The sequence below is a fragment of the Kitasatospora sp. NPDC093806 genome (assembly GCF_040683335.1).
In the GTDB taxonomy this organism is placed as follows: domain Bacteria; phylum Actinomycetota; class Actinomycetes; order Streptomycetales; family Streptomycetaceae; genus Kitasatospora.
In genome coordinates this window covers 230,687-285,933 of sequence record NZ_JBFBDO010000001.1, presented here as the reverse complement: position 1 = coordinate 285,933, position 55,247 = coordinate 230,687, and the positions used below count along the sequence as shown (strand labels likewise).

The 55,247-nt window shown below is 73.4% G+C and carries 54 protein-coding genes and 2 tRNA genes (1 of these 56 cut by a window edge); 28 read left to right on the top strand and 28 right to left on the bottom strand.

Going from position 1 to position 55,247, the window contains the following annotated elements; translation table 11 throughout:
• Positions 1-177: 177 nt before the first annotated feature.
• Positions 178-423, top strand: a complete 246-nt coding sequence (locus tag AB0N76_RS01255; protein ID WP_363552180.1) for a hypothetical protein — start codon at positions 178-180, stop codon at positions 421-423.
• Between the two features lie 107 nt (positions 424-530).
• Here AB0N76_RS01255 and AB0N76_RS01250 read toward each other — a convergent pair whose 3' ends face one another.
• From AB0N76_RS01250 to nth (AB0N76_RS01240), 3 genes are all read right to left on the bottom strand, one after another.
• Positions 531-1,715 carry a MarP family serine protease gene (locus AB0N76_RS01250; RefSeq protein ID WP_363552182.1) on the bottom strand — a complete coding sequence of 395 codons (1,185 nt, stop codon included), beginning with the start codon at positions 1,713-1,715 and terminating at the stop codon, positions 531-533.
• Positions 1,716-1,908: 193 nt separating this feature from the next.
• Complete coding sequence (locus tag AB0N76_RS01245) at positions 1,909-2,652, bottom strand: CoA pyrophosphatase (protein ID WP_363552185.1); 744 nt, start codon at positions 2,650-2,652, stop codon at positions 1,909-1,911.
• Positions 2,649-3,578: an endonuclease III gene (nth, locus tag AB0N76_RS01240; RefSeq protein WP_363552187.1), complete on the bottom strand. Its 930-nt coding sequence runs from the start codon at positions 3,576-3,578 to the stop codon at positions 2,649-2,651. The genes AB0N76_RS01245 and nth (AB0N76_RS01240) overlap by 4 nt, the downstream gene beginning before the upstream one ends.
• 237 nt (positions 3,579-3,815) lie before the next feature.
• Between nth (AB0N76_RS01240) and AB0N76_RS01235 the strand changes: the two genes are divergently transcribed.
• Positions 3,816-4,490, top strand: a complete 675-nt coding sequence (locus AB0N76_RS01235; protein WP_030288117.1) for a Crp/Fnr family transcriptional regulator — start codon at positions 3,816-3,818, stop codon at positions 4,488-4,490.
• 76 nt (positions 4,491-4,566) lie between these two features.
• Here AB0N76_RS01235 and AB0N76_RS01230 read toward each other — a convergent pair whose 3' ends face one another.
• The 5 genes from AB0N76_RS01230 to AB0N76_RS01210 all read right to left on the bottom strand — a co-directional run bounded on the left by AB0N76_RS01230 (position 4,567) and on the right by AB0N76_RS01210 (position 7,323).
• Entirely contained in the window at positions 4,567-5,394 is an 828-nt protein-coding gene (locus AB0N76_RS01230) for an MBL fold metallo-hydrolase (protein ID WP_363552189.1), read from the bottom strand.
• Positions 5,391-5,567 carry a hypothetical protein gene (locus AB0N76_RS01225; RefSeq protein ID WP_363552191.1) on the bottom strand — a complete coding sequence of 59 codons (177 nt, stop codon included), beginning with the start codon at positions 5,565-5,567 and terminating at the stop codon, positions 5,391-5,393. Before AB0N76_RS01225 ends, AB0N76_RS01230 begins: the two co-directional genes overlap by 4 nt.
• Before the next feature lie 121 nt (positions 5,568-5,688).
• Positions 5,689-6,579 (bottom strand): NUDIX hydrolase, encoded by an 891-nt coding sequence (locus AB0N76_RS01220; RefSeq protein WP_363552193.1) that lies wholly within the window; start codon positions 6,577-6,579, stop codon positions 5,689-5,691.
• 115 nt (positions 6,580-6,694) lie between these two features.
• On the bottom strand, positions 6,695-7,165 hold the full coding sequence (locus tag AB0N76_RS01215; RefSeq protein WP_363552195.1) for a RidA family protein: 471 nt from the start codon (positions 7,163-7,165) through the stop codon (positions 6,695-6,697).
• Entirely contained in the window at positions 7,162-7,323 is a 162-nt protein-coding gene (locus AB0N76_RS01210) for a DUF4177 domain-containing protein (protein WP_363552197.1), read from the bottom strand. The genes AB0N76_RS01215 and AB0N76_RS01210 overlap by 4 nt, the downstream gene beginning before the upstream one ends.
• Before the next feature lie 190 nt (positions 7,324-7,513).
• Between AB0N76_RS01210 and AB0N76_RS01205 the strand changes: the two genes are divergently transcribed.
• Positions 7,514-8,617, top strand: coding sequence for an ArsA-related P-loop ATPase (locus tag AB0N76_RS01205; protein ID WP_363552199.1), 1,104 nt, complete (start codon positions 7,514-7,516; stop codon positions 8,615-8,617).
• Positions 8,614-9,801 (top strand): ArsA family ATPase, encoded by a 1,188-nt coding sequence (locus tag AB0N76_RS01200; protein WP_363552201.1) that lies wholly within the window; start codon positions 8,614-8,616, stop codon positions 9,799-9,801. The genes AB0N76_RS01205 and AB0N76_RS01200 overlap by 4 nt, the downstream gene beginning before the upstream one ends.
• Positions 9,802-9,891: 90 nt before the next feature.
• Here AB0N76_RS01200 and AB0N76_RS01195 read toward each other — a convergent pair whose 3' ends face one another.
• Positions 9,892-10,215 carry a WhiB family transcriptional regulator gene (locus tag AB0N76_RS01195; RefSeq protein WP_037779213.1) on the bottom strand — a complete coding sequence of 108 codons (324 nt, stop codon included), beginning with the start codon at positions 10,213-10,215 and terminating at the stop codon, positions 9,892-9,894.
• A 522-nt stretch (positions 10,216-10,737) separates the two neighbouring features.
• Here AB0N76_RS01195 and AB0N76_RS01190 point away from each other — a divergent pair.
• Positions 10,738-12,987, top strand: a complete 2,250-nt coding sequence (locus AB0N76_RS01190; RefSeq protein WP_363552204.1) for a transglycosylase domain-containing protein — start codon at positions 10,738-10,740, stop codon at positions 12,985-12,987.
• 86 nt (positions 12,988-13,073) lie between these two features.
• Here AB0N76_RS01190 and AB0N76_RS01185 read toward each other — a convergent pair whose 3' ends face one another.
• Positions 13,074-13,529, bottom strand: coding sequence for a GatB/YqeY domain-containing protein (locus tag AB0N76_RS01185; protein ID WP_363552206.1), 456 nt, complete (start codon positions 13,527-13,529; stop codon positions 13,074-13,076).
• 110 nt (positions 13,530-13,639) lie between these two features.
• On the opposite strand from AB0N76_RS01185, the gene AB0N76_RS01180 reads away from it, so the two are divergent.
• From AB0N76_RS01180 to AB0N76_RS01170, 3 genes are all read left to right on the top strand, one after another.
• On the top strand, positions 13,640-14,248 hold the full coding sequence (locus AB0N76_RS01180) for an ABATE domain-containing protein (RefSeq protein ID WP_363552208.1): 609 nt from the start codon (positions 13,640-13,642) through the stop codon (positions 14,246-14,248).
• Between the two features lie 129 nt (positions 14,249-14,377).
• Entirely contained in the window at positions 14,378-15,322 is a 945-nt protein-coding gene (locus tag AB0N76_RS01175; protein WP_363552210.1) for a metallophosphoesterase, read from the top strand.
• Positions 15,323-15,422: 100 nt separating this feature from the next.
• A tRNA-Pro gene (locus AB0N76_RS01170) sits at positions 15,423-15,496 on the top strand.
• Positions 15,497-15,616: 120 nt separating this feature from the next.
• Here the strand turns inward: AB0N76_RS01170 and AB0N76_RS01165 are convergent.
• Both AB0N76_RS01165 and AB0N76_RS01160 read right to left on the bottom strand, forming a co-directional pair.
• The gene (locus tag AB0N76_RS01165; protein WP_363552212.1) at positions 15,617-17,137 is read right to left on the bottom strand and encodes a LacI family DNA-binding transcriptional regulator; all 1,521 of its coding nucleotides are present in this window, start codon (positions 17,135-17,137) and stop codon (positions 15,617-15,619) included.
• A gap of 64 nt (positions 17,138-17,201) precedes the next feature.
• Positions 17,202-17,540 (bottom strand): DNA-binding protein, encoded by a 339-nt coding sequence (locus AB0N76_RS01160; protein ID WP_363552216.1) that lies wholly within the window; start codon positions 17,538-17,540, stop codon positions 17,202-17,204.
• 345 nt (positions 17,541-17,885) lie between these two features.
• Between AB0N76_RS01160 and AB0N76_RS01155 the strand changes: the two genes are divergently transcribed.
• Positions 17,886-18,224 (top strand): DNA-binding protein, encoded by a 339-nt coding sequence (locus AB0N76_RS01155; protein ID WP_363552214.1) that lies wholly within the window; start codon positions 17,886-17,888, stop codon positions 18,222-18,224.
• A 64-nt stretch (positions 18,225-18,288) separates the two neighbouring features.
• The gene (locus AB0N76_RS01150) at positions 18,289-19,809 is read left to right on the top strand and encodes a LacI family DNA-binding transcriptional regulator (RefSeq protein ID WP_363552212.1); all 1,521 of its coding nucleotides are present in this window, start codon (positions 18,289-18,291) and stop codon (positions 19,807-19,809) included.
• A gap of 120 nt (positions 19,810-19,929) precedes the next feature.
• Here the strand turns inward: AB0N76_RS01150 and AB0N76_RS01145 are convergent.
• The 3 genes from AB0N76_RS01145 to AB0N76_RS01135 form a co-directional block, all read right to left on the bottom strand.
• A tRNA-Pro gene (locus AB0N76_RS01145) sits at positions 19,930-20,003 on the bottom strand.
• A gap of 100 nt (positions 20,004-20,103) precedes the next feature.
• On the bottom strand, positions 20,104-21,048 hold the full coding sequence (locus AB0N76_RS01140) for a metallophosphoesterase (protein ID WP_363552210.1): 945 nt from the start codon (positions 21,046-21,048) through the stop codon (positions 20,104-20,106).
• Positions 21,049-21,177: 129 nt separating this feature from the next.
• The gene (locus tag AB0N76_RS01135) at positions 21,178-21,786 is read right to left on the bottom strand and encodes an ABATE domain-containing protein (protein WP_363552208.1); all 609 of its coding nucleotides are present in this window, start codon (positions 21,784-21,786) and stop codon (positions 21,178-21,180) included.
• A gap of 110 nt (positions 21,787-21,896) precedes the next feature.
• On the opposite strand from AB0N76_RS01135, the gene AB0N76_RS01130 reads away from it, so the two are divergent.
• Positions 21,897-22,352, top strand: coding sequence for a GatB/YqeY domain-containing protein (locus tag AB0N76_RS01130; protein WP_363552206.1), 456 nt, complete (start codon positions 21,897-21,899; stop codon positions 22,350-22,352).
• 86 nt (positions 22,353-22,438) lie between these two features.
• Here the strand turns inward: AB0N76_RS01130 and AB0N76_RS01125 are convergent, their stop codons facing one another.
• Complete coding sequence (locus tag AB0N76_RS01125) at positions 22,439-24,688, bottom strand: transglycosylase domain-containing protein (RefSeq protein WP_363552204.1); 2,250 nt, start codon at positions 24,686-24,688, stop codon at positions 22,439-22,441.
• Between the two features lie 522 nt (positions 24,689-25,210).
• On the opposite strand from AB0N76_RS01125, the gene AB0N76_RS01120 reads away from it, so the two are divergent.
• Positions 25,211-25,534: a WhiB family transcriptional regulator gene (locus AB0N76_RS01120; protein WP_037779213.1), complete on the top strand. Its 324-nt coding sequence runs from the start codon at positions 25,211-25,213 to the stop codon at positions 25,532-25,534.
• A gap of 90 nt (positions 25,535-25,624) precedes the next feature.
• On the opposite strand, the gene AB0N76_RS01115 is transcribed toward AB0N76_RS01120, so the two are convergent.
• Positions 25,625-26,812, bottom strand: coding sequence for an ArsA family ATPase (locus tag AB0N76_RS01115; RefSeq protein WP_363552201.1), 1,188 nt, complete (start codon positions 26,810-26,812; stop codon positions 25,625-25,627).
• Positions 26,809-27,912: an ArsA-related P-loop ATPase gene (locus AB0N76_RS01110; RefSeq protein ID WP_363552199.1), complete on the bottom strand. Its 1,104-nt coding sequence runs from the start codon at positions 27,910-27,912 to the stop codon at positions 26,809-26,811. The genes AB0N76_RS01115 and AB0N76_RS01110 overlap by 4 nt, the downstream gene beginning before the upstream one ends.
• Positions 27,913-28,102: 190 nt before the next feature.
• Between AB0N76_RS01110 and AB0N76_RS01105 the strand changes: the two genes are divergently transcribed.
• The 5 genes from AB0N76_RS01105 (at position 28,103) to AB0N76_RS01085 (ending at position 30,859) form a co-directional block, all read left to right on the top strand.
• Positions 28,103-28,264 carry a DUF4177 domain-containing protein gene (locus AB0N76_RS01105; protein WP_363552197.1) on the top strand — a complete coding sequence of 54 codons (162 nt, stop codon included), beginning with the start codon at positions 28,103-28,105 and terminating at the stop codon, positions 28,262-28,264.
• Positions 28,261-28,731 (top strand): RidA family protein, encoded by a 471-nt coding sequence (locus tag AB0N76_RS01100; protein ID WP_363552195.1) that lies wholly within the window; start codon positions 28,261-28,263, stop codon positions 28,729-28,731. The genes AB0N76_RS01105 and AB0N76_RS01100 overlap by 4 nt, the downstream gene beginning before the upstream one ends.
• A gap of 115 nt (positions 28,732-28,846) precedes the next feature.
• Positions 28,847-29,737 (top strand): NUDIX hydrolase, encoded by an 891-nt coding sequence (locus AB0N76_RS01095; protein WP_363552193.1) that lies wholly within the window; start codon positions 28,847-28,849, stop codon positions 29,735-29,737.
• A gap of 121 nt (positions 29,738-29,858) precedes the next feature.
• Positions 29,859-30,035: a hypothetical protein gene (locus AB0N76_RS01090; RefSeq protein ID WP_363552191.1), complete on the top strand. Its 177-nt coding sequence runs from the start codon at positions 29,859-29,861 to the stop codon at positions 30,033-30,035.
• Positions 30,032-30,859, top strand: a complete 828-nt coding sequence (locus AB0N76_RS01085; protein WP_363552189.1) for an MBL fold metallo-hydrolase — start codon at positions 30,032-30,034, stop codon at positions 30,857-30,859. The genes AB0N76_RS01090 and AB0N76_RS01085 overlap by 4 nt, the downstream gene beginning before the upstream one ends.
• A 76-nt stretch (positions 30,860-30,935) precedes the next feature.
• Here the strand turns inward: AB0N76_RS01085 and AB0N76_RS01080 are convergent, their stop codons facing one another.
• Complete coding sequence (locus AB0N76_RS01080; RefSeq protein ID WP_030288117.1) at positions 30,936-31,610, bottom strand: Crp/Fnr family transcriptional regulator; 675 nt, start codon at positions 31,608-31,610, stop codon at positions 30,936-30,938.
• A 237-nt stretch (positions 31,611-31,847) separates the two neighbouring features.
• On the opposite strand from AB0N76_RS01080, the gene nth (AB0N76_RS01075) reads away from it, so the two are divergent.
• The 3 genes from nth (AB0N76_RS01075) to AB0N76_RS01065 all read left to right on the top strand — a co-directional run bounded on the left by nth (AB0N76_RS01075) (position 31,848) and on the right by AB0N76_RS01065 (position 34,895).
• On the top strand, positions 31,848-32,777 hold the full coding sequence (nth, locus tag AB0N76_RS01075; protein ID WP_363552187.1) for an endonuclease III: 930 nt from the start codon (positions 31,848-31,850) through the stop codon (positions 32,775-32,777).
• Positions 32,774-33,517 carry a CoA pyrophosphatase gene (locus tag AB0N76_RS01070; protein WP_363552185.1) on the top strand — a complete coding sequence of 248 codons (744 nt, stop codon included), beginning with the start codon at positions 32,774-32,776 and terminating at the stop codon, positions 33,515-33,517. The genes nth (AB0N76_RS01075) and AB0N76_RS01070 overlap by 4 nt, the downstream gene beginning before the upstream one ends.
• A gap of 193 nt (positions 33,518-33,710) precedes the next feature.
• Positions 33,711-34,895 (top strand): MarP family serine protease, encoded by a 1,185-nt coding sequence (locus tag AB0N76_RS01065; protein WP_363552182.1) that lies wholly within the window; start codon positions 33,711-33,713, stop codon positions 34,893-34,895.
• A 107-nt stretch (positions 34,896-35,002) separates the two neighbouring features.
• Here AB0N76_RS01065 and AB0N76_RS01060 read toward each other — a convergent pair whose 3' ends face one another.
• The 7 genes from AB0N76_RS01060 to AB0N76_RS01030 all read right to left on the bottom strand — a co-directional run bounded on the left by AB0N76_RS01060 (position 35,003) and on the right by AB0N76_RS01030 (position 45,180).
• Complete coding sequence (locus AB0N76_RS01060; protein ID WP_363552180.1) at positions 35,003-35,248, bottom strand: hypothetical protein; 246 nt, start codon at positions 35,246-35,248, stop codon at positions 35,003-35,005.
• A gap of 194 nt (positions 35,249-35,442) precedes the next feature.
• A complete protein-coding gene (locus AB0N76_RS01055) occupies positions 35,443-36,438 on the bottom strand; it encodes an alpha/beta hydrolase (RefSeq protein ID WP_363552178.1) in 996 nt (331 codons plus the stop codon).
• Positions 36,439-36,663: 225 nt separating this feature from the next.
• Positions 36,664-37,140 carry a phage holin family protein gene (locus AB0N76_RS01050; RefSeq protein ID WP_363552176.1) on the bottom strand — a complete coding sequence of 159 codons (477 nt, stop codon included), beginning with the start codon at positions 37,138-37,140 and terminating at the stop codon, positions 36,664-36,666.
• A gap of 191 nt (positions 37,141-37,331) precedes the next feature.
• Positions 37,332-38,810 (bottom strand): Na+/H+ antiporter NhaA, encoded by a 1,479-nt coding sequence (nhaA, locus tag AB0N76_RS01045; RefSeq protein ID WP_363552174.1) that lies wholly within the window; start codon positions 38,808-38,810, stop codon positions 37,332-37,334.
• Between the two features lie 293 nt (positions 38,811-39,103).
• The gene (gene acs, locus AB0N76_RS01040) at positions 39,104-41,059 is read right to left on the bottom strand and encodes an acetate--CoA ligase (protein WP_363552172.1); all 1,956 of its coding nucleotides are present in this window, start codon (positions 41,057-41,059) and stop codon (positions 39,104-39,106) included.
• 233 nt (positions 41,060-41,292) lie between these two features.
• Positions 41,293-43,746 carry a SulP family inorganic anion transporter gene (locus AB0N76_RS01035; RefSeq protein ID WP_363552170.1) on the bottom strand — a complete coding sequence of 818 codons (2,454 nt, stop codon included), beginning with the start codon at positions 43,744-43,746 and terminating at the stop codon, positions 41,293-41,295.
• A 444-nt stretch (positions 43,747-44,190) separates the two neighbouring features.
• A complete protein-coding gene (locus tag AB0N76_RS01030; protein ID WP_363552168.1) occupies positions 44,191-45,180 on the bottom strand; it encodes an ATP-binding protein in 990 nt (329 codons plus the stop codon).
• Between the two features lie 217 nt (positions 45,181-45,397).
• On the opposite strand from AB0N76_RS01030, the gene AB0N76_RS01025 reads away from it, so the two are divergent.
• Positions 45,398-46,318 carry an oxidoreductase gene (locus AB0N76_RS01025; protein ID WP_363552166.1) on the top strand — a complete coding sequence of 307 codons (921 nt, stop codon included), beginning with the start codon at positions 45,398-45,400 and terminating at the stop codon, positions 46,316-46,318.
• A gap of 418 nt (positions 46,319-46,736) precedes the next feature.
• Here the strand turns inward: AB0N76_RS01025 and AB0N76_RS01020 are convergent, their stop codons facing one another.
• Entirely contained in the window at positions 46,737-47,774 is a 1,038-nt protein-coding gene (locus AB0N76_RS01020; protein ID WP_363552164.1) for an HAD-IB family hydrolase, read from the bottom strand.
• Between the two features lie 694 nt (positions 47,775-48,468).
• Here AB0N76_RS01020 and ssd point away from each other — a divergent pair.
• From ssd to AB0N76_RS00985, 7 genes are all read left to right on the top strand, one after another.
• On the top strand, positions 48,469-49,593 hold the full coding sequence (gene ssd / locus AB0N76_RS01015) for a septum site-determining protein Ssd (RefSeq protein ID WP_363552162.1): 1,125 nt from the start codon (positions 48,469-48,471) through the stop codon (positions 49,591-49,593).
• Positions 49,593-50,933 carry a TadA family conjugal transfer-associated ATPase gene (locus tag AB0N76_RS01010; RefSeq protein WP_363552160.1) on the top strand — a complete coding sequence of 447 codons (1,341 nt, stop codon included), beginning with the start codon at positions 49,593-49,595 and terminating at the stop codon, positions 50,931-50,933. The genes ssd and AB0N76_RS01010 overlap by 1 nt, the downstream gene beginning before the upstream one ends.
• 138 nt (positions 50,934-51,071) lie before the next feature.
• Entirely contained in the window at positions 51,072-52,181 is a 1,110-nt protein-coding gene (locus tag AB0N76_RS01005) for a hypothetical protein (RefSeq protein WP_363552158.1), read from the top strand.
• Between the two features lie 190 nt (positions 52,182-52,371).
• Positions 52,372-53,187, top strand: coding sequence for a type II secretion system F family protein (locus AB0N76_RS01000; protein WP_363552156.1), 816 nt, complete (start codon positions 52,372-52,374; stop codon positions 53,185-53,187).
• Positions 53,188-53,245: 58 nt separating this feature from the next.
• Complete coding sequence (locus AB0N76_RS00995) at positions 53,246-53,491, top strand: DUF4244 domain-containing protein (RefSeq protein ID WP_363552154.1); 246 nt, start codon at positions 53,246-53,248, stop codon at positions 53,489-53,491.
• On the top strand, positions 53,481-53,921 hold the full coding sequence (locus tag AB0N76_RS00990; protein ID WP_363552152.1) for a TadE family type IV pilus minor pilin: 441 nt from the start codon (positions 53,481-53,483) through the stop codon (positions 53,919-53,921). The genes AB0N76_RS00995 and AB0N76_RS00990 overlap by 11 nt, the downstream gene beginning before the upstream one ends.
• Entirely contained in the window at positions 53,909-54,448 is a 540-nt protein-coding gene (locus AB0N76_RS00985) for an Rv3654c family TadE-like protein (protein ID WP_363552150.1), read from the top strand. Before AB0N76_RS00990 ends, AB0N76_RS00985 begins: the two co-directional genes overlap by 13 nt.
• Here AB0N76_RS00985 and AB0N76_RS00980 read toward each other — a convergent pair.
• Positions 54,443-55,247: the 3' portion of a DEAD/DEAH box helicase gene (locus tag AB0N76_RS00980; RefSeq protein ID WP_363552148.1), read on the bottom strand. The gene runs 1,640 nt beyond the window's last position; only the last 805 of its 2,445 coding nucleotides appear in the window; its start codon lies off the right edge, out of view — the gene reads right to left on this strand; the stop codon is at positions 54,443-54,445. The genes AB0N76_RS00985 and AB0N76_RS00980 overlap by 6 nt on opposite strands.

Genomic DNA, 55,247 nt, shown 5'->3' with positions numbered 1-55,247 from the left:
ACGTCCCGGGCGGGCCGTAGGCGCCCGAACGGGCGGGACGGGCCCGACCGCCCGGACGGGCGAACAGGGCCCAAGGTCCCAACTCCCTTGCCGGTGGGCTCATATGACAAACGCATAGGCCAAGTTGGCTCCCCGGCCCACGGTTACCCCCGTCGGCCCAGGGGCATCCATTGCGGTATGACCTGGATGCCCGATCGCGGCGGCGCCCCGCGCGGCCGACGCCACAACAGCCCGCAGCGTTCCGCCCACCGCCCCGACCGGGCGGACGACCACGGCTACGAGCACGGCTACGACGGCGGATACGCCGGTGGCTACGAGGGCGCGGACGGCTACCCGCGCGCCGTCCGGCAGCAGCTCGGCATCCCGCGCATCCTCGGCCGCCGCGCCCGCTGGGTCGGCGCCCGGCTCCGCCGCGACGGCTGACGGCGCGGCGACACAGGGCACAGGGGCACAGCGATCCGGCGGCACAGCGACCCAGCGGCACAACCGTCCGGAGCCGCCGGGACCCACCCGCCCAGCGGCTCGGAGGCTCAGAGGGCGCAGCCCTGGGTGTCCACCCGGGCCGTCGCCACGCTGCCCTGCTCGGCGTCCTCGCGCACCTCGGCCGCGGTCAGCACGTAGCCGGTGTCCGCGCTGTCCAGCGACTTGGCGAACACCATCCCGTACACCTGGCCGTCCGGCGTGAGCAGCGGACCGCCGCTGTTGCCCTGGCGGACCAGTGAACGCACCGAGTAGACGTCCCGGACCACCTGGCCGCGGTGGTAGATGTCCGGGCCGTTGGCCTGGATCCGGCCGCGGATACGGGCCGGCTGGACGTTGAAGGCGCCGTTCTCGGGGAAGCCCGCCACGATCGCGTTGTCGTTGGTCTTGGCCTCACCGGCGAACGCGAGCGCCGGCGCGTTCAGCTTGGGCACGTCCAGGATGGCGATGTCCCGCTGCCAGTCGTAGCGGACCACCGTCGCGTCGTACAGCTGGCCGACGCCGCCGATCTGCACGGTCGGCTCGTCGACGCCCCCGACCACGTGGGCGTTGGTCATCACCCGGTGCGGCGCGTAGACGAAGCCGCTGCCCTCCAGCGTCTTGCCGCAGGCGGTGGCGGTGCCGACCACCTTGACCAGGCTCTGCTTGGCCTTCGCCACCGCCGGGCTGGCGGCCAGCGCCGGGTCCGGGATGTCGACCTGGGTGATCGGCTCGTGCTCGAAGGGGTTGAACACCTGCGGGAAGCCGTTGCGGGCGAGCACCTTGGAGAAGTCCGAGAACCAGTTGGGCGCGTCCGAGGGCAGGGCGTCCTGGACACCGCCCAGGATCGCCGAGGTGCGGACCTGCTTGGAGACGGTCGGCAGCGACGTCCCGGCGAGCGCCGAGCCGATCAGCCAGGCCACCAGCAGCATCGAGATCACGTTGACCACGGCGCCGCCCGCGGCGTCCAGGGCCCGGGCCGGGCGGCGGTCGATGTGGCCGCGCAGCTTCCAGCCGAAGTGCGTGGTGATCGCCTGGCCGATCGCCGCGAGCACGATCACCACCACCACGGCGATCACCGAGGCGGTCGTCCCGGGACTCAGGTGGTCGAGCAGCAGCGGCAGCAACTGGACGGCGAGCAGGCCACCGCCCAGGAAGCCGAGGACCGACAGCACGCCGACCACGAAGCCCTGTCGGTAGCCCGACACGGCGAATCCGACGGCGGCCATGATCAACAGCACATCCAGGACGTTCACCCGGACACCCTCCCACGACGGCCCGCCCCGCCGGGCGGCCGACCGCAGGATCCGGCCCGGGTGACGGCAAACCCGGCCACCCGAGGACCGCCCGAACCCCGACGGGCCGACACCCGACGGGCCGACACCCGGCAGACCGGCGTCCGACAGACCGAAGCCCGCCCAACCGCCGCCCAGCAGGCAGCGACCGGGCTCACGAAGCCCCGGCGTCGCGGCCGAGCAGCGCGCGGGAGCGCTCGCGGTCGCCCTGCACCAGCTCCAGCGCCTCGTCCGAGAGGTCGACGATCCGGGTCGGGTCCCACGGCCGCTCCAGGCCGCTGTGGTGCAGCACCCGGTCGATCACCCCTGCCGTGAAGCCCCACACCAACCGGCCGCCGACCGCGAAGGCCGGGCCCAGGTGGCCGGACGGGTGCCGGAGCCGGGCCCGGTTCGCCGGGTCGGTCAGCTCGGCGATCGGCACCCGGAACACCGCGCCGGTCTCCCCCAAGTCCACCGGCCGGACTGGCGACTCCTCGCGCCACCAGCCGAGCACCGGGGTCACCACGAACCGGCTGACCGGGATGTACAGGGCCGGCAGGGTCGCGAACACCTGCACCCCGTCCGGGTCCAGGCCGGTCTCCTCCCAGGCCTCGCGCAGCGCCGCCGCCACCGGCCCGTCGCCCGCCGGGTCGCCGTCCTCCGGGTCCAGCGCGCCGCCCGGGAACGACGGCTGGCCGGCGTGCGAGCGCAGCGAACGGGCCCGTTCGATGAGCAGCAGGTCCGGCCCGGCGACGCCCTCGCCGAAGAGCATCAGCACCGCGGCGGTCCGGCCGCCCTCGTCCGGCGGCAGGAAGCGGCTCAGCTGCTCGGGCAGCACCCGCTCGGCGGCGTCCCGGACCGGCTCCAGCCAGGACGGCAGCCCGTTCCGCTCGACCCGGGTGGACCCCCGGCCGCTCACTCGGACCCCGCCAGGTCGGCGCCGGACGCGACGGCCCCGGCGGCGCCGGGCCCCGCCACAGCGGACCCCGCCAGGTCGGCCACCTTGCCGTGGTGCGCGGCGGCGTCCGCCCGGGCGGCGGCCTCCCCCGGGAAGTCGCCGGGCGGCCGCAGCCGCTGGCCCGGCTGACCGCCCAGCTCGTACTTGAGCAGCTTCCGCGCCTTCTCCGGGTCGGTCTCGCCCTCCCCGTACGAGGGGCAGAGCGGCGCGATCGGGCAGGCTCCGCAGGCCGGCTTCTGGGAGTGGCAGATCCGGCGGCCGTGGAAGACCACCCGGTGCGAGAGCATCGTCCACTCGGACTTCGGGAAGATCTCCGCGACGGCCGTCTCGACCTTCACCGGGTCGTCCTCGGCGGTCCACCCGAACCGCCGGGCCAGCCGCCCGAAGTGCGTGTCCACGGTGATCCCGGGGACCCCGAAGGCGTTGCCGAGGACGACGTTCGCGGTCTTGCGGCCCACTCCGGGGAGGGTGACGAGGTCCTCCAGCCGGCCGGGCACCTCGCCGCCGAACTCGTCCCGCAGCGCGATGGAGAGGCCGATCAGCGACTTCGCCTTGTTCCGGAAGAAACCGGTCGGGCGGATGATCTCCTCCAGCTCCGCCGGGTTCGCCGCCGCCATGTCCTCCGGCGCCGGGTACCTGGCGAACAGCGCCGGCGTCGTCTGGTTCACCCGCAGGTCCGTCGTCTGCGCGGACAGCACGGTGGCCACCAGCAGTTGGAAGGGGTTCTCGAAGTCCAGCTCCGGGTGCGCGTACGGGTACAGCTCGGCCAGCTCCCGGTTGATCCGCCGGGCCCGCCGTACCATCGCCAGCCGCGACTCGGGCTTACGTGGCTTCACCGCCGCGTTCTTCACGGCCGGCTTCGCCTTCCCGACCTTGCTCTCTGCCATGCCCGAAGGCTACGCCGTGCGCTCCGCCCCGCGTCGGTATACGGCGGACTCTCCTCCACCTCTCCGCCCGCCTCTCCGGCACCGACCTGAGCGGTACGAATGGCCCCGCGCAGCACCCCCCGGCGGACCCCCTCCTCATATGATCGGAGCGACATGCGCCATGCTTGGTGATGCAGAGCACTGTACGAACTTGTGCCGGAGGGCTTGACGGCCGACCGGACGAGAAGGAGGAAGCACGTGGACGACGTTCTGCGGCGCGCCGCACTCTTCGCGGCACTCGACGACGAACAGGCCGGCGAGCTGCGCGCTTCCATGACCGAGGTGACGCTCGCCCGCGGCGAGTCGCTGTTCCACGAGGGCGACCCGGGCGACCGGCTGTACGTCGTCGCCGAGGGCAAGGTCAAGCTGCACCGCGCCTCGCCGGACGGCCGCGAGAACATGCTCGCCGTCCTCGGCCCCAGCGAGATGATCGGCGAGCTGTCGCTGTTCGACCCGGGCCCGCGCACCGCCACCGCCAGCGCGCTGACCGAGGTCAAGCTGCTCGGCCTCGGCCACGGCGACCTGCAGCCCTGGCTGCACGCCCGCCCCGAGGTGTCGATCGCGCTGCTGCGCGCCATCGCCCGCCGCCTGCGCCGGACCAACGACGTGATGTCCGACCTGGTCTTCTCCGACGTGCCCGGGCGCGTCGCGAAGGCCCTGCTGGACCTCTCCCGCCGGTTCGGCGTGCAGTCCGAGGAGGGCATCCACGTCGCCCACGACCTCACCCAGGAGGAGCTGGCCCAGCTGGTCGGCGCCTCCCGCGAGACGGTCAACAAGGCGCTCGCCGACTTCGCCGGCCGCGGCTGGCTGAAGCTGGAGGCCCGCGCGGTGGTCCTGCTGGACGTCGAGCGACTGTCCCGCCGCTCGCGGTAGCAGCCCCCGCACATCGACGTGAAGGGCCCGCACGCTCCGGCGTGCGGGCCCTCGCGCGTGTCCGGAGGGGGCGCGCTCAGTCCGGGATGAGCCCGTGCTCCCGCAGGTACTGGAGCTGGGCGCGGACCGACAGCTCGGCGGCCGGCCAGAGCGCGCGGTCCACGTCGGCGTAGACCCGGGCCACCACCTCGGCCGAGGTCCGGCAGCCCGCCTCCACCGCGGTCTCCACCTGCGCCAGCCGGGCGGCCCGGTGCGCCAGGTAGTAGTCGACGGCGCCGAGCGCGTCCGCGAGCACCGGGCCGTGGCCGGGCAGCACCGTCCGCACGCCGTGCTCGGCGGCCATGGTGTGCAGGTGCCGCAGCGAGTCCAGGTAGTCGCCGAGCCGGCCGTCCGGGTGGGCGACCATCGTGGTGCCGCGGCCGAGCACGGTGTCGCCGGTGAGGATCGCGCCGTCGTCGGGCAGGTGGAAGGTCAGCGAGTCCGAGGTGTGCCCGGGCGTGGCGACCACCCGCAGGTCGAGGCCGCCGACGTCCAGCCGCTGGCCGTGGGTCAGGCCCTCGGCGCCGAGCCGGTGCGCCGGGTCCAGCGCGCGGACCTCGGTCCGGGTCAGCTCGGCGAACCGGGCGGCGCCCTCGGAGTGGTCCGCGTGCCCGTGCGTGAGCAGGGTGAGCGCGACGCGCTTGCCCAGCGCCTCGGCGGCGTCGATCACCCGGCGCAGGTGGCCCTCGTGCAGCGGGCCCGGGTCGATCACCACCGCGAGGTCCGAACCGGGCTCGGAGAGCAGCCAGGTGTTGGTGCCGTCCAGCGTCATCGGGGACGGGTTCGGCGCGAGCACGCAGAGCGCCCGGGCGGTGGCCTCGCCGCCGATCGCGGCGGCGGGGTCACCCGGCAGGAGTCCGCTCACCGGCCGCTCTCTCCGTCCCGATGCAGCAGGCGCAGCGGCAGGGCCCGGACGAGGGCGCGCTGGGCCACCTCGGTGAAGCGGACGGAGACGCCGTCACAGGCCGGGGTGCGCGGGTTCAGGCTGCGGGCAGGCATCTCGGGTGCCGTCCGGCGAGCCACGTCGTTGTGGGTCATCGGGCGTCGGTCCTTTCCTCTTGGGGGATCTCAGGGCATCTCGGACGATTATCGGATCGGTGGTCACGGGAGTCACGGGGGTACCCGGGGATATGAGGGGATATCCAGGGTGCCGGGCCGGTCAGCCGACCGCGCTCCGCGGGGAGGGCGCCGGGAAGGAGCCGTCGATGGTCAGCTCGTCGTACCCGCGCCAGCGGACCGTCAGCCGGTCCCCGCGCACCTCGGCCCGGCCGAGCACCGGCTCCAGCGAGCGTCCGGCCGCCGCCGTCAGCGCCTCGGCGGCGCTGCGCACCGGCTGCAGCTCGCGCAGCACGGTGACGGTCGGCGGCAGCATCCCGAACCGGCCCTCCTCGTAGCCCCGGACGGCCTCGTCCGGGGTGAGCCAGGCGACCCGGTCGGCCTCGCCGACCTCCAGGGCGGCGCGCTGGCCGGGCGGCAGGGCGGCGACGAAGAACCAGGTGTCGTACCGGCGCTCCTCGAAGGCCGGGGTGATCCACCGCGCCCAGCCGGCCAGCAGGTCGCTGCGGAGCAGCAGCCCGTGGTCGCGCAGGAAGTCGGCGAAGGAGAGCTCGTGGGCCTCCAGGGCGGCGCGTTCGGCGCTCCAGTCCCGGGGCTCGGCGACGCTGTCCGCGTCCGGACCGGCCAGCAGGACGCCGGCCTCCTCGAAGGTCTCGCGGACGGCGGCGCAGACCACCGCCTGGGCGGTCCGGGCGTCCACCCCGAGCCGCTCGGCCCACTCCTGCGGGCCGGGGCCGGCCCAGCCGAGTTCGGCCTCGGCGTCCCGCCGGTCGACCCCGCCGCCCGGGTAGGCGTACATGCCGGCGGCGAACGCCATCGAGGTGCGGCGGCGCAGCAGGTACGCCTCGGGCCCGTCGGCCGGACCGCCGTCCCGGAGCAGCACCACGGTGGCGGAGGGCTTGGGCACGGGCGGGGTCAGCTCGCCGGCCTCGACCGCCCGGATCCGGGCGGGCCAGCCTGGCGGCATCGGGAGCGTCGTTGCTCGCTGGTCCATGCCCGGATGCTAAGCGGACGAGGGCGGGGTTGGACAGGGGGTGATCCCGCTGTCCGACCCCGCCCTCGGCAGGTCATCCGGCCCGGGCCGGGTCGGCCGGGCCGGTCCGTCCGGCTCAGGCCCCGGCGCGGACCCGGACCTGGAGCTCGACCTCGACGGGGGCGTCCAGCGGCAGCACGGTCACGCCGACCGCGCTGCGGGCGTGCACGCCGGCCTCGCCGAGGACCTTGCCGAGCAGCTCGCTCGTGCCGTTGATCACCGCGGGCTGGCCGGTGAAGTCGGGGGCGGAGGCGACGAAGCCGACCACCTTGACGACCTGCTCGACCAGGTCCAGGTCACCGATCACCGACTTGACGGCGGCCAGGGCGTTCAGCGCGCAGACCTGCGCGAGCTCCTTGGCCTCCTCCGGGGTGATCTCGGCGCCGACCTTGCCGGTGTTCAGCAGCTTGCCGCCCACCATCGGCAGCTGGCCGGAGGTGAAGACGAACTCGCCGGTGCGCACGGCCGGCACGTAGGCGGCGACCGGGGCGGCCACCGGCGGCAGGGTCAGACCCAGCTCGGCCAGCTTCTCCTCGACCTTGCTCATGCCTGCTTCTCCCGCTTGAAGTAGGCCACCAGCTGCTCCTGGTTCGCGCCGCCCTGGACGATCTGGACGAGCTCCCAGCCCTCCGAGCCGAAGTTGTCCAGGATCTGCTTGGTGGCGTGCACCAGCACGGGTGCCGTCAGGTATTCCCACTTGGTCATGGCCAGACTCTAGACGCTCCGCCTCCGGCGACCGGCACGGCCCGCGCCCGGGTGTGTGAGGTGGCCCACAAAGCGGGCATGATTCGGGCCCGGCCCCCCGGGTAGTCCCGGCATCCGGCGCGGTCCCTGGTTACTCTCGCGGGAGGGCACCCGCGTGGTGCCGGCCTTCGAAGACGGACGGAGACGGAGCGTGGCACGCACCCCCGGCCAGGCGGCCCGGCGCGATCCCGACTGGGAGGGCGTGCGGCTGCACGTGGTCAGCGGCAAGGGCGGCACCGGGAAGACCACCGTGGCGGCGGCGCTGGCGCTGGCGCTCGCCGCGGAGGGCCGCCGGACCCTGCTGATCGAGGTGGAGGGGCGGCAGGGCATCGCCGAGCTGTTCGGCATAGCGGCGCTGCCGTACGAGGAGCGCCGGATCGCCTCGGTCACCCCCGCGCAGCTGGGCCTGCCCGCAGTGCCCGCCGGTTCCGCCGGTTCCGCCGGAAGCGCGACGGGCGGCGGGGAGGTGCACGCGCTCGCCATCGACACCGAGCAGGCGCTCCTTGAGTACCTCGACATGTTCTACAAGCTCGGCCGGGCCGGGAAGGCCCTGCAGAAGGTCGGCTTCGTCGACTTCGCCACCACCATCGCCCCCGGCGTCCGGGACGTCCTGCTGACCGGCAAGGCCTGCGAGGCCGCCCGGCGCAAGGGCCCGGACGGCCGCCGCCGCTACGACGCGGTGGTCATGGACGCCCCGCCGACCGGGCGGATCACCCGGTTCCTGAACGTCAACTCCGAGGTCGCCGGGCTGGCCCGGTTCGGTCCGATCCACACCCAGGCGCAGGCCGTGATGCGGGTGCTGAAGTCGCCGGAGACCGCCGTGCACCTGGTCACCCTGCTGGAGGAGATGCCGGTCCAGGAGACCGTCGACGGCTTCGCCGAGCTGCGCGAGGCCGGTCTCCCGACGGGCGGGGTGCTGGTCAACATGGTCCGGCCGCCGGTGCTGGACGCGGCGGCGGTGGCCGCGGTGGACGGCGACCACCGCGAGGAGGTCGCGCTGGCCCTCGGCGAGGCGGGTCTCGGCGGGCGCTCGCGCAAACCGGAGACCGTCCGGGCGGCGGTCGAGCCGCTGCTCGACCCGCTGCTGGAACAGGCCCGGGAGCACGCCGAGCGGGTCGAGCTGGAGCGCGAGCAGCGCGCCGACCTGCAGCGGCTGAAGCTCCCGACGTACGAGCTTCCGCTGCTGGGCGAGGGTGTCGACCTCGGCGGGCTCTACCGGCTGGCAGGCGAACTGAAGCGGCAGGGGGCAGCGTGAGCGCGCACGACGGCGGCAACAGCGGAAGCAGCGGCAACGGCAGCCGGCTCGGTGTGGACGAGCTGATCGACAACCCGAAGACCCGGATCGTCGTCTGCTGCGGCTCGGGCGGCGTCGGCAAGACCACCACCGCCGCGGCGATCGGCCTGCGGGCCGCCGAGCGCGGCCGCAAGGTCGTCGTGCTGACCATCGACCCGGCCCGGCGGCTGGCGCAGTCGATGGGCCTGACCGAGCTCGACAACACCCCCCGGGTCGTCAAGGGCGTCACCGGCGACGGCGAGCTCCAGGCCATGATGCTCGACATGAAGCGGACCTTCGACGAGGTCGTGCTGGCCCACGCCGAGCCCGAACGGGCCCGGGCGATCATGGAGAACCCCTTCTACCAGTCCCTGTCGGCCGGCTTCGCGGGCACCCAGGAGTACATGGCGATGGAGAAGCTCGGCCAGCTGCGGGCGGCCGAGGAGTGGGACCTGATCGTCGTCGACACCCCGCCGTCCCGCTCCGCGCTGGACTTCCTGGACGCGCCGAACCGGCTCGGCTCCTTCCTGGACGGCAAGGTCATCCGGATCCTGACCGCGCCGGCCAAGGTCGGCGGCCGGTCCGCGATGAAGTTCCTGAACGTCGGGATGGGCCTGCTCACCGGCACCCTCGGCAAGATCTTCGGCGCCCAGCTGCTGACCGACGTACAGACCTTCGTCAGCGCGATGGACTCGATGTTCGGCGGCTTCCGCGAGCGCGCGGACCGGACGTACCAGCTGCTCCAGGCCCCGGGCACGGCGTTCCTGGTGGTGGCGGCACCGGAGCGGGACGCGCTGCGCGAGGCGGCGTACTTCGTGGACCGGCTGGCCGCCGACCGGATGCCGCTGGCCGGACTGGTGCTCAACCGGGTGCACGGGACGGGCGCCCCGCAGCTCACCGCCGAGCGGGCGCTGGCGGCGGCCGAGGCGCTGGAGGAGAACGGGTCGGAGCACACCTCACCGGAGGCGGAACTGCTCGCGGCCGGACTGCTGCGGCTGCACGCCGAACGGATGCAGGTGGTGGCACGTGAACGCCGCACCCGCGACCGCTTCGTCTCGGTCTACCCGGACGTGCCGATCGTCGAGGTCGCGGCGCTGCCCGGGGACGTCCACGACCTGGACGGCCTGCGGACGATCGGCGAGCGGCTCAGCGGGGTCACCGGCTGAGCGCGCCGGTTCCGGAAACTCCATGCCTCGGACGGGCCGGGCCTCGGTTGTACTGGCCTCGGTCCTACCGGCCCTCGGACGTGCCGGGCCTCAGCCCGCCTGGGCGTAGTCCGTCAGTATCACGCCGGTGGCCAGCGAGGTCTCGTACTCTGTGCGGGCCGTTTCCAGCAGCCGCCGCCACGAGATCACGGTCGGCCGGCGGCGCAGCAGCGCCCGCCGCTCGCGTTCGGTCATCCCACCCCAGACCCCGAACTCCACCCTGTTGTCCAGCGCGTCCGCCAGGCACTCCGTGCGCACCGGGCACCCGCTGCACACCGCCTTGGCGCGGTTCTGCGCCGCCCCCTGGACGAACAATTCGTCCGGATCACTCGTGCGGCAGGCGGCCTGCGCACTCCAGTCGTCTACCCAGCCCATGCCGGCGCCGTCCTCTCCCGAATCGAGGCTCCCCCACGGCGGCAACGGCATATTCACCGTTGCCAGTTGAGGACGTTACGGAAGAACGACAGCTTGCAACAGCCCCTTCGGGCTCAATCTCGAATGACCCGATCGGACTATGGGTATCGATCAGCTCACTCGTTGGAGTGATCGCAGGTCGCAAGCCTTGCCAAGACCCCGGGCGCCACTCTCGCCACGCGAGTCGTCACACAGTGCTACCAGACACAGGTGCACAGCCGCCGACAGCTGCCTCAAAATCACCCCTAAAATGGGCAATTCGGGCAATCCTCATCACTCACAAGAGTGATCGATGCTGACAGAGCGAAGCTGTCGCAAGCTTGTGACAAGCCTAGGCGAACACCTGCCCCGGTGTGCGGCATTCGGCAACGTAGGGTTCTCCCCATGGCACCGAAGCGCCCTCAGGCACCCCAGCCCCCCGGCAACCCCGGAGCTCCGCGCGGCAAGCGCCGCGGTTCACCGTTGGACTACGCGGGACACGGAGTGAAGTTCCTGGGGGTCAGCGTGCTCTCCGGCGTCCTGCTCGCCGGCATGGCCCTGCCCGCCGTGGGCGCGCTCGGACTGACCGCCAAGAACACGGCCGAGGGCTTCTCGAACATCCCGGACGACTTCAAGACGCCGCCGCTCACCCAGGCCACCCAGATCTTCGACGCCAAGGGCGGGCTGATCGCCAAGGTCTACGAGCGCGACCGCACCGTCCTCACCGCCGACCAGATGTCGCCGTTCATGCGGCAGGCCCAGGTCGACATCGAGGACGCCCGGTTCTACGAGCACGGCGCCGTCGACCTCAAGGGCGTGCTCCGCGCCATCAGCAAGAACGCGGAGAGCGGCACCGCCTCCCAGGGCGCGTCGACGCTGACCCAGCAGTACGTGAAGAACGTCAACGTCGAGAAGGCCGGCGACGACCAGGCCGCCGTCCTGGAGGCGCAGCGCAAGACCCTGGGCCGCAAGATCCAGGAGCTGAAGGTCGCGATCAAGCTGGAGGAGGACCTGACCAAGGACCAGATCCTCACCAACTACCTCAACATCACCTTCTACGGCCACCAGGCCTACGGGGTCGAGGCCGCCGCCCAGCGCTACTTCAGCAAGAACAACAAGGACCTCACCGTCGCCGAGGCCGCCACCCTGGCCGGCCTGGTGCAGAACCCCTCGCAGTACGACCCGGTGCGCTTCCCCGACAACACGGTCAAGCGGCGCAACGTCGTGATCGACAAGATGGTCGAGAACAAGCACATCACCGCGGACCAGGCCAAGGAGGCCAAGGCCGCCCCGCTGGGCCTGAAGTACAAGGACCCGCAGAACGGCTGCATCACCGCCCAGGCGGGCATGGGCTTCTTCTGCGACTACGTCCGGCACGTGGTCAAGCAGGACCCGTCCTTCGGCAAGAACGCCGCCGAGCGGAAGAAGTTCTGGGACCAGGGCGGTCTGAACATCTACACCACCCTCGACCCGGACAAGCAGGCCGCCGCCCAGAACGCGGTCACCTCCAGGGTCAAGGTCACCGACCCGGTGTCGGCCGCCGCGACCATGATGGAGCCGGGCACCGGCAAGATCCTCGCGATGGCGCAGACCCGCCCGTACGGCCTGGAGCCGTCCAAGAACCAGACCGTCGTCAACCTCAACGTCGACGCGGCGATGGGCGGCGGCAATGGCTTCCAGCCCGGCTCCACCTTCAAGCCGATCATCGCCGCGGCCGCGCTCGAGAACGGCATGTCGCCGACCAAGCCGTACCCGTCGGAGAACCGCATCGAGTGGCCGACGATGAAGACCTGCGAAGGCACCTGGAAGAACACCGAGAAGGGCGACAAGCGCTTCGTCCCGAACGAGAGCAAGAGCGAGGTCGGCCCCTACGAGCTGAAGCAGGCGATGGCCCTCTCGGTCAACACCTACTTCGTCCAGATGGAGCAGGAGATGGGGCTCTGCCCCGTCAAGCAGATGCTCGACAAGCTCGGCATCACCACCACGGCCGCCGGCGCCAAGATCGAGGTCGTCCCCTCCATCACCCTGGGCACCAAGGAGATGTCGCCGCTGACCATGGCGAACGTCTACGCGACCTTCGCCGCCCGCGGCAAGCACTGCACCCCGATCGCGATCAACAAGATCAGCACGGTCGACGGCAAGGACGTCAAGGTCCCGCAGACCACCTGCACCCAGGCGTTCTCCGAGTCCACCGCCGACGCGCTGAACACCGTCCTGCTCAACGTGACCGAGAAGGGCACCGGCGCCACCCTCGGCCTGGAGGACGGCCGCCAGATCGCCGGCAAGACCGGTACCACGGACAAGAAGAAGGCCGCCTGGTTCAGCGGCTACACCCCGCAGCTCGCCACCGCGGTCTGGATCGGCGGTCCGACCGGCGGCGTCGAGATGAAGAACATGAAGATCGGCGACACCTACTACGGCAACGACGGCGTCTTCGGCGCCACCGGCCCCGGCCCGATCTGGAAGCTGGCCATGGACCAGGCACTGAAGGGCGCCCCCAAGGAGACCTTCCAGACCATCGACATCCCGGACCCGGCCCCCAAGGTCGACCCGAACGCCACCCCGGCCGCCACCGCCCCCGCCGCGCCCAACCCGGGCGACCCGAACGCGGGCAACCCGCCGCCGCCGGCCGTCCCCGGCGGCCCCGGCACCAACGCGGGCGGCCTGATCGGCGGCGGGATCACCCTCCCGCCGGGCGTCATCGGCGGCCCCGGCAATGGGAACGGGAACGGCAACGGGAACGGCCACCGCTGACCCGGTCCGGAAGAAGGGGAGCCCCCCGAGCCATCGGCTCGGGGGGCTCCCCTTTGTTCCGCTCGTCCTTCCGCCCGATCAGCCGATCAGCCGACCAGCGCGGACTTCACCGCGGCCGCCACCCGGCCGCCCTCGGCCAGGCCCTCGACCTGCGGCCGCACCAGCTTCATCACGGCGCCCATGCCCTGCGGCCCGGTCGCCCCGCTCTCGGCCACGGCGGCGGCCACGATCGCGGTCAGCTCCTCGTCCGACAGCTGCTTGGGCAGGTAGCCGTCCAGCAGCTCGCCCTCGGCCCGCTCACGGGCGGCCTGCTCGGTCCGCCCGGCGTTGTCGAACGCCTCGGCGGCCTCCCGGCGCTTCTTCGCCTCCCGGCCGATCACCTTCAGGACCTCGGCGTCCGAGAGCTCGCGCTTCTCCTTGCCCGCCACCTCCTGGCTGGTCACGGCGGAGAGCGTGAGCCGGATGGTGGACGAGCGCAGCTCGTCCCGGTCCCTGATGGCAGCCGTGAGGTCCTGGTGCAGCTGCTCCTTGAGCGTCGTCATGGCCCCGAGTCTCCCACCTGCGGCGTTCCGTCGCCCGCCATTAACTCCGAACCGCCCTTAACTCCGGCCCGGCCTTCCCGCAAGGCGAGGTAACTCCTTACGGTGGTTACATGAGCGACGAGCGAGCCCCCGGACTGGTCCTGCGCTCCCCCGGCGGGAGCAGCTTCCACTTCGACCCCGGCACGCTCTGCCTGGAGCTGCTGCCCACCGGCGGCCCCGGCCCGTACACCCGCTACGAGGTGCTGCACCGGCCCGCCGACCTGGCCCGCTGGCTCGACGAGTCCCGGCTGGGCCTGCCGCCCGGCACCGTCCGGATCAGCGACGACCAGCTCACCGCCGTCCGCACCCTGCGCGACGCCCTCTGGCGGCTCACCGCGGCCCGCGCCCACGGCTCCGCCGGCGACCCCGCCGACTACGCCGAACTCAACCGGGCCGCCGCACGCCCGCCGCTCGCCCCGCAGATCGCCCCGGACGGCGCCGCGGCGCCGCCCCTGCCCGGCGACGGCGACCAGCTGGCCTCCACCCTCGCGCGCGACGCCATCGCCCTGCTCACCGGCCCGCACGCGGACCGGATCCGGGAGTGCGGCGCCGACAACTGCCGGCTGCTCTTCGTCGACACCTCGCGACCCGGACGGCGGCGCTGGTGCTCGATGGAACGGTGCGGCAACCGGCACAAGGTCCGGGCACTGCGGGCCCGGCGCGAGCAGGCCGAGGACTGACCCCCGCCTTCCCCCGCCTTCCCCCGCCTTTCCCCGTCTTCCCCCTCCTTCCGTCTCCCGCCCCTCCGCCCTTCACCGCCCGGCCACCGGCGGTGCACCGGCTGATCCACCGTCTGAGAGCATGGAACGATGCGACCGCTGTACTCCGTCCCCCTCGGAATCGCCGCCACCGGCGCCGCCTGCCTCGCCTACTCCGTTGGGTACGAGGTCCGTTCCTTCCGCCTCCGCCGGGTCGAGGTGCCGGTCCTCCCCCGAGGCGCCCGACCCATCCGGGTACTGCAGGTCTCCGACATCCACATGGTGAGCGGCCAGGCCAAGAAGCAGCGCTGGCTGCAGAGCCTCGCCGGGCTCCGCCCCGACCTGGTGGTCAACACCGGCGACAACCTCTCCGACCCGCTCGGCGTCCCCGCCACCCTGGACGCCCTCGGGCCGCTGATGGACTTCCCCGGCGTCTACGTCTTCGGGTCCAACGACTACTACGGCCCCGCCCGCAAGAACCCCGCCCGCTACCTCCAGGCGATGCGCAGCGGCGTCCACGGCATGAACAACCCCGACGGCAGCGCGGCCCGCGGCATCAGCGGCGCCGTCCACAACCCCTGGGAGAAGCTCCGGGACGGCTTCGACGCGGCCGGCTGGCTGGACCTCACCAACACCCGGGGCCGCCTCACCGTCGCCGGCCTCGACCTCGAGTTCACCGGCCTGGACGACCCGCACATCCGGCGCGACCGCTACAGCGAGGTCGCCGGCGGCCCCTCCCCCGACGCCGACCTCTCCGTCGCCGTCGTGCACGCCCCCTACCTCCGCGTCCTCGACGCCTTCGCCGCCGACCGCTACCCGCTGATCCTGGCCGGCCACACCCACGGCGGCCAGCTCTGCGTCCCCTTCTACGGCGCCCTGGTCACCAACTGCGACCTCGACGCCAAGCGGGTCAAGGGCCTCTCCACCCACCTGGCCGGCGGCAGCCGCTCCTACCTCCACGTCTCGGCCGGCTGCGGCACCAACCGCTACACCCCCATCCGCTTCGCCTGCCCGCCCGAAGCCACCCTCCTCACCCTCACCCCCACCCCCCGCTGACCCCCTCCAGACGCCGGCCGAGAACCGGATTTCGTCTCTCGGCCAGCGTCCGGTAGAGTTCTACTCGTCGCGAAGGAGACGGAGCGACAAACAGAAAGACCGGGGTGTGGCGCAGCTTGGTAGCGCGCTTCGTTCGGGACGAAGAGGCCGTGGGTTCAAATCCCGCCACCCCGACCCAGTAAGACCAGCTCAGGGCCGGTCTCCCGTAAGGGAGACCGGCCCTGACTGGCTTTCCGGGACCTCTTGGGAGAATCCTGGGAGAAAACTTCTCCAGACGGCCTCCCGGCTGGCCTCCTACTGACCCGCCCTCAGCAGGGCGTCGAGCACCCTCACGGGCGACCCCGGCGACATCCGCTGGCGGGCTTCGAGTGACGCGCCCCACACTGCGGTGAGATCGTCCATGAGCCTGCTCCGCATCTCGGGCGTGATGTGCGAGTAGCGGGCCTGGACCGACCCGTCCTCGTGGCCCATTCGCTCGTCCTTGAGCTTCGGCGGCGTGCCGAACTCGTCCATCATCGTCTTGTGGGTGTGCCGCAGCCCGTGCGGCGTGAGACCGCGCTGGATCGGCAGCCAGCACGCCTCGGCCCGGCCGGCGGCGCCCCGGCCGCGTGCGGGGATGCCTGGCCACGGCTCGGCAAGCAGCGGCACCGGGCGGGCCTCCTCCGGCGCCTTCTTCGGGTACCAGCCGGTTGCCGCCGGATGGAACAGCCACGTGGCGAACCCGTTCCGCCGCCAGTGCGCGGCATTCTCCCCCGACGACCAGAACCGGACGTAGCCGAGATCTGCGATCGCCTTCTCGACCCGCGACCGGGTGTCGAGGGCCACCGCGAGCGGGCGGTTCAGGACGTTGGAGACGGTCCCGGTGGAGACGCCGGCGGCCCGGGCCACGTCCACCAGCTTCGCGCCGGGGCGGCGGGCCGCTCCGTTCGCGGCACCGTGCCCGCTGAAGAGGTACCGCAGGCCGTGGCACTCGCAGGGCTTCGTGCCGACGCGACCAACCTGTCCGGTGAGCAGGCCGGCGAGGAAAGGCGGGGCGTCGATCGTCCGGTAGGAGTCATCCTTGGGCGGGCAGCGGTGCAGTTCGCCGGAGTCCAGCTCGTACAGCTGCCACTCGACCCGTACGGCCGCCGGCCGGATGAACTCGGCTTCCAGCCCGACGATCTCTCCCCAGCGCATGCCGGTGTAGCCCTTGAGCACGACGCCGACGAACTCGTCGTCCCGGCCCGACAGCAGCGCGGTCCGCTCTGCGATCAGCAGGATGCCGAGCGCCGTGGTGATCACCTTCTCGCGGCTGCGGTTGCGCGAGCGCCCGGCGCGTTTCCCCCGGCCGCGCCGGCGGGTGGCCGGGTTGGAGTCGCACAGCCCTTCGTCGACGGCGTCGGCGAGGATGAGGTGCAGCGTGCCCCGCCACGTCTTGATGCTGCTCGGCGCGTAGTCGCGCTCGCGCTCCTTGCGCTCCCACCCGTCGACCGCACTCTTGGTGATCTCGTCGAGGTAGGCGTCCTCGAACTCCGGGAGCAGGTGCTCTTCGATGTGGCGGCGGTAGTTCTGCATAGTCGATGCGGCGAGGTCCTGGTCCTCGTACCAGGTGCTCGCGTACTCGCCGAACGTCATTCGCTCGGCCTCTCGTACCGCCGGCGGCTGGGCGGCTTCCTTGGCCGCCTCCTCCTCGGCAATCCCGGCGGCCTTCTCCGCCGCGCGCTTCGTCTTGTAGCGGACCGCCTTCCCATTGGTATCGAGGACGGTCCCGTACTTGCCGGGTGCGATCTTGTACCGGGCGCGCCAGTAGTCGCCCCGGTTCTCGCCGTATCCCAATGTGCGCTCTCTCTACGACAGGGCCCCGCCCGGTGGTGGCACCGGGCGGGGCATTTGGGTGTGATCAGGCAGCGTCCTGCTGATGGCGCGCCACCCTGCGCGGCGTCCGCGCCCGAAGCCGGGCGCCCGACCGGGTCGGTTGCTGAGCACGGACCGGTTTCGTCATGACAGCAACGGCGGCCACCAGGGTCTGCGGTGTGGCGGCAGTGGCCGGCCGCACCTCGTACATGCGGACGATCTCGGCGAACTGCTCGGCCGTGAAGCGGTAGGCGCGCCCGGGCTTGGTGAAGGGAATGCGCCCTCGACGGGCCTGCTCCTTCACCCACCACTCGGACATGCCGATCGCCTTGGCGATGTCGGCCGGGTAGTAGAGCGGCGGCAGTGCGCCCCGGTCCTTGGGCATGCTGAACCCTCCAGATCATCGGCGGCAGGGCTTTGCCTCTTCCCCCTGAGGAATCCGCTACTGCCGCTACTGCCGCTACCTCCCTGGTCAGGGGCATGTTTTTGGTAGCGGATACGGCAGAGGTAGCGGATACCGATCCGCTACCCGCCCCGCAGGCTGCCACCGCGCCGTAGGCCGTCCGCCGCTCCCGCCCGCCCCGGCGGGAGCGGCACCAATCCGCTACCGCTACCAAATCCGCTACCAAAAACATGCCCCTGACCAGGGAGGTAGCGGCAGTAGCGGCAGTAGCGGATTCCTCAGGGGGAAGAGGCAAAGCCCTGCCGCCGATGATCTGGAGGGTTCAGCATGCCCAAGGACCGGGGCGCACTGCCGCCGCTCTACTACCCGGCCGACATCGCCAAGGCGATCGGCATGTCCGAGTGGTGGGTGAAGGAGCAGGCCCGTCGAGGGCGCATTCCCTTCACCAAGCCCGGGCGCGCCTACCGCTTCACGGCCGAGCAGTTCGCCGAGATCGTCCGCATGTACGAGGTGCGGCCGGCCACTGCCGCCACACCGCAGACCCTGGTGGCCGCCGTTGCTGTCATGAAGAAACCGGTCCGTGATCAGCAACCGACCCGGTCGGGCGCCCGGCTTCGGGCGCGGACGCCGCGCAGGGTGGCGCGCCATCAGCAGGACGCTGCCTGATCACACCCAAATGCCCCGCCCGGTGCCACCACCGGGCGGGGCCCTGTCGTAGAGAGAGCGCACATTGGGATACGGCGAGAACCGGGGCGACTACTGGCGCGCCCGGTACAAGATCGCACCCGGCAAGTACGGGACCGTCCTCGATACCAATGGGAAGGCGGTCCGCTACAAGACGAAGCGCGCGGCGGAGAAGGCCGCCGGGATTGCCGAGGAGGAGGCGGCCAAGGAAGCCGCCCAGCCGCCGGCGGTACGAGAGGCCGAGCGAATGACGTTCGGCGAGTACGCGAGCACCTGGTACGAGGACCAGGACCTCGCCGCATCGACTATGCAGAACTACCGCCGCCACATCGAAGAGCACCTGCTCCCGGAGTTCGAGGACGCCTACCTCGACGAGATCACCAAGAGTGCGGTCGACGGGTGGGAGCGCAAGGAGCGCGAGCGCGACTACGCGCCGAGCAGCATCAAGACGTGGCGGGGCACGCTGCACCTCATCCTCGCCGACGCCGTCGACGAAGGGCTGTGCGACTCCAACCCGGCCACCCGCCGGCGCGGCCGGGGGAAACGCGCCGGGCGCTCGCGCAACCGCAGCCGCGAGAAGGTGATCACCACGGCGCTCGGCATCCTGCTGATCGCAGAGCGGACCGCGCTGCTGTCGGGCCGGGACGACGAGTTCGTCGGCGTCGTGCTCAAGGGCTACACCGGCATGCGCTGGGGAGAGATCGTCGGGCTGGAAGCCGAGTTCATCCGGCCGGCGGCCGTACGGGTCGAGTGGCAGCTGTACGAGCTGGACTCCGGCGAACTGCACCGCTGCCCGCCCAAGGATGACTCCTACCGGACGATCGACGCCCCGCCTTTCCTCGCCGGCCTGCTCACCGGACAGGTTGGTCGCGTCGGCACGAAGCCCTGCGAGTGCCACGGCCTGCGGTACCTCTTCAGCGGGCACGGTGCCGCGAACGGAGCGGCCCGCCGCCCCGGCGCGAAGCTGGTGGACGTGGCCCGGGCCGCCGGCGTCTCCACCGGGACCGTCTCCAACGTCCTGAACCGCCCGCTCGCGGTGGCCCTCGACACCCGGTCGCGGGTCGAGAAGGCGATCGCAGATCTCGGCTACGTCCGGTTCTGGTCGTCGGGGGAGAATGCCGCGCACTGGCGGCGGAACGGGTTCGCCACGTGGCTGTTCCATCCGGCGGCAACCGGCTGGTACCCGAAGAAGGCGCCGGAGGAGGCCCGCCCGGTGCCGCTGCTTGCCGAGCCGTGGCCAGGCATCCCCGCACGCGGCCGGGGCGCCGCCGGCCGGGCCGAGGCGTGCTGGCTGCCGATCCAGCGCGGTCTCACGCCGCACGGGCTGCGGCACACCCACAAGACGATGATGGACGAGTTCGGCACGCCGCCGAAGCTCAAGGACGAGCGAATGGGCCACGAGGACGGGTCGGTCCAGGCCCGCTACTCGCACATCACGCCCGAGATGCGGAGCAGGCTCATGGACGATCTCACCGCAGTGTGGGGCGCGTCACTCGAAGCCCGCCAGCGGATGTCGCCGGGGTCGCCCGTGAGGGTGCTCGACGCCCTGCTGAGGGCGGGTCAGTAGGAGGCCAGCCGGGAGGCCGTCTGGAGAAGTTTTCTCCCAGGATTCTCCCAAGAGGTCCCGGAAAGCCAGTCAGGGCCGGTCTCCCTTACGGGAGACCGGCCCTGAGCTGGTCTTACTGGGTCGGGGTGGCGGGATTTGAACCCACGGCCTCTTCGTCCCGAACGAAGCGCGCTACCAAGCTGCGCCACACCCCGGTCTTTCTGTTTGTCGCTCCGTCTCCTTCGCGACGAGTAGAACTCTACCGGACGCTGGCCGAGAGACGAAATCCGGTTCTCGGCCGGCGTCTGGAGGGGGTCAGCGGGGGGTGGGGGTGAGGGTGAGGAGGGTGGCTTCGGGCGGGCAGGCGAAGCGGATGGGGGTGTAGCGGTTGGTGCCGCAGCCGGCCGAGACGTGGAGGTAGGAGCGGCTGCCGCCGGCCAGGTGGGTGGAGAGGCCCTTGACCCGCTTGGCGTCGAGGTCGCAGTTGGTGACCAGGGCGCCGTAGAAGGGGACGCAGAGCTGGCCGCCGTGGGTGTGGCCGGCCAGGATCAGCGGGTAGCGGTCGGCGGCGAAGGCGTCGAGGACGCGGAGGTAGGGGGCGTGCACGACGGCGACGGAGAGGTCGGCGTCGGGGGAGGGGCCGCCGGCGACCTCGCTGTAGCGGTCGCGCCGGATGTGCGGGTCGTCCAGGCCGGTGAACTCGAGGTCGAGGCCGGCGACGGTGAGGCGGCCCCGGGTGTTGGTGAGGTCCAGCCAGCCGGCCGCGTCGAAGCCGTCCCGGAGCTTCTCCCAGGGGTTGTGGACGGCGCCGCTGATGCCGCGGGCCGCGCTGCCGTCGGGGTTGTTCATGCCGTGGACGCCGCTGCGCATCGCCTGGAGGTAGCGGGCGGGGTTCTTGCGGGCGGGGCCGTAGTAGTCGTTGGACCCGAAGACGTAGACGCCGGGGAAGTCCATCAGCGGCCCGAGGGCGTCCAGGGTGGCGGGGACGCCGAGCGGGTCGGAGAGGTTGTCGCCGGTGTTGACCACCAGGTCGGGGCGGAGCCCGGCGAGGCTCTGCAGCCAGCGCTGCTTCTTGGCCTGGCCGCTCACCATGTGGATGTCGGAGACCTGCAGTACCCGGATGGGTCGGGCGCCTCGGGGGAGGACCGGCACCTCGACCCGGCGGAGGCGGAAGGAACGGACCTCGTACCCAACGGAGTAGGCGAGGCAGGCGGCGCCGGTGGCGGCGATTCCGAGGGGGACGGAGTACAGCGGTCGCATCGTTCCATGCTCTCAGACGGTGGATCAGCCGGTGCACCGCCGGTGGCCGGGCGGTGAAGGGCGGAGGGGCGGGAGACGGAAGGAGGGGGAAGACGGGGAAAGGCGGGGGAAGGCGGGGGAAGGCGGGGGTCAGTCCTCGGCCTGCTCGCGCCGGGCCCGCAGTGCCCGGACCTTGTGCCGGTTGCCGCACCGTTCCATCGAGCACCAGCGCCGCCGTCCGGGTCGCGAGGTGTCGACGAAGAGCAGCCGGCAGTTGTCGGCGCCGCACTCCCGGATCCGGTCCGCGTGCGGGCCGGTGAGCAGGGCGATGGCGTCGCGCGCGAGGGTGGAGGCCAGCTGGTCGCCGTCGCCGGGCAGGGGCGGCGCCGCGGCGCCGTCCGGGGCGATCTGCGGGGCGAGCGGCGGGCGTGCGGCGGCCCGGTTGAGTTCGGCGTAGTCGGCGGGGTCGCCGGCGGAGCCGTGGGCGCGGGCCGCGGTGAGCCGCCAGAGGGCGTCGCGCAGGGTGCGGACGGCGGTGAGCTGGTCGTCGCTGATCCGGACGGTGCCGGGCGGCAGGCCCAGCCGGGACTCGTCGAGCCAGCGGGCCAGGTCGGCGGGCCGGTGCAGCACCTCGTAGCGGGTGTACGGGCCGGGGCCGCCGGTGGGCAGCAGCTCCAGGCAGAGCGTGCCGGGGTCGAAGTGGAAGCTGCTCCCGCCGGGGGAGCGCAGGACCAGTCCGGGGGCTCGCTCGTCGCTCATGTAACCACCGTAAGGAGTTACCTCGCCTTGCGGGAAGGCCGGGCCGGAGTTAAGGGCGGTTCGGAGTTAATGGCGGGCGACGGAACGCCGCAGGTGGGAGACTCGGGGCCATGACGACGCTCAAGGAGCAGCTGCACCAGGACCTCACGGCTGCCATCAGGGACCGGGACGAGCTGCGCTCGTCCACCATCCGGCTCACGCTCTCCGCCGTGACCAGCCAGGAGGTGGCGGGCAAGGAGAAGCGCGAGCTCTCGGACGCCGAGGTCCTGAAGGTGATCGGCCGGGAGGCGAAGAAGCGCCGGGAGGCCGCCGAGGCGTTCGACAACGCCGGGCGGACCGAGCAGGCCGCCCGTGAGCGGGCCGAGGGCGAGCTGCTGGACGGCTACCTGCCCAAGCAGCTGTCGGACGAGGAGCTGACCGCGATCGTGGCCGCCGCCGTGGCCGAGAGCGGGGCGACCGGGCCGCAGGGCATGGGCGCCGTGATGAAGCTGGTGCGGCCGCAGGTCGAGGGCCTGGCCGAGGGCGGCCGGGTGGCGGCCGCGGTGAAGTCCGCGCTGGTCGGCTGATCGGCTGATCGGGCGGAAGGACGAGCGGAACAAAGGGGAGCCCCCCGAGCCGATGGCTCGGGGGGCTCCCCTTCTTCCGGACCGGGTCAGCGGTGGCCGTTCCCGTTGCCGTTCCCGTTCCCATTGCCGGGGCCGCCGATGACGCCCGGCGGGAGGGTGATCCCGCCGCCGATCAGGCCGCCCGCGTTGGTGCCGGGGCCGCCGGGGACGGCCGGCGGCGGCGGGTTGCCCGCGTTCGGGTCGCCCGGGTTGGGCGCGGCGGGGGCGGTGGCGGCCGGGGTGGCGTTCGGGTCGACCTTGGGGGCCGGGTCCGGGATGTCGATGGTCTGGAAGGTCTCCTTGGGGGCGCCCTTCAGTGCCTGGTCCATGGCCAGCTTCCAGATCGGGCCGGGGCCGGTGGCGCCGAAGACGCCGTCGTTGCCGTAGTAGGTGTCGCCGATCTTCATGTTCTTCATCTCGACGCCGCCGGTCGGACCGCCGATCCAGACCGCGGTGGCGAGCTGCGGGGTGTAGCCGCTGAACCAGGCGGCCTTCTTCTTGTCCGTGGTACCGGTCTTGCCGGCGATCTGGCGGCCGTCCTCCAGGCCGAGGGTGGCGCCGGTGCCCTTCTCGGTCACGTTGAGCAGGACGGTGTTCAGCGCGTCGGCGGTGGACTCGGAGAACGCCTGGGTGCAGGTGGTCTGCGGGACCTTGACGTCCTTGCCGTCGACCGTGCTGATCTTGTTGATCGCGATCGGGGTGCAGTGCTTGCCGCGGGCGGCGAAGGTCGCGTAGACGTTCGCCATGGTCAGCGGCGACATCTCCTTGGTGCCCAGGGTGATGGAGGGGACGACCTCGATCTTGGCGCCGGCGGCCGTGGTGGTGATGCCGAGCTTGTCGAGCATCTGCTTGACGGGGCAGAGCCCCATCTCCTGCTCCATCTGGACGAAGTAGGTGTTGACCGAGAGGGCCATCGCCTGCTTCAGCTCGTAGGGGCCGACCTCGCTCTTGCTCTCGTTCGGGACGAAGCGCTTGTCGCCCTTCTCGGTGTTCTTCCAGGTGCCTTCGCAGGTCTTCATCGTCGGCCACTCGATGCGGTTCTCCGACGGGTACGGCTTGGTCGGCGACATGCCGTTCTCGAGCGCGGCCGCGGCGATGATCGGCTTGAAGGTGGAGCCGGGCTGGAAGCCATTGCCGCCGCCCATCGCCGCGTCGACGTTGAGGTTGACGACGGTCTGGTTCTTGGACGGCTCCAGGCCGTACGGGCGGGTCTGCGCCATCGCGAGGATCTTGCCGGTGCCCGGCTCCATCATGGTCGCGGCGGCCGACACCGGGTCGGTGACCTTGACCCTGGAGGTGACCGCGTTCTGGGCGGCGGCCTGCTTGTCCGGGTCGAGGGTGGTGTAGATGTTCAGACCGCCCTGGTCCCAGAACTTCTTCCGCTCGGCGGCGTTCTTGCCGAAGGACGGGTCCTGCTTGACCACGTGCCGGACGTAGTCGCAGAAGAAGCCCATGCCCGCCTGGGCGGTGATGCAGCCGTTCTGCGGGTCCTTGTACTTCAGGCCCAGCGGGGCGGCCTTGGCCTCCTTGGCCTGGTCCGCGGTGATGTGCTTGTTCTCGACCATCTTGTCGATCACGACGTTGCGCCGCTTGACCGTGTTGTCGGGGAAGCGCACCGGGTCGTACTGCGAGGGGTTCTGCACCAGGCCGGCCAGGGTGGCGGCCTCGGCGACGGTGAGGTCCTTGTTGTTCTTGCTGAAGTAGCGCTGGGCGGCGGCCTCGACCCCGTAGGCCTGGTGGCCGTAGAAGGTGATGTTGAGGTAGTTGGTGAGGATCTGGTCCTTGGTCAGGTCCTCCTCCAGCTTGATCGCGACCTTCAGCTCCTGGATCTTGCGGCCCAGGGTCTTGCGCTGCGCCTCCAGGACGGCGGCCTGGTCGTCGCCGGCCTTCTCGACGTTGACGTTCTTCACGTACTGCTGGGTCAGCGTCGACGCGCCCTGGGAGGCGGTGCCGCTCTCCGCGTTCTTGCTGATGGCGCGGAGCACGCCCTTGAGGTCGACGGCGCCGTGCTCGTAGAACCGGGCGTCCTCGATGTCGACCTGGGCCTGCCGCATGAACGGCGACATCTGGTCGGCGGTGAGGACGGTGCGGTCGCGCTCGTAGACCTTGGCGATCAGCCCGCCCTTGGCGTCGAAGATCTGGGTGGCCTGGGTGAGCGGCGGCGTCTTGAAGTCGTCCGGGATGTTCGAGAAGCCCTCGGCCGTGTTCTTGGCGGTCAGTCCGAGCGCGCCCACGGCGGGCAGGGCCATGCCGGCGAGCAGGACGCCGGAGAGCACGCTGACCCCCAGGAACTTCACTCCGTGTCCCGCGTAGTCCAACGGTGAACCGCGGCGCTTGCCGCGCGGAGCTCCGGGGTTGCCGGGGGGCTGGGGTGCCTGAGGGCGCTTCGGTGCCATGGGGAGAACCCTACGTTGCCGAATGCCGCACACCGGGGCAGGTGTTCGCCTAGGCTTGTCACAAGCTTGCGACAGCTTCGCTCTGTCAGCATCGATCACTCTTGTGAGTGATGAGGATTGCCCGAATTGCCCATTTTAGGGGTGATTTTGAGGCAGCTGTCGGCGGCTGTGCACCTGTGTCTGGTAGCACTGTGTGACGACTCGCGTGGCGAGAGTGGCGCCCGGGGTCTTGGCAAGGCTTGCGACCTGCGATCACTCCAACGAGTGAGCTGATCGATACCCATAGTCCGATCGGGTCATTCGAGATTGAGCCCGAAGGGGCTGTTGCAAGCTGTCGTTCTTCCGTAACGTCCTCAACTGGCAACGGTGAATATGCCGTTGCCGCCGTGGGGGAGCCTCGATTCGGGAGAGGACGGCGCCGGCATGGGCTGGGTAGACGACTGGAGTGCGCAGGCCGCCTGCCGCACGAGTGATCCGGACGAATTGTTCGTCCAGGGGGCGGCGCAGAACCGCGCCAAGGCGGTGTGCAGCGGGTGCCCGGTGCGCACGGAGTGCCTGGCGGACGCGCTGGACAACAGGGTGGAGTTCGGGGTCTGGGGTGGGATGACCGAACGCGAGCGGCGGGCGCTGCTGCGCCGCCGGCCGACCGTGATCTCGTGGCGGCGGCTGCTGGAAACGGCCCGCACAGAGTACGAGACCTCGCTGGCCACCGGCGTGATACTGACGGACTACGCCCAGGCGGGCTGAGGCCCGGCACGTCCGAGGGCCGGTAGGACCGAGGCCAGTACAACCGAGGCCCGGCCCGTCCGAGGCATGGAGTTTCCGGAACCGGCGCGCTCAGCCGGTGACCCCGCTGAGCCGCTCGCCGATCGTCCGCAGGCCGTCCAGGTCGTGGACGTCCCCGGGCAGCGCCGCGACCTCGACGATCGGCACGTCCGGGTAGACCGAGACGAAGCGGTCGCGGGTGCGGCGTTCACGTGCCACCACCTGCATCCGTTCGGCGTGCAGCCGCAGCAGTCCGGCCGCGAGCAGTTCCGCCTCCGGTGAGGTGTGCTCCGACCCGTTCTCCTCCAGCGCCTCGGCCGCCGCCAGCGCCCGCTCGGCGGTGAGCTGCGGGGCGCCCGTCCCGTGCACCCGGTTGAGCACCAGTCCGGCCAGCGGCATCCGGTCGGCGGCCAGCCGGTCCACGAAGTACGCCGCCTCGCGCAGCGCGTCCCGCTCCGGTGCCGCCACCACCAGGAACGCCGTGCCCGGGGCCTGGAGCAGCTGGTACGTCCGGTCCGCGCGCTCGCGGAAGCCGCCGAACATCGAGTCCATCGCGCTGACGAAGGTCTGTACGTCGGTCAGCAGCTGGGCGCCGAAGATCTTGCCGAGGGTGCCGGTGAGCAGGCCCATCCCGACGTTCAGGAACTTCATCGCGGACCGGCCGCCGACCTTGGCCGGCGCGGTCAGGATCCGGATGACCTTGCCGTCCAGGAAGGAGCCGAGCCGGTTCGGCGCGTCCAGGAAGTCCAGCGCGGAGCGGGACGGCGGGGTGTCGACGACGATCAGGTCCCACTCCTCGGCCGCCCGCAGCTGGCCGAGCTTCTCCATCGCCATGTACTCCTGGGTGCCCGCGAAGCCGGCCGACAGGGACTGGTAGAAGGGGTTCTCCATGATCGCCCGGGCCCGTTCGGGCTCGGCGTGGGCCAGCACGACCTCGTCGAAGGTCCGCTTCATGTCGAGCATCATGGCCTGGAGCTCGCCGTCGCCGGTGACGCCCTTGACGACCCGGGGGGTGTTGTCGAGCTCGGTCAGGCCCATCGACTGCGCCAGCCGCCGGGCCGGGTCGATGGTCAGCACGACGACCTTGCGGCCGCGCTCGGCGGCCCGCAGGCCGATCGCCGCGGCGGTGGTGGTCTTGCCGACGCCGCCCGAGCCGCAGCAGACGACGATCCGGGTCTTCGGGTTGTCGATCAGCTCGTCCACACCGAGCCGGCTGCCGTTGCCGCTGCTTCCGCTGTTGCCGCCGTCGTGCGCGCTCACGCTGCCCCCTGCCGCTTCAGTTCGCCTGCCAGCCGGTAGAGCCCGCCGAGGTCGACACCCTCGCCCAGCAGCGGAAGCTCGTACGTCGGGAGCTTCAGCCGCTGCAGGTCGGCGCGCTGCTCGCGCTCCAGCTCGACCCGCTCGGCGTGCTCCCGGGCCTGTTCCAGCAGCGGGTCGAGCAGCGGCTCGACCGCCGCCCGGACGGTCTCCGGTTTGCGCGAGCGCCCGCCGAGACCCGCCTCGCCGAGGGCCAGCGCGACCTCCTCGCGGTGGTCGCCGTCCACCGCGGCCACCGCCGCCGCGTCCAGCACCGGCGGCCGGACCATGTTGACCAGCACCCCGCCCGTCGGGAGACCGGCCTCGCGCAGCTCGGCGAAGCCGTCGACGGTCTCCTGGACCGGCATCTCCTCCAGCAGGGTGACCAGGTGCACGGCGGTCTCCGGCGACTTCAGCACCCGCATCACGGCCTGCGCCTGGGTGTGGATCGGACCGAACCGGGCCAGCCCGGCGACCTCGGAGTTGACGTTCAGGAACCGGGTGATCCGCCCGGTCGGCGGGGCGTCCATGACCACCGCGTCGTAGCGGCGGCGGCCGTCCGGGCCCTTGCGCCGGGCGGCCTCGCAGGCCTTGCCGGTCAGCAGGACGTCCCGGACGCCGGGGGCGATGGTGGTGGCGAAGTCGACGAAGCCGACCTTCTGCAGGGCCTTCCCGGCCCGGCCGAGCTTGTAGAACATGTCGAGGTACTCAAGGAGCGCCTGCTCGGTGTCGATGGCGAGCGCGTGCACCTCCCCGCCGCCCGTCGCGCTTCCGGCGGAACCGGCGGAACCGGCGGGCACTGCGGGCAGGCCCAGCTGCGCGGGGGTGACCGAGGCGATCCGGCGCTCCTCGTACGGCAGCGCCGCTATGCCGAACAGCTCGGCGATGCCCTGCCGCCCCTCCACCTCGATCAGCAGGGTCCGGCGGCCCTCCGCGGCGAGCGCCAGCGCCAGCGCCGCCGCCACGGTGGTCTTCCCGGTGCCGCCCTTGCCGCTGACCACGTGCAGCCGCACGCCCTCCCAGTCGGGATCGCGCCGGGCCGCCTGGCCGGGGGTGCGTGCCACGCTCCGTCTCCGTCCGTCTTCGAAGGCCGGCACCACGCGGGTGCCCTCCCGCGAGAGTAACCAGGGACCGCGCCGGATGCCGGGACTACCCGGGGGGCCGGGCCCGAATCATGCCCGCTTTGTGGGCCACCTCACACACCCGGGCGCGGGCCGTGCCGGTCGCCGGAGGCGGAGCGTCTAGAGTCTGGCCATGACCAAGTGGGAATACCTGACGGCACCCGTGCTGGTGCACGCCACCAAGCAGATCCTGGACAACTTCGGCTCGGAGGGCTGGGAGCTCGTCCAGATCGTCCAGGGCGGCGCGAACCAGGAGCAGCTGGTGGCCTACTTCAAGCGGGAGAAGCAGGCATGAGCAAGGTCGAGGAGAAGCTGGCCGAGCTGGGTCTGACCCTGCCGCCGGTGGCCGCCCCGGTCGCCGCCTACGTGCCGGCCGTGCGCACCGGCGAGTTCGTCTTCACCTCCGGCCAGCTGCCGATGGTGGGCGGCAAGCTGCTGAACACCGGCAAGGTCGGCGCCGAGATCACCCCGGAGGAGGCCAAGGAGCTCGCGCAGGTCTGCGCGCTGAACGCCCTGGCCGCCGTCAAGTCGGTGATCGGTGACCTGGACCTGGTCGAGCAGGTCGTCAAGGTGGTCGGCTTCGTCGCCTCCGCCCCCGACTTCACCGGCCAGCCCGCGGTGATCAACGGCACGAGCGAGCTGCTCGGCAAGGTCCTCGGCGAGGCCGGCGTGCACGCCCGCAGCGCGGTCGGCGTGACCGTGCTGCCGCTGGACGCCCCCGTCGAGGTCGAGCTCCAGGTCCGGGTCCGCGCCGGGGCCTGAGCCGGACGGACCGGCCCGGCCGACCCGGCCCGGGCCGGATGACCTGCCGAGGGCGGGGTCGGACAGCGGGATCACCCCCTGTCCAACCCCGCCCTCGTCCGCTTAGCATCCGGGCATGGACCAGCGAGCAACGACGCTCCCGATGCCGCCAGGCTGGCCCGCCCGGATCCGGGCGGTCGAGGCCGGCGAGCTGACCCCGCCCGTGCCCAAGCCCTCCGCCACCGTGGTGCTGCTCCGGGACGGCGGTCCGGCCGACGGGCCCGAGGCGTACCTGCTGCGCCGCCGCACCTCGATGGCGTTCGCCGCCGGCATGTACGCCTACCCGGGCGGCGGGGTCGACCGGCGGGACGCCGAGGCCGAACTCGGCTGGGCCGGCCCCGGCCCGCAGGAGTGGGCCGAGCGGCTCGGGGTGGACGCCCGGACCGCCCAGGCGGTGGTCTGCGCCGCCGTCCGCGAGACCTTCGAGGAGGCCGGCGTCCTGCTGGCCGGTCCGGACGCGGACAGCGTCGCCGAGCCCCGGGACTGGAGCGCCGAACGCGCCGCCCTGGAGGCCCACGAGCTCTCCTTCGCCGACTTCCTGCGCGACCACGGGCTGCTGCTCCGCAGCGACCTGCTGGCCGGCTGGGCGCGGTGGATCACCCCGGCCTTCGAGGAGCGCCGGTACGACACCTGGTTCTTCGTCGCCGCCCTGCCGCCCGGCCAGCGCGCCGCCCTGGAGGTCGGCGAGGCCGACCGGGTCGCCTGGCTCACCCCGGACGAGGCCGTCCGGGGCTACGAGGAGGGCCGGTTCGGGATGCTGCCGCCGACCGTCACCGTGCTGCGCGAGCTGCAGCCGGTGCGCAGCGCCGCCGAGGCGCTGACGGCGGCGGCCGGACGCTCGCTGGAGCCGGTGCTCGGCCGGGCCGAGGTGCGCGGGGACCGGCTGACGGTCCGCTGGCGCGGGTACGACGAGCTGACCATCGACGGCTCCTTCCCGGCGCCCTCCCCGCGGAGCGCGGTCGGCTGACCGGCCCGGCACCCTGGATATCCCCTCATATCCCCGGGTACCCCCGTGACTCCCGTGACCACCGATCCGATAATCGTCCGAGATGCCCTGAGATCCCCCAAGAGGAAAGGACCGACGCCCGATGACCCACAACGACGTGGCTCGCCGGACGGCACCCGAGATGCCTGCCCGCAGCCTGAACCCGCGCACCCCGGCCTGTGACGGCGTCTCCGTCCGCTTCACCGAGGTGGCCCAGCGCGCCCTCGTCCGGGCCCTGCCGCTGCGCCTGCTGCATCGGGACGGAGAGAGCGGCCGGTGAGCGGACTCCTGCCGGGTGACCCCGCCGCCGCGATCGGCGGCGAGGCCACCGCCCGGGCGCTCTGCGTGCTCGCGCCGAACCCGTCCCCGATGACGCTGGACGGCACCAACACCTGGCTGCTCTCCGAGCCCGGTTCGGACCTCGCGGTGGTGATCGACCCGGGCCCGCTGCACGAGGGCCACCTGCGCCGGGTGATCGACGCCGCCGAGGCGCTGGGCAAGCGCGTCGCGCTCACCCTGCTCACGCACGGGCACGCGGACCACTCCGAGGGCGCCGCCCGGTTCGCCGAGCTGACCCGGACCGAGGTCCGCGCGCTGGACCCGGCGCACCGGCTCGGCGCCGAGGGCCTGACCCACGGCCAGCGGCTGGACGTCGGCGGCCTCGACCTGCGGGTGGTCGCCACGCCCGGGCACACCTCGGACTCGCTGACCTTCCACCTGCCCGACGACGGCGCGATCCTCACCGGCGACACCGTGCTCGGCCGCGGCACCACGATGGTCGCCCACCCGGACGGCCGGCTCGGCGACTACCTGGACTCGCTGCGGCACCTGCACACCATGGCCGCCGAGCACGGCGTGCGGACGGTGCTGCCCGGCCACGGCCCGGTGCTCGCGGACGCGCTCGGCGCCGTCGACTACTACCTGGCGCACCGGGCCGCCCGGCTGGCGCAGGTGGAGACCGCGGTGGAGGCGGGCTGCCGGACCTCGGCCGAGGTGGTGGCCCGGGTCTACGCCGACGTGGACCGCGCGCTCTGGCCGGCCGCCGAGCTGTCGGTCCGCGCCCAGCTCCAGTACCTGCGGGAGCACGGGCTCATCCCGGACTGAGCGCGCCCCCTCCGGACACGCGCGAGGGCCCGCACGCCGGAGCGTGCGGGCCCTTCACGTCGATGTGCGGGGGCTGCTACCGCGAGCGGCGGGACAGTCGCTCGACGTCCAGCAGGACCACCGCGCGGGCCTCCAGCTTCAGCCAGCCGCGGCCGGCGAAGTCGGCGAGCGCCTTGTTGACCGTCTCGCGGGAGGCGCCGACCAGCTGGGCCAGCTCCTCCTGGGTGAGGTCGTGGGCGACGTGGATGCCCTCCTCGGACTGCACGCCGAACCGGCGGGAGAGGTCCAGCAGGGCCTTCGCGACGCGCCCGGGCACGTCGGAGAAGACCAGGTCGGACATCACGTCGTTGGTCCGGCGCAGGCGGCGGGCGATGGCGCGCAGCAGCGCGATCGACACCTCGGGGCGGGCGTGCAGCCAGGGCTGCAGGTCGCCGTGGCCGAGGCCGAGCAGCTTGACCTCGGTCAGCGCGCTGGCGGTGGCGGTGCGCGGGCCCGGGTCGAACAGCGACAGCTCGCCGATCATCTCGCTGGGGCCGAGGACGGCGAGCATGTTCTCGCGGCCGTCCGGCGAGGCGCGGTGCAGCTTGACCTTGCCCTCGGCGACGACGTACAGCCGGTCGCCCGGGTCGCCCTCGTGGAACAGCGACTCGCCGCGGGCGAGCGTCACCTCGGTCATGGAAGCGCGCAGCTCGCCGGCCTGTTCGTCGTCGAGTGCCGCGAAGAGTGCGGCGCGCCGCAGAACGTCGTCCACGTGCTTCCTCCTTCTCGTCCGGTCGGCCGTCAAGCCCTCCGGCACAAGTTCGTACAGTGCTCTGCATCACCAAGCATGGCGCATGTCGCTCCGATCATATGAGGAGGGGGTCCGCCGGGGGGTGCTGCGCGGGGCCATTCGTACCGCTCAGGTCGGTGCCGGAGAGGCGGGCGGAGAGGTGGAGGAGAGTCCGCCGTATACCGACGCGGGGCGGAGCGCACGGCGTAGCCTTCGGGCATGGCAGAGAGCAAGGTCGGGAAGGCGAAGCCGGCCGTGAAGAACGCGGCGGTGAAGCCACGTAAGCCCGAGTCGCGGCTGGCGATGGTACGGCGGGCCCGGCGGATCAACCGGGAGCTGGCCGAGCTGTACCCGTACGCGCACCCGGAGCTGGACTTCGAGAACCCCTTCCAACTGCTGGTGGCCACCGTGCTGTCCGCGCAGACGACGGACCTGCGGGTGAACCAGACGACGCCGGCGCTGTTCGCCAGGTACCCGGCGCCGGAGGACATGGCGGCGGCGAACCCGGCGGAGCTGGAGGAGATCATCCGCCCGACCGGTTTCTTCCGGAACAAGGCGAAGTCGCTGATCGGCCTCTCCATCGCGCTGCGGGACGAGTTCGGCGGCGAGGTGCCCGGCCGGCTGGAGGACCTCGTCACCCTCCCCGGAGTGGGCCGCAAGACCGCGAACGTCGTCCTCGGCAACGCCTTCGGGGTCCCCGGGATCACCGTGGACACGCACTTCGGGCGGCTGGCCCGGCGGTTCGGGTGGACCGCCGAGGACGACCCGGTGAAGGTCGAGACGGCCGTCGCGGAGATCTTCCCGAAGTCCGAGTGGACGATGCTCTCGCACCGGGTGGTCTTCCACGGCCGCCGGATCTGCCACTCCCAGAAGCCGGCCTGCGGAGCCTGCCCGATCGCGCCGCTCTGCCCCTCGTACGGGGAGGGCGAGACCGACCCGGAGAAGGCGCGGAAGCTGCTCAAGTACGAGCTGGGCGGTCAGCCGGGCCAGCGGCTGCGGCCGCCCGGCGACTTCCCGGGGGAGGCCGCCGCCCGGGCGGACGCCGCCGCGCACCACGGCAAGGTGGCCGACCTGGCGGGGTCCGCTGTGGCGGGGCCCGGCGCCGCCGGGGCCGTCGCGTCCGGCGCCGACCTGGCGGGGTCCGAGTGAGCGGCCGGGGGTCCACCCGGGTCGAGCGGAACGGGCTGCCGTCCTGGCTGGAGCCGGTCCGGGACGCCGCCGAGCGGGTGCTGCCCGAGCAGCTGAGCCGCTTCCTGCCGCCGGACGAGGGCGGCCGGACCGCCGCGGTGCTGATGCTCTTCGGCGAGGGCGTCGCCGGGCCGGACCTGCTGCTCATCGAACGGGCCCGTTCGCTGCGCTCGCACGCCGGCCAGCCGTCGTTCCCGGGCGGCGCGCTGGACCCGGAGGACGGCGACCCGGCGGGCGACGGGCCGGTGGCGGCGGCGCTGCGCGAGGCCTGGGAGGAGACCGGCCTGGACCCGGACGGGGTGCAGGTGTTCGCGACCCTGCCGGCCCTGTACATCCCGGTCAGCCGGTTCGTGGTGACCCCGGTGCTCGGCTGGTGGCGCGAGGAGTCGCCAGTCCGGCCGGTGGACTTGGGGGAGACCGGCGCGGTGTTCCGGGTGCCGATCGCCGAGCTGACCGACCCGGCGAACCGGGCCCGGCTCCGGCACCCGTCCGGCCACCTGGGCCCGGCCTTCGCGGTCGGCGGCCGGTTGGTGTGGGGCTTCACGGCAGGGGTGATCGACCGGGTGCTGCACCACAGCGGCCTGGAGCGGCCGTGGGACCCGACCCGGATCGTCGACCTCTCGGACGAGGCGCTGGAGCTGGTGCAGGGCGACCGCGAGCGCTCCCGCGCGCTGCTCGGCCGCGACGCCGGGGCTTCGTGAGCCCGGTCGCTGCCTGCTGGGCGGCGGTTGGGCGGGCTTCGGTCTGTCGGACGCCGGTCTGCCGGGTGTCGGCCCGTCGGGTGTCGGCCCGTCGGGGTTCGGGCGGTCCTCGGGTGGCCGGGTTTGCCGTCACCCGGGCCGGATCCTGCGGTCGGCCGCCCGGCGGGGCGGGCCGTCGTGGGAGGGTGTCCGGGTGAACGTCCTGGATGTGCTGTTGATCATGGCCGCCGTCGGATTCGCCGTGTCGGGCTACCGACAGGGCTTCGTGGTCGGCGTGCTGTCGGTCCTCGGCTTCCTGGGCGGTGGCCTGCTCGCCGTCCAGTTGCTGCCGCTGCTGCTCGACCACCTGAGTCCCGGGACGACCGCCTCGGTGATCGCCGTGGTGGTGGTGATCGTGCTCGCGGCGATCGGCCAGGCGATCACCACGCACTTCGGCTGGAAGCTGCGCGGCCACATCGACCGCCGCCCGGCCCGGGCCCTGGACGCCGCGGGCGGCGCCGTGGTCAACGTGATCTCGATGCTGCTGGTGGCCTGGCTGATCGGCTCGGCGCTCGCCGGGACGTCGCTGCCGACCGTCTCCAAGCAGGTCCGCACCTCGGCGATCCTGGGCGGTGTCCAGGACGCCCTGCCCTCGGACGCGCCCAACTGGTTCTCGGACTTCTCCAAGGTGCTCGCCCGCAACGGCTTCCCGCAGGTGTTCAACCCCTTCGAGCACGAGCCGATCACCCAGGTCGACATCCCGGACCCGGCGCTGGCCGCCAGCCCGGCGGTGGCGAAGGCCAAGCAGAGCCTGGTCAAGGTGGTCGGCACCGCCACCGCCTGCGGCAAGACGCTGGAGGGCAGCGGCTTCGTCTACGCGCCGCACCGGGTGATGACCAACGCCCACGTGGTCGGGGGCGTCGACGAGCCGACCGTGCAGATCGGCGGCGTCGGCCAGCTGTACGACGCGACGGTGGTCCGCTACGACTGGCAGCGGGACATCGCCATCCTGGACGTGCCCAAGCTGAACGCGCCGGCGCTCGCGTTCGCCGGTGAGGCCAAGACCAACGACAACGCGATCGTGGCGGGCTTCCCCGAGAACGGCGCCTTCAACGTCCAGCCGGCCCGTATCCGCGGCCGGATCCAGGCCAACGGCCCGGACATCTACCACCGCGGCCAGGTGGTCCGGGACGTCTACTCGGTGCGTTCACTGGTCCGCCAGGGCAACAGCGGCGGTCCGCTGCTCACGCCGGACGGCCAGGTGTACGGGATGGTGTTCGCCAAGTCGCTGGACAGCGCGGACACCGGCTACGTGCTGACCGCGGCCGAGGTGCGCGAGGACGCCGAGCAGGGCAGCGTGGCGACGGCCCGGGTGGACACCCAGGGCTGCGCCCTCTGAGCCTCCGAGCCGCTGGGCGGGTGGGTCCCGGCGGCTCCGGACGGTTGTGCCGCTGGGTCGCTGTGCCGCCGGATCGCTGTGCCCCTGTGCCCTGTGTCGCCGCGCCGTCAGCCGTCGCGGCGGAGCCGGGCGCCGACCCAGCGGGCGCGGCGGCCGAGGATGCGCGGGATGCCGAGCTGCTGCCGGACGGCGCGCGGGTAGCCGTCCGCGCCCTCGTAGCCACCGGCGTATCCGCCGTCGTAGCCGTGCTCGTAGCCGTGGTCGTCCGCCCGGTCGGGGCGGTGGGCGGAACGCTGCGGGCTGTTGTGGCGTCGGCCGCGCGGGGCGCCGCCGCGATCGGGCATCCAGGTCATACCGCAATGGATGCCCCTGGGCCGACGGGGGTAACCGTGGGCCGGGGAGCCAACTTGGCCTATGCGTTTGTCATATGAGCCCACCGGCAAGGGAGTTGGGACCTTGGGCCCTGTTCGCCCGTCCGGGCGGTCGGGCCCGTCCCGCCCGTTCGGGCGCCTACGGCCCGCCCGGGACGTCCCCCGGGTCGGCCCGTTCAGTCCTTGTGCCGGCCGATCCAGTCCAGCAGCTCGGCGGTGAACTGCTCCGGCGCCTCCTCGTGCGGGAAGTGCCCGATCCCCGGCAGCAGCCGCCAGCGGTACGGCGCGGCCACGTACTCGCCCCCGCCCAGCGCGGTGTGCGACAGCAGCACCGGGTCCGCGGCGCCCTGGATGTGCAGGGTGGGCGCGGTGATCGGCTTCTTCATCCGGCGGGCGAACTGGATGCCGTCCGGCCGGGCCATCGAGCGCAGCAGCCACCGGTACGGCTCGATCGAGCAGTGCGCGGTGCTGGGGATCTGGATCGCCTGCCGGTACGCGGCCACCGCCGCGCGGTCCAGCTGGTTGCGGCCGGTCCAGGCGTCCAGGTAGCGGCCGACCAGCGCGGCGTCCTCGGCCACCAGGCGGCGCTCCGGTATCCACGGCCGCTGGAAGCCCAGGACGTGCTCGAACGCGGCCATCTGGCGGCGGTCGGTGAGCAGCGCCCGGCGCAGGTCGCGGGGGTGCGCGGCCGAGACGGCGGTGAGGCTCTGGATCACCGAGGGGCGCATCACCGCCGCCACCCAGGCCAGCGTGCCGCCGGAGGCGTGGCCGACCAGGTGCGCCCGGTTCTCGCCGAGCGAGCGGATCACACCGGTGATGTCCAGCGCGAGGTTGCCCGGGTCGTAGCCGCGCGGGGTGCGGTCGCTGCCGCCGATGCCGCGCAGGTCGAGGGCGACGGCCCGGTAGCCGGCCTCGGCGAGCGCGGTCAGCTGGTGGCGCCAGGCCCACCAGTACTCGGGCCAGCCGTGCACCAGCAGGACCAGCGGGCCCTCGCCGAGCTCGGCGATGTGGAACCGGGCGCCGTTCGCGGCGAGGTCGCGGTGGGTCCACGGACCGGCCTGCCGGATGTCCCAGGCGGCCCCGGACGCCTCGTGGGCGTCGCCGCCGTCGCCGGGGGTGGCGCCGGAGCTGGCGGACGGCTGCGCGGGCACGGGCTTCTGGTCGAGCGACATACCGAGAGCGTGTCACATCCGTGCGCCGGACACGTGCCCGGCACTCGCACTCGGTGCGTCCGGCCGCCGCGCCCGGGCCGCCGTGCGCGGCCCCGGAACGCCGGGTCCGGCGCCCCGCCCGGCTGCTCTGCCCGAGTGCCCTGCCCGAGTGCCCTGGCTGGGGGCGCTGCCTGGGGGCGCTGCCGCCGCGCTCCGCCCGGTGCGGGCGGAGCGTGTGACGGGGACTTACGGGATGCGCCCCAGGGCCCGGTCGATCTCCTCCTGGGTGGCGGGGCGCGGCCGGGCGTTCTTGAGCACGTCGGCGGTCTTCTGCGCGCCCTCGATGGTGCGGCGCGGCGGCTCGATCCGCTTGAACGAACGCAGCGCCAGCAGGCCCAGCAGCACGGCGAGCAGCAGGTACGCGCCGGCCACGATCAGGAAGGACCAGCCGAGCGAGAGGCCCAGCGCGTGGATGCCGAACGCCGCGGCCGCGCTCAGCATCGGGACGGCGGCCAGCGCGACCACGCCGGCGACGCCCAGCGAGACGCCGCCGGAGACGCCGCGCTTGACGTCCGCGCGGATCTCGGCCTTGGCGAGCGCGATCTCGTCGTGGACCAGGGCGGACAGGTCGGCGGTGGCCGCCGCGAACAGCTGCCCCACCGAACGCTCGCCCTCGTAGGGCGCCCGGCCGTTGCTGGACGGGTCTGCGGCTCCTGCGGGCATCAGCGGTTCTCCTCTTCGGCCGTGAGGCGTGTGACGCCGCCGCGCGGTGCGGCTCCCGGGCGGTTCCGGGGGACCGGGGCGGGCCCGGCGGCGTCGGTGGACTGTCGACAGTTCAGAATCATGCCCCTACCGCCCGAGCGGGCACCACTCCGGGGCCCCGCCGGGGGGACGTGTTCGGGTGGCGACCGGGCTCACCGCGCCCCGGTCGGGCCGTCCTCGGCCGGGCGCGTCGGCTCCGTCGGGTGTGCCGCGTTGGCCTCGCTCGCCGCGTTCGTCGCGTTGGCCGCGTTGGCCTCGCTCGCCGTGGCCGGCTCGCCGCTGGACGCCGACCGGGAGCGCTCGGCCACCCGGGCCTGCCAGGCCGGGTCGTCCAGCTGGTAGACGTCGGGGATGCCGTCGCCGTCGAGGTCGCGGTCCTCCTCCTCGCACAGCTCCCGGTAGTGCCGGTTGCGCAGCTTCAGCAGCACGGTGGCGATCAGCGCGCAGAGCAGCGAGCCCACCAGGACGGCCGCCTTGGCCCGGTCGGCGAGCGCCGCGTCGTCCGGGAAGGCCAGCTCGCTGATCAGCAGCGAGACGGTGAAGCCGATGCCGGCCAGCACCGAGACGGCGAACATGTCGGCCCACCGCAGCTGCGGGTTCAGTTCGGCGCGGGTGAAGCGCGCGGCCAGCCAGGTGCCGCCGAAGATGCCCACGGTCTTTCCGACCAGCAGGCCGAGGACGATGCCGAGCGGGGCGGCCTGGGTGAACACCTCGCGCAGCGCCGGGCCGGAGATCGTCACCCCGGCGGCGAACAGCGCGAAGACCGGCACCGCCAGTCCGGCCGAGAGCGGGCGGACCAGGTGTTCGATGTGCTCGCCGGGGGAGTGCCGCTCGTCGCCCTCCCGGTGGCAGCGGAGCAGCAGGCCCATCGCGACGCCGGCCACGGTGGCGTGCACGCCGCTCTCGTGCATCAGCGCCCAGATCACGACCGCCAGCGGCACGAACAGGTACCAGCCGTGCACCCCGCGCCGGTGCAGGAACCAGAACAGCACCAGCCCGGCGAAGGCCAGCCCGAGCGCCCAGAACTTGATGCCGGAGCTGTAGAAGACCGCGATGATCAGGATCGCGATCAGGTCGTCGACCACGGCCAGGGTGAGCAGGAAGGCGCGCAGCGCGGAGGGCAGGTGGCTGCCGACCACGGCCAGCACGCCCAGTGCGAAGGCGATGTCGGTGGCGGTCGGGATGGCCCAGCCGCCGGGGTGCCCGCCGGCGCCCGAGTTGGCGAGCGCGAACACGATCGCGGGCAGCGCGACGCCGCAGACGGCGGCGATCACCGGGAGCAGCGCGGCGCTGGGGCTGCGCAGTTCGCCCGCCACGAACTCGCGTTTGAGCTCGATGCCGGCCACGAAGAAGAAGATCGTCAGCAGCCCGTCCTTGGCCCAGGAGCCGAGGCTGAGGTCCAGGTGGAGCGGGGCGGACGGGCCGATCGTGTAGTCGATGACGGATTCGTAGGAGTCCGGCCAGACGTTCGCCCAGACGAGTGCGACCACCGCGGCGACCAGCAGCAGGACGCCGCCGACCGTCTCGGTGCGCAGGGCGTCGGTGATGTAGGTGCGCTCGGGGAGGGACAGCCTGCCGAGGAGCTGGCGGCGTCGGGTCGTCGGCTCGTGGACGGGCGGCTGGCTGGCCACGCGTGACCTCCTGGGGGGCGGGAACGGCGTACGGATGCACCTGTGGTGCAGTGCCGACCAGACTTCCCGGCTCACCCTGTGGCGCGGATTCCTTGATGCGCCTTTGACATTCTAACGGGAACCGCAGGGTGACATCCGGATTGTCATACTTCAGGACCTAAGCCCCGACGGCCTGTTGTGCACCCGTCCGCACTCCCGATCCGCACCCGAAAGGGTGACGCGGAGAGGACACGGCGGTGCCCCGGGCGGTCACGACCGCCCGGGGCACCGTCACGCTGGGGTCAGGCGTCGGGTCAGCCCTCGCTGCCCGCCGGCGGCAGCTGGGCCTGGATCAGGTTCATCACCGAGGAGTCGGCCAGCGTGGTGGTGTCGCCGACCTCGCGGCCCTCGGCGATGTCGCGCAGCAGGCGGCGCATGATCTTGCCGGAACGGGTCTTCGGCAGCTCGCCGACCACCTTGATCTGCTTCGGCTTGGCGATCGGGCCGAGGGTGCGGCCGACGTGCGCCCGCAGCTCCTCGACCAGCTCCGGGCTGTCGGTGGCGGTGCCGCGCAGGATGACGAAGGCGACGATGGCCTGGCCGGTGGTGGCGTCGGTGGCGCCGACCACGGCGGACTCGGCCACCGACGGGTGGCCGACCAGGGCCGACTCGACCTCGGTGGTCGAGATGTTGTGGCCGGAGACCAGCATGACGTCGTCGACCCGGCCGAGCAGCCAGATGTCGCCGTCCTCGTCCTTCTTGGCACCGTCACCGGCGAAGTAGCGGCCCTCGAAGCGCGACCAGTAGGTGTCGATGTAGCGCTGGTCGTCGCCCCAGATGGTGCGCAGCATGGACGGCCACGGCTCGGTGAGCACCAGGTAGCCGCCGGAGCCGTTGGCGACCTCGCGGGCCTCGTCGTCGACCACGGTGGCCGCGATGCCCGGCAGGGCGCGCTGGGCCGAGCCCGGCTTGGTCTCGGTGACGCCCGGCAGCGGGCTGATCATGATCGCGCCGGTCTCGGTCTGCCACCAGGTGTCCACGATCGGGGCCGAGCCGGCGCCGATGTGGTCGCGGTACCAGATCCACGCCTCGGGGTTGATCGGCTCGCCGACGCTGCCCAGCACCCGCAGCGAGGAGAGGTCGAACTTCGCGGGGATGTCGTCGCCCCACTTCATGAAGGTGCGGATCGCGGTGGGCGCGGTGTAGAGGATGGTCACGCCGTACTTCTGGACGATCTCCCAGAACCGGCCCTGGTGCGGGGTGTCCGGGGTGCCCTCGTAGATGACCTGGGTGGCGCCGTTGGAGAGCGGGCCGTAGACGATGTAGGAGTGGCCGGTGACCCAGCCGATGTCGGCGGTGCACCAGTAGACGTCGGTCTCCGGCTTGAGGTCGAAGACGGCGTGGTGGGTGTAGCTGGCCTGGGTGAGGTAGCCGCCCGAGGTGTGCAGGATGCCCTTGGGCTTACCGGTGGTGCCCGAGGTGTAGAGGATGAAGAGCGGGTGCTCGGCGTCGTGCGCCTCGGGGGTGTGCTCGGTGGACTGGCGCGCGGTGAGCTCGTGCCACCAGACGTCGCGGCCCTCGGTCCAGGAGATGTCCTGGCCGGTGCGGAGGACGACCAGGACGTGCTCGACGCCGTCGACCTTGGTCAGCGCCTCGTCGATGGCCGGCTTGAGGGCGGAGGGCTTGCCGCGCCGGTAGCCGCCGTCGGCGGTGATGACCAGCTTGGCCTGGGCGTCCTGGATGCGGGAGGCCACGGCGTCGGCGGAGAAGCCGCCGAAGACCACCGAGTGGGTGGCGCCGATCCGGGCACAGGCCAGGATCGCGACGACCGCCTCGGCGATCATCGGCAGGTAGACGGCGACCCGGTCGCCCTTGCGGACACCGAGCTCCAGCAGCGCGTTGGCGGCCTGCGAGACCTCGTCCTTGAGCTGGGCGTAGGTGATCGAGCGGCCGTCGCCGGGCTCGCCCTCGAAGTGGATGGCGACGCGGTCGCCGTTGCCGGCCTCGACGTGCCGGTCGACGCAGTTGTAGGCCACGTTGAGCTTGCCGTCGGCGAACCACTTGGCGAACGGCGGGTTGGTCCAGTCGAGCGTCTCGGTGGGCTCGACGGCCCAGTCGAGGCGGCGGGCCTGCTCGGCCCAGAAGCCGAGGCGGTCCTCGGAGGCCTGAGCGTACGCGGCCGCGGTGACGTTGGCGGCTGCGGCGAGCTCTGCCGGCGGGGCGAAGCGCCGCTCCTCCTTGAGCAGGTTGGCCAGGCTCTCGTTGCTCAACGCGCACTCCTCATCGAGTCATGATCGGGTTCAATCCCGTGCGTGGGGATTGTCCCGTGTGTCCCAGCGCACAGCTCACCAGGCGAAGAGGCCGGTTGACAAGAGGCTCCCGGGAATTGGTGTAGACCTTTGATCGGACATCGAACGGTCGCCCGAGGGCGGCGGGGCCCTCGGGCGGGAGCGGGGAGGCGGGCCCGCGCCCCGGCTCGCCTGGCGGGACGCGGGCCGAACCCTCAGGCGGCCAGTCCGGTTCCACCGCCGGGGCGGGTCGGATCGGCGGGCTCCGCGGCGGTCGCCGGAACCTGTTCGAATTCATTCACTCGTTCGGGCGTGTCGCGGCAGCTTCCGGGGCCGGACGGCCGGTCCGCCGTCTCTGCTGCCTCTGTCGTCGCTGCGGCCTCCGGCGGCTCCGCCGCCTCGACCGGGCTGAACCGGCCGCTCGCGCGGTCGAGCACGTACGCCTGCGCGGTCGCGAGGTCGAAGTACATCCCGACCAGACGCAGCGTCCCCTCGGCGACCCGCCGCTCCACCGCCGGGTTGGCCATCAGCTGGTCCAACTGCTGGACCACGTTGGTGATGCAGAGCTGCTCGACCAGGTCGACCACCGGCCGGGCGGCGAACTCCGCCGGGACCCGGCGCAGTCGGTCCAGCGAGCCGCGGCCGTTGCGCAGCCAGCGGGCCAACGGGGTGGGCTGGCCAGGTCGTTCGTGTACGCCGTCCAGCAGGGCCTGCATCGCCCCGCAGCCCGAGTGCCCGCAGACCGTGATCGACCGCACCTCCAGCACCTCGACGGCGTACTGCACCGCCGCCGCCACCGAGTCGTCGGCCGCGCCCGGTTCGAACGGCGCCGGCACCAGGTTGCCGACGTTGCGGACGGTGAAGAGGTCGCCCGGACCGCTGTTGGTGATCATGCTGGTGACCATCCGGGAGTCCGCGCAGGTCAGGAAGAGCTGGGACGGCGTCTGCCCCTCCCGGGCGAGCCGGGCCAGTTCGGGCCGGACCAGCGGCGCGGTGTGCAACTGGAACACCCGCACCCCGTCCAGCAGCCGGCCGTGCGGATCTGCCTGCTGCTCGATGCAGCGGTGGCCGACCCACGGCGTCCAGGCGCGGCAGCGGTGCGGGCCGGGCGAACTGCCGGTGCGGACGGTGCCGTCCGGGTCGAGCACCTCGTCGTCCTGGCGGCGCGTCACCATCGAGACGCGCCCGCCGCCGGCCTGGTGGCCGGTGCGCCAACTGTGCAGGGTCTCGTACGCGGCGTGGTCCAGGAACGAGCCGTCGTGGACGACGGCGACCTCGGCGCCGGTGGGGATGCCGGCGAGCGCCCGGCTGAGCCGGGGGACGGCGGTGAAGGTGAGCGGGCCGTGCGTCTCCACGGTGACCGCGCCGTCGGGGCCGGTCAGCACGTCGACGTGGGCGCGGGTCAGCCGGTAGAGCGCGAGCAGGACGGCCGTCCCCGCTCCGAGCGCCACACCGGGCAGGACACCGAGCAGCACCACGGCGACGACGGTGGTCAGGTAGACCGGGAACTCGCGGTGCCGGTGCACCTTGCGGATGTGCGCGAAGCTCACCATCTGCAGGCCGACGACCAGCACCAGGGCGGCGAGCGCGGCGAGCGGGATCCGGCGGAGCCCGCCGGTGAGGGCCAGCGCGGCCGCCAGCACCCAGACCCCGTGCAGCACCGAGGACCAGCGACTGCGCGCCCCGGCCCGGACGTTGGCCGTGCTGCGGACCGCGCCGCCGGCGATCGGCAGCCCGCCGACCAGCCCGCTGACCATGTTGGCGATGCCCTGGCCGCGCAGCTCGCGGTCGAGGTCCCCGGTCCGGCGGGACATCCGGTCGATCGCGACGGCGGAGAGCAGGGACTCGACGCTCGCCACGGCGGTGACGGTCAGCACGGCGGCCAGCACGGCGGCGGGTGACCCGTGCGGCAGGTCGGGGACGAGGTCGTGGGGCTGCCAGGCGGGCAGTTCGACCCGGGCGAGCCGGAGGTCCAGGACGAGGGCGAGCGTGGTGGCGGCGGCGACGGCGACCAGCGGTCCGGGGACCGCGGTCAGCCGGGCGCCGAACTCCCCGGACCGGCCCGGGAGTCGGCCGGGCCGGGGCCAGCCGAGCAGCACGACGGCGGTGACCGCGCCGACGGCCAGGGCGGCCGGGTGCGGGCCGGCCAACTGCTCCGGCAGGGCGAGCAGATTGGCCAGCGCCGAGCTCTGCGGGGAGCCGCCGAGGACGACGTGCAGCTGGGCGATGGCGATGGTCAGGCCGACGCCGGCCAGCATGCCGTGCACGATGGCGGGCGAGACGGCCAGTGCGGTGCGGGCCACCCGCCGGACGCCGAGCAGGAGTTGGAGCAGGCCGGCGGCGAGGGTGATGGCGCAGGTGGCCTGCCAGCCGTACTGGGTGATCAGCCCGGCGGTGATCACGGTCAGCGCTGCGGAGGGGCCGCTGACCTGGAGCGGGGTGCCGCCGAACAGGCCGACCACGATGCCGCCCACGGCCGCCGCGGCGAGGCCGGCGGTGAGTGGTGCGCCGGTGGCCAGGGCGATGCCGAGCGAGAACGGCACCGCGATGAGGAAGACCACCAGGGAGGCCGAGAGGTCCAGGGCCCAGGGGGCGCGGGGACGTCTGCCCGGTGGGGCGTGGTCGGTGGTGTCGGAGGCGATGGGTGCGCTGGAGATGTCGAGGGTCATGGGTCTTCCCGTCTGTCCGGGGGAACGAACGCAGTCTGGTCCGGTGGTGAGTCCGGTCGGGGGCTCGGGGAGCCGGAGCGGCTGTCGTGGGTCGCGACGGTGTGGCGGGATGGCGTGGTCGGGCCGGGAGTGCGGGTGTCACCGGCCGGACCGTGGACCATCAGAGGGTCCCGATGGGACCTACGCGGAACATCAAGACTCGGTAAACCGAGGGTAATGAGAGCTTTGCACAGCGTCATCCTGGGCGAAAGTCAATAACCGCCCGATTCACCCCATTGGGTGGTGGTCGAACGGGCGGGAATCTGCTGGTGCGGCCGCAGCCGGCGGTGCCGGGCAAGCGGAACGGGCCGCATCCTCCCGGTTCGGGGAGGTCGCGGCCCGTCGGTGCTGCGGGGTGCGGGGGTGCGGCCCGGGTGGGTGCGGGCGTTCAGGCGGGCACGTCGCTCAGGCGGGCGCGTCGCTCATCGCGGGCTCGCCCCCGAGCACGAAGTCCGGGTCCACCTGGGTGGCGAGGTCGATGCCGACCTTGGCGTTGGCCCAGCTCTCGGCGTTGCGGAGGTGGAAGAGGACGGCCTGCTCGGCGTAGCGGCGGGCGTCCCGCAGCCCGTACGCGGCGTCGGCCTCCGCGCGCAACTCGTCCAGCACGGCACGGTTGGCGGATTCGAGGGCGCGCAGCGGCGGTTGCACGCCCTGCTCCAGTCGGCGCACCCAGTCGGACTGCCCGAAGGCGGTCAGCAGGTCGTCGCCGACCTCCCGGCGGAGGAAGGCCAGGTCGTCCGGGCCCTGCACCTTGTTGCCGACGACCCGCAGCCGTACGCCGAAGTCGCGCGCGTAGTCCCGGTACTGCCGGTACACCGAGACGCCCTTGCGGGTCGGCTCGGCGATCAGGAAGGTCAGGTCGAAGCGGGTGAACAGGCCCGAGGCGAAGGAGTCGGAGCCGGCCGTCATGTCGGTCACCACGTACTCGTCCCGGCCGTCGACCAGGTGGTTGAGCAGCAGCTCGACCGCGCCGACCTTGGAGTGGTAGCAGGCGACGCCGAGGTCCTCCTCGGTGAACGCGCCGGTGGCCAGCAGCCGCACCGAGCCCTCGTCCAGCGCGATCGGGCGGGCGCAGGCGGCGTAGACCGGGTTCTCCTCGACGATCCGGAGCAGGCGCGAGCCCCGGCCCGGCGGGGTGGTCTTGATCATCTCTTCGGACGAGCGGATCAGCGGGTTGTCGCCGCGCAGGTACTCCTTGATCCCGGGCAGGTGGGCCCCGAGCGAGGGCAGTGCGGCGGCCTGCTCGTCGGTCAGGCCGAGGGCCGGGCCGAGGTGCTGGTTGATGTCGGCGTCGACGGCGAGGACCGGGCGGCCGGCGGCGGCCAGGTGGCGGATGAACAGTGCGGACAGCGTGGTCTTGCCGCTGCCGCCCTTGCCGACGAAGGCGATCTTCATCTGGGACTCCGGCTCTCGCTCCTGGGCCCGCCGCGGTCGTGGGTCCGCACCGCGACGAGGCCGACGATCTCCAGAGTTGGAAATCGTTATCGTCTTCGACAGCGGTCATGCTATCCGGGGTTTCGGGCCGATTGTCGGAGGGAAGTGAGGATTGCCTCTAATGGGTGAAGCGAGGTTGCTGTTCCGGCCGCGGCGCCCGGGAATTACTCTCGGGTAGGTGAGCACTGGAACAGATCCCCTCGCCCCGCTGGCCCAGCTCCCCGGGGTGCCCGACGCGGTGGCCGAGGTCCGCAAGGCCGTCGACCGCCTGTACGGCCACCGGGTGATGCGCCGCCGCGCGGCCGAGGTCACCTCCGAGTCCGCCCTGCGCGGGGCCCGGGCCTCCGCCGCGCTCGCCGGGGCCGACTGGCCCCTGGAGGAGGTCAGGCGCCGCAGCGACTTCAGCGCCGACCCCGAGGCCCGGACGGTCGGCGCCGCGCTGCGGATCGCGGCCGAGGCGGGCCAGCTGCTGAGCGTCTGGCGGCACTCGCCGCTGCAGGTGCTGGCCCGGCTGCACCTGCTGGCGGTCGGAGACTCCGATCCCGCCGCCGGTCGGCCGCGCCGGGCCGGGGAGGCGGCCGACGACCCCTTCCCGCTGGAGCTGAAGCCGGTGGAGGGTGTCGCGGCCCCGGTCGGGGCCGACCGGGCGGCCGCTGCGGCGCGGGCGGACGGGCCGGTGCCGGCGCTGCCGCAGGCTCCTGGCGCGGAGGAGGTCGCCGCCCGGCTGGACCAGCTCTCCCGGCTGCTGGTGGCCCGCGCGGAGGGCCAGGGCGTCGGTACGCCGGCCCTGGTGGTCGCCTCGGTCGTGCACGGGGAGCTGCTGGCGCTGCGGCCGTTCGGCTCGCACAACGGCGTGATCGCCCGCGCGGCCCAGCGGATCGTGCTGATCGCGGAGGGGCTCGATCCGAAGTCGATCTGCCCGGTCGAGGTCGGCCTGGTCGAACTGGGGACGGACGCCTACCGGCGGGCGCTGGCCGGCTACCTGGCGGGGACGCCGGAGGGGCTGGCGGAGTGGATCGGCCACTGCGGCCGGGCGCTGCGGCTCGGGGTGCGGGAGAGCACGGCGGTCTGCGAGGCGATGCAGCGCGGCATGGTCTGACCGGTCGCGGGGCCGGGGTGTCCCGGAGGGGTCCGGTGGGCCGCTCCGGGCTCGGACAGCGAGATGCGGCGGCACCTGATCCTGCCGGGTGCCGCCGCTGGCACAGATGCCGGGTGACCATGCATGCACCGGAAGTGCCGATCAGACGGGGATCCTGCCCGTTCGTCTGGTCCGGCGGCCCGACAGCGGGTCGGCTGCATGTGGGTGCTCGGTTATCTGTACGCGCGGTCCGTGGGGCCTGAACTGCGTTGTCGGTTTGACCTCTTCGGTCCTGACCGGGTCTCGCGGGCCGTGCTTCATTTGTATCGCGTTTCGGGCGAAAGGGGAACCCGAAACGAGAAGTCTTCGGCTTTTGCCCGTTTTGTCCCAAACCTGTGGGTGTGACCCGGTCCGGTGACGCGCCCTCCGCCCCCGGCGGTCAGGCCGCCGGGCGCCGGCGCCGGGCCGCGTACCAGATCGCCCCGGCCGTGAGCACCGCCGCGCCGGCCGCCACCGCCGTCAGCACCGAGCGGCTCGGCGCCGAGAACTCCGGGAGCCGCCGCCGGAGTTCCACCGGCTTGTCGAAGACCAGCACCGGCCACTCGCGGGCCACCGCCTCCTTGCGCAGCGCGCGGTCCGGGTTGACCGCCGAGGGGTGGCCGACCGCCTCCAGCAGCGGCAGGTCGGTGGACGAGTCGCTGTACGCGTAGCACTCGGCCAGGTCGTAGCCCTCGACCTCGGCCAACTCCCGGATGGCGGCGGCCTTGTTCTCGGCGTAGGCGTAGTACTCAATCTCGCCGGTGTAGCAGCCGTCCTCGATCTTCAGCCGGGTCGCGATCACGTGGTCCGCGCCGAGCAGCGCGCCGATCGGCTCGACCACCTCGGAGCCGGAGCTGCTGACGATGACCACGTCGCGGCCGGCCGCGTGGTGCTGCTCGATGAGCGAGGCGGCCTCGTCGTAGATGATCGGGTCGATCAGGTTGTGCAGGGTCTCGGCGACGATCTCGCGGACCTGCTGCACGTTCCAGCCCCGGGTCAGCGCGGAGAGGTACTCGCGCATCTTCTCCATCTGGTCGTGGTCCGCGCCGCCCACCAGAAAGACGAACTGGGCATACGCACTTCGCAGGACGGCCCGACGGTTGATCAGACCGCCCTGGTAGAACGGACGGCTGAACGCGAGGGCGCTCGACTTGGCGATGATCGTCTTGTCGAGGTCGAAGAAGGCGGCGGTGCGCGGGCCGGTCTGGCGCGGCCGGGCGGCCGACGGGCGGGCGACGGGCGCGGCGGAGCCGGCGGTTCCGGGGCCCGTGCCGGGCACGGGCGCCCCGGTGGGCCCGGGCGCCCCACCGGTCACGGCGTCGGTGCCGGCGCCGGTCGCGGTGCCGGGTGCGCCGGCGGTCGCGGTGTCGGCGGCGTCGGCGGCGGTGGAGTCCGGGGACTCGTCGGCGTACTCGTCGGCGTTCTCGGTGGTGTCCACGGGAACCGAGGATAGAGGGCACCGCAAAACAGGCCGCCATTCGGCGTACTCGTGGGCGTGCGGGTTTGTGTTTCTGGCCGCTCGGGTACACCATGGAAGTCACGGATCGTTCGCGACCGTGCTAACCCGGTCCGGCTCCTCCCCCCCGAGTCGGGCCGTGGATAGACGACCCCCGCTCTCCCCCCCGGCGGGGGTCGTCGCACGTCCGGGGCCATTTTCAGGGCTTGAACAGCTGTTGCGGCCGATGAGCCGACGGACCCCGGTGGTGTCTACAGGGGGTGTCGGCGGTCGGGGGTGTCACACCGTTTTCGTCACTCTCCGTAGAGCATCGCTCATGGCTGACCTCGGCCCGTCCCGGATCGGGAATGGCGGCCGGACCTGCCCCGGGGAGTGCGCGGTCCGCCCCGCGCTATCCACTCACGATCCACTCCCGCCGGTATGCCGGTTCATCTCGGTGAGCTCGTTTCGTCAATTCTTTGTCCAATAGCCCCCCGTCCGAGTGAACGTTTTCCTCCACAGCCCCGAGTTGTCCACAGGGAATCGGAAGCTCGCGGACGGAATCGGGATCACGGTCCACCGTGATGTCCGGCAGCGGTCGTCGGGCCCGTGCTGCGGGCCCGGCACCGGCCGCCGAACCGACCGGACGCGTGCCCGGCCGCCCCGTGCGGCGGGCACCAGGACAGGGGAGCCGCCCATGTCGAAGCCCATCACCGACCACGCCACCACCGGCGGGCCGGCGCCCGCCGGACCGCTCGTCCTCACCGGGGACGAGGGGCTGGCCGAGCACCTGCTGCGGATCTGCGCGGCGGCCGGCACCGAACCGCGGCTGATCCGCGGCGGGTCCCCGCCGCGCGAGCTCTGGGAGGGCGCGCCGCTGGTCCTGGTCGGCGACGACCGGACCGGGCACTGCGCCGGGCTGCCCCGGCGCCCCGGGGTGCTGCTGCTCGGGCTGGACCTCGACGACGCCGGCGTCTGGGTCAGGGCCGTCCAACTCGGCGCGGAGCACGTGCTCTTCCTGCCCGACGCGGAGGCCTGGCTGCTCGACCGGATCGCCGACGCCGTCGAGGGGGTCGGTGCCCCGGCCCGCACCGTCGCCGTCCTCGGCGGCCGGGGCGGGGCGGGCGCCTCCACCCTGTCCTGCGCGCTCGCGGTCACCGCCGCGCGCCGGGGCCTGCGGACCGTCCTGGTCGACGGCGACCCGCTGGGCGGCGGGCTCGACATCCTGCTCGGCGGGGAGACGGCGGCCGGTCTGCGCTGGCCGGACCTCGCCGGGTCCCGGGGCCGGGTGAGCGGCGCCGAGCTGGCCCGGGCGCTGCCCGCGCTCAAGCGGCTCGGCACGCTGTCCTGCCTGTCCTGGGACCGCAGCGACACCCTGGCGGTGCCGCCCGAGGCGATGCGCAGCGTCCTCGCCGCCGCCCGCCGGCGCGGCGGCCTGGTGGTGGTTGACGTGCCCCGCCGGCTCGATCCGGCGGCCGGGCAGGCGCTGGAGCAGTCCGACACGGCGCTGCTGGTGGTGCCGGCCGAGCTGCGCGCGGTGGCGGCCGCCGACCGGGTGGCCGCGGCCGTCCGGATGCGGCTCGACGACGTGCGGGCGGTGGTGCGGCCGCCGGGGCCGTTCGGGCTCCCCGCGCACACGATCGCCAAGGGGTTGCGATTGCAGCTCGCCGGCGTGCTGGAGCCGGAACCGGGCCTGGCCGCCGACGTCGAGCGGGGCGTGCCGCCGGGCATCCGGGAGGACGGGCCGCTCGCCCGCTTCTGCGGGGCCTTCCTGGACGAGGTGCTGCCGCCCGTGCGGGCGGTCGAAGGGGGTGTCTACTGATGGTCCGTCTGCGCAGGACGAGCGGGACGGGGAGCGCGGGCGGCCCCGGCGGCCCGCGCGAGCACCGGGCGCTGCGGAGCGTTCCGGCGCTCGGGCTGCTCCCGGTGCCCGGTCAGCCGCCGGAGCCGCCGGCCTACGGGCGGACGGCCCGGGAGGAGCGGGCGGCGGCGCTGGTCGACGCCGTCCGGCTGCGGCTGGCCGAGTCCGGGGCGGCGCCGACCGCCGGGTCCGTGGCGACGGCGCTGCGGGCCGCCAGGCCGCCGCTCGGCGGCGGTGACGCCCTCGACACCGTGCGCTCGCTGTGCGCCGAACTGGTGGGTGCGGGCCCGCTGGACCGGCTGCTGGCGGCGCCCGACGTCACGGACGTCCTGGTCAACGGGCCGGACGAGATCTGGTTCGACCGGGGCGGCGGCCTGCGGCGGGCCACCGGCGTCCACTTCGCCGATCCGGAGGCGGTGCGGCGGCTGGCCCACCGGCTCGCCACGGCGGCCGGGCGGCGCCTCGACGACGCCCGGCCCTGGGTGGACGCCCGGCTGCCGGACGGCACCAGGTTGCACGCCGTCCTGCCGCCGATCGCGGCCGGCTGCACCCACATCTCGCTGCGGGTGTGCCGTTCCCGGCCGTTCACCCTCGACGAGCTGGTGACCGGTGGGGCGCTTCCGCCGAGGGGCGGCGAACTGCTCGCCGCCGTCCAGCGGGCCCGGCTCTCGCTGCTGGTCAGCGGGGGTACCGGGACGGGGAAGACCACGCTCCTGGCGGCGTTGCTCGGCCTGGTCGGGCCGGAGGAGCGGATCGTCGTCGCCGAGGACTCCGCCGAGCTGCGGCCGGACCACCCGCACGTGGTGCGGCTGCAGAGCCGCCCGCCCAACCAGGAGGGGCTGGGCGAGCTGACCCTGCGGGACCTGGTCCGCCAGGCGCTGCGGATGCGGCCCGACCGGCTGGTGATCGGGGAGGTGCGCGGGGCGGAGGTGGCGGACCTGCTGGCCGCCCTGAACACCGGCCACGAGGGCGGCACCGGCACCGTCCACGCCAACACGGCGGCCGACGTGCCGGTCCGGCTGGAGGCGCTCGGCTCGATGGCCGGGCTGGACCGGCCGGCCCTGCACAGCCAACTCCGGGCCGCGCTGGACCTGGTGGTGCACCTGGTTCGGGAGCCGGGCACCGGGCGGCGCCGGGTCGCCGAGATCCACACCCTGGGCGGCGACCGGCACGGGCTCGCCGTCACCACGCCCGCCGTGACCTTCACGGCGGACGGCGACACGGTGCCCGGCGCGGGCTGGGCGCGGCTGTCCCGGCTGCTCGCCGCCCGGGGCGTGGTGCTCACCGGCGGTCCGCCGTGACGGCGGGGTGGGCGGAGGCGGTGTTCGGGCTGCTGCTGGCCGGGTGTGTGGCGGGCGCGGTGCTGCTGCTCGGGGCGGGCGGCGGTCGGAGGAAGGGAGAGGGACGCGGTGGGTGCGGTGGGCCTGGCGGATGACCGGATGGCGTTGTTGTCGGTCACGGTGCTGTTCGGTGCCGCGGTGGCCGGGTGGTGCGGGTTCCAGCGGCAGTTGGCGGATGTCCGGCGGAGCGGCGCGGTGCTGGCCGAGCGCGACGGCGCCGAGGGTGGCAGGGGCGACGGCGGCGGTCGGTGTGCGGGGGCCGTGGCCGGGGTGCTGCGAGGTGCGGGCGGGCTCCTGTGGGCGGTTCGGCGCGCGCCCGAACTGCTGCTCCTGCCGGGTGGGTTGGTGGCCGGGTGGCTGACGGGCTCGCTCGTCCCCGTGCCGGCGGCGGTCGCGGCCGTCCTGCCGCTGCGGCGCCGGCGGTTGCGGCGCGCGGTGGCGGCCGAGGCCCGGCACCGGGCGGCGGCCGTGGTGGAGCTGTGCGCCGGGCTGGCGGGCGAGTTGCGCGGTGGGGCGACCCCCGAGCAGGCGCTGCACTTGGTGACCACACGGATCGCCGCCGACCGCGCGGCGCTGGAGCGGCTCGGCGTGGAGCCGGTCGCCCGGCTCGCGGCCGGCCGGTACGGGGCCGATGTACCCGCGGCGTTCCGGCTGCTGGCCGAACTGCCGGGCGGGAGCGGGGCGGCGGCGATCGCCGCCTGCTGGCAGGTCGCCGCCGACGGTGGCTCGGGTCTGGCGGTCGGGCTGGACGGGGTCGCCGAGGCCCTGCGGGTCGAGCGGTCGCTGGCGGAGGAGATCGCCGCCGAACTGGCGGCGCCGCGCACCACGGTCGCCGTACTGGCCGCCCTGCCGCTCGCCGGACTGCTGCTCGGCGCGGCACTCGGCGCCCGGCCGCTGGACGTCCTGCTGCACACGCCCGCCGGGCTGGCCTGCCTGGTGGCGGGCGCGGCCCTGGAAGGGCTCGGCCTCGCCTGGACGGCCCGGATCGTCCGGGCGGCCTCCGAGGGGGCCCTGGACGCTCCGCCCGAGGGCCGTACGCGGGCGGCGGCGGACGGTGGCGGCTCCGGCAACCCTGGTGGCCCTGGTGGCCCTGGTGGTGGCGGCGATCGGGGTGAAGCGGAGGAGGACTGGCGGTGCGGGCTCAGCCGGACCCGGGCGCGTGCCGGGCGGCCGAGCGGCGCGTTCCGGCGGGAGGTGCTGTCGGGGTGAGGCGGGTGGTGGCCCCGGCGGCTGCCGGGGGTGACGGGGGTGACGGGCGGCGCGGGGCGGCCCGGTGGGAGGTGAGCGGTGGTGGCCCCGGGACGGCCGGGGTGCTGGTCGGACGGACCGGGCGGCGCCCGGGCGGTGGCGAGGTCGACCCGGGGCCCTGCCCCGTCCCGGTCGAGGAGGTGAGGAACGGATGGCGGGGGTGACGGACTGGGTGGCGCTCGGGGCGGCCGCACCAGCCGGCACCTCGCTCCTCGGCGGGTGGTTCCGGCGGCGGGCCGGGCGCCGACGGGTGGCGGCCGCGCTCGGGTGGGGCGGTGCGTCGGCGCCGCGACGAACCGGCAACCGGCGACGGGGCGGTGCGCGGTCGGCGCTGCGGGCGAGCCCCGTGGCGGGGCGGGTCCGGCGGGCGGCGGCGGTGCTGGGCGCCGGGTTCGGCGCGGCGGCCTTCCTCGGCGGTCCGGGAGGCCTGCTGGCGGGCGGGTTGCTGGTGGCCGGACTCCACCGGTGGATGCCGCGGGCCAGGTCCCCGGCGGAGCGGCGGGCCGAGCTGGCGGAGGCCCGGCTGGTTCGACAACTTCCGCTCACCGCCGAGCTGTTGGCCGCCTGCCTCGGCTCGGCGGCCTCGCCGGCGGCGGCCGTCGCGGCGGTCGGCCGGAGCGTGGCCGCCCCGATGGGTCCCCGCTTGGTGGCGGCGGCGGCCGAACTCGCCCTGGGCGCACCGCCGGAGCTCTGCTGGCGCCGGCTGGGCGAGGAGCACCCGCCGCTGGCGCCACTGGCCCGCTGCCTGGTCCGGACGAGTCTGAGCGGCGCTCCGGCGGCGGGGGCGCTCACCGGCCTCGCGAACGCCCAACGGGCCGAAGCCGTCCGGGCGGCACACGCCCGCGTCCGCAGGGCCGGGGTGCTCGCGACGGCGCCGCTGGGGCTCTGCTTCCTGCCGGCCTTCGTCCTGGCCGGTGTCGTCCCGGTGGTCATCGGCCTCACCACCCGCTTCACGCAGGCGATGTGACGAATGACCAACGTCGAATTCGAAATCCCCATCAACGCAAGGTGCAAGGAGGAGAACCATGGGTGCAGTGATCAAGTCCACGGCCGTCCCGGTCCGGTCCGGGGGTGTGGTCCGGGCGTGGGGTCGGGCCTACGCCCGGACCCGGGCCCGAGGGCGGGTGGACGCCGGGATGACCACGGCGGAGTACGCGGTCGGCACGCTCGCGGCGTGCGCGCTGGCGGCCGCCCTGTACAAGGTGGCGACCAGCACGGCGACGATCACCGCGTTGACCGACGCCCTGGACCGGGCGCTCCATGCGACCTGACCGGTGCCGAACGCGGGCGCGGCTGCTGTGGCGACGGCGGTGCGGCGACGGCGGGTTCGTCACCGCCGAGACCGCCGTCGCGCTGCCGGCGCTGGTGCTGCTGGCGGCGATGCTGGTGTGGGCCGTGCTCGCGGCGGCCGCCCAGCTCCGGTGCGTGGACGCGGCACGGGTGGGCGCCAGGGCGGCCGCGCGCGGGGAGGCCGACGCCGCCGGGCTCGCCAGGGCGGCCGCGCCGCCGGGGGCGGTGGTCCTGGTCGATCCGGCGCCGGACACGGTCCGGGTCACCGTGGCGGCGCCGTACGCGATGCCGGGGCGGTTCGCGGAGGTCCTGGCGGTACGGCTGGGCGCGAGCGCCGTCGCCGCCCGCGAGGACACCCTGCGAGGGGCGGTCCGAGGCGCGGAGGGAGGTGCCGGGCCATGGCCGGACTGACGGATCGGGCCCCGGGCGCGGCGCACGATCGGCGTCATCGGCGCCGGCGGCGGTCGGTCGGGCGGCTGCGCGCGGGGCGGGCGGCGGCCGCGGGCGGACGCGGAGCCGACACCGGTTCGGCGACGGTCTGGCTGCTGGCCTGCGCGCTGCTCGGGTGCGTGGCGTTCACGGCCGCGCTCTCGGTGGGCGTGGCGGTCGGCGCCCGGCACCGGGCGGAGGCCGCCGCCGACCTGGCGGCGCTCGCGGCGGCCGACCGGCTGCTGCTGGACGCGGACGGCGGCTGCGCCCGGGCCGGTGCGGTGGCGGCGGCCCAGGGCGCCTCCGTCGTCTCCTGCACGGTGGACCGGGAGGCGGACGCCGTCGAGGTGGTGGCGGAGGTGCCGGTCGCCGGGTTGCCGGTCCGCCTGCCGGTCGGTCCGGCGACAGCTCGGGCGCGGGCCGGACCGGTCCGGGCGGCGGTCGCCCCGACGGACGAGGACGCCCGCGCCGCGCTGGGCGAGACCGGACCGGACCGGGAGGGCTCATGAGCCCTCGGGCACGCCTCCGTCCGCCGCTCCGGCTCCGTCCGCCGTCCCCTCCACGGCCCCGGGCGCCGTTCCCTCCACGGCTCCGTCCGCCGCTCCGGCCTCGGTCCCCTCCGTCGGCGGGGTGGCCGGGGGAGCGCCGGCGAGCAGGACGTCCAGCAGCCGGACGGCGGCCGCCTTGTCCAGCGGGTCGTTGCCGTTGCCGCACTTGGGTGACTGCACGCAGGACGGGCAGCCGCGCTCGCACTCGCAGGCGGCGATCGCCTCCCGGGTCGCGGTCAGCCACTGGACCGCCCGCTGGAAGCCGCGTTCGGCGAAGCCGGCCCCGCCGGGGTGGCCGTCGTAGACGAACACGGTCGGCAGGCCGGTGTCGGGGTGCAGCGGCACCGAGACGCCGCCGATGTCCCAGCGGTCGCAGGTGGCGAAGAGCGGGAGCAGGCCGATCGAGGCGTGTTCGGCGGCGTGGGCGGCACCGGGCAGCTGGTCGGGCGGGATGTCCGCGTCGAGCAGCTGGTCCTCGGTGACGGACCACCAGACGGCGCGGGTGCGCAGGGTGCGGGGCGGGAGGTCGAGCTTGCTCTCGCCCATGATCTCCCCGGTGGAGATCCGCTTCCGGAGGTAGCCGACCACCTGGTTGACCACCTCGACCGAACCGAAGCTGAGCCGGCCCTCGCCCCAGTCGACGGTGGTGTCGGTGGCGAGTACGGAGATGGAGGTGATGTCCCGGGCGGCGGTGGTGTACGGCGGGTCGGCGGGCTCGACCAGGGCGACCGAGTTGTCCAGGTCGAAGTCCCGGACCAGG

Coding starts and splice junctions, on each gene's coding strand:
- AB0N76_RS01255 (WP_363552180.1), top strand. CDS start 178: ATGACCTGGATGCCCGATCGCGGCGGCGCCCCGCGCGGCCGACGCCAC.
- nth (WP_363552187.1), bottom strand. CDS start 3,578: ATGGCAGAGAGCAAGGTCGGGAAGGCGAAGCCGGCCGTGAAGAACGCG.
- AB0N76_RS01225 (WP_363552191.1), bottom strand. CDS start 5,567: ATGACCCACAACGACGTGGCTCGCCGGACGGCACCCGAGATGCCTGCC.
- AB0N76_RS01220 (WP_363552193.1), bottom strand. CDS start 6,579: ATGGACCAGCGAGCAACGACGCTCCCGATGCCGCCAGGCTGGCCCGCC.
- AB0N76_RS01215 (WP_363552195.1), bottom strand. CDS start 7,165: ATGAGCAAGGTCGAGGAGAAGCTGGCCGAGCTGGGTCTGACCCTGCCG.
- AB0N76_RS01210 (WP_363552197.1), bottom strand. CDS start 7,323: ATGACCAAGTGGGAATACCTGACGGCACCCGTGCTGGTGCACGCCACC.
- AB0N76_RS01195 (WP_037779213.1), bottom strand. CDS start 10,215: ATGGGCTGGGTAGACGACTGGAGTGCGCAGGCCGCCTGCCGCACGAGT.
- AB0N76_RS01185 (WP_363552206.1), bottom strand. CDS start 13,529: ATGACGACGCTCAAGGAGCAGCTGCACCAGGACCTCACGGCTGCCATC.
- AB0N76_RS01180 (WP_363552208.1), top strand. CDS start 13,640: ATGAGCGACGAGCGAGCCCCCGGACTGGTCCTGCGCTCCCCCGGCGGG.
- AB0N76_RS01175 (WP_363552210.1), top strand. CDS start 14,378: ATGCGACCGCTGTACTCCGTCCCCCTCGGAATCGCCGCCACCGGCGCC.
- AB0N76_RS01160 (WP_363552216.1), bottom strand. CDS start 17,540: ATGCCCAAGGACCGGGGCGCACTGCCGCCGCTCTACTACCCGGCCGAC.
- AB0N76_RS01155 (WP_363552214.1), top strand. CDS start 17,886: ATGCCCAAGGACCGGGGCGCACTGCCGCCGCTCTACTACCCGGCCGAC.
- AB0N76_RS01140 (WP_363552210.1), bottom strand. CDS start 21,048: ATGCGACCGCTGTACTCCGTCCCCCTCGGAATCGCCGCCACCGGCGCC.
- AB0N76_RS01135 (WP_363552208.1), bottom strand. CDS start 21,786: ATGAGCGACGAGCGAGCCCCCGGACTGGTCCTGCGCTCCCCCGGCGGG.
- AB0N76_RS01130 (WP_363552206.1), top strand. CDS start 21,897: ATGACGACGCTCAAGGAGCAGCTGCACCAGGACCTCACGGCTGCCATC.
- AB0N76_RS01120 (WP_037779213.1), top strand. CDS start 25,211: ATGGGCTGGGTAGACGACTGGAGTGCGCAGGCCGCCTGCCGCACGAGT.
- AB0N76_RS01105 (WP_363552197.1), top strand. CDS start 28,103: ATGACCAAGTGGGAATACCTGACGGCACCCGTGCTGGTGCACGCCACC.
- AB0N76_RS01100 (WP_363552195.1), top strand. CDS start 28,261: ATGAGCAAGGTCGAGGAGAAGCTGGCCGAGCTGGGTCTGACCCTGCCG.
- AB0N76_RS01095 (WP_363552193.1), top strand. CDS start 28,847: ATGGACCAGCGAGCAACGACGCTCCCGATGCCGCCAGGCTGGCCCGCC.
- AB0N76_RS01090 (WP_363552191.1), top strand. CDS start 29,859: ATGACCCACAACGACGTGGCTCGCCGGACGGCACCCGAGATGCCTGCC.
- nth (WP_363552187.1), top strand. CDS start 31,848: ATGGCAGAGAGCAAGGTCGGGAAGGCGAAGCCGGCCGTGAAGAACGCG.
- AB0N76_RS01060 (WP_363552180.1), bottom strand. CDS start 35,248: ATGACCTGGATGCCCGATCGCGGCGGCGCCCCGCGCGGCCGACGCCAC.
- AB0N76_RS01055 (WP_363552178.1), bottom strand. CDS start 36,438: ATGTCGCTCGACCAGAAGCCCGTGCCCGCGCAGCCGTCCGCCAGCTCC.
- AB0N76_RS01050 (WP_363552176.1), bottom strand. CDS start 37,140: ATGCCCGCAGGAGCCGCAGACCCGTCCAGCAACGGCCGGGCGCCCTAC.
- AB0N76_RS01035 (WP_363552170.1), bottom strand. CDS start 43,746: ATGACCCTCGACATCTCCAGCGCACCCATCGCCTCCGACACCACCGAC.
- AB0N76_RS01030 (WP_363552168.1), bottom strand. CDS start 45,180: ATGAAGATCGCCTTCGTCGGCAAGGGCGGCAGCGGCAAGACCACGCTG.
- ssd (WP_363552162.1), top strand. CDS start 48,469: ATGTCGAAGCCCATCACCGACCACGCCACCACCGGCGGGCCGGCGCCC.
- AB0N76_RS01010 (WP_363552160.1), top strand. CDS start 49,593: ATGGTCCGTCTGCGCAGGACGAGCGGGACGGGGAGCGCGGGCGGCCCC.
- AB0N76_RS01005 (WP_363552158.1), top strand. CDS start 51,072: ATGGCGTTGTTGTCGGTCACGGTGCTGTTCGGTGCCGCGGTGGCCGGG.
- AB0N76_RS01000 (WP_363552156.1), top strand. CDS start 52,372: ATGGCGGGGGTGACGGACTGGGTGGCGCTCGGGGCGGCCGCACCAGCC.
- AB0N76_RS00995 (WP_363552154.1), top strand. CDS start 53,246: ATGGGTGCAGTGATCAAGTCCACGGCCGTCCCGGTCCGGTCCGGGGGT.
- AB0N76_RS00990 (WP_363552152.1), top strand. CDS start 53,481: ATGCGACCTGACCGGTGCCGAACGCGGGCGCGGCTGCTGTGGCGACGG.
- AB0N76_RS00985 (WP_363552150.1), top strand. CDS start 53,909: ATGGCCGGACTGACGGATCGGGCCCCGGGCGCGGCGCACGATCGGCGT.